General features: G+C 54.4%; 62 protein-coding genes and 1 tRNA gene (2 of these 63 cut by a window edge). 18 read left to right on the top strand and 45 right to left on the bottom strand.

The window, feature by feature from the left end; all coding sequences use genetic code 11:
* The 3 genes in view from J9788_RS01405 to J9788_RS01395 are tightly spaced (at most 2 nt apart) and all read right to left on the bottom strand, a layout consistent with a single transcriptional unit that may run on beyond the window.
* Positions 1-105 carry the beginning of a YeeE/YedE family protein gene (locus J9788_RS01405; RefSeq protein ID WP_182264712.1) on the bottom strand. It extends 324 nt beyond the left edge of the window, so 105 of the gene's 429 nt are visible here — the first part of the coding sequence; its start codon is at positions 103-105; the stop codon falls past the left edge of the window.
* 2 nt (positions 106-107) lie between these two features.
* On the bottom strand, positions 108-542 hold the full coding sequence (locus J9788_RS01400; protein ID WP_046899250.1) for a YeeE/YedE family protein: 435 nt from the start codon (positions 540-542) through the stop codon (positions 108-110).
* Complete coding sequence (locus J9788_RS01395) at positions 532-849, bottom strand: helix-turn-helix transcriptional regulator (RefSeq protein ID WP_046899249.1); 318 nt, start codon at positions 847-849, stop codon at positions 532-534. The genes J9788_RS01400 and J9788_RS01395 overlap by 11 nt, the downstream gene beginning before the upstream one ends.
* Positions 850-1,126: 277 nt before the next feature.
* On the opposite strand from J9788_RS01395, the gene J9788_RS01390 reads away from it, so the two are divergent.
* Positions 1,127-1,504, top strand: a complete 378-nt coding sequence (locus J9788_RS01390; RefSeq protein WP_015377419.1) for a MysB family protein — start codon at positions 1,127-1,129, stop codon at positions 1,502-1,504.
* A gap of 33 nt (positions 1,505-1,537) precedes the next feature.
* Entirely contained in the window at positions 1,538-2,083 is a 546-nt protein-coding gene (locus tag J9788_RS01385) for a GNAT family N-acetyltransferase (RefSeq protein WP_182264713.1), read from the top strand.
* Between the two features lie 6 nt (positions 2,084-2,089).
* Here J9788_RS01385 and J9788_RS01380 read toward each other — a convergent pair whose 3' ends face one another.
* The 3 genes from J9788_RS01380 to mdoG all read right to left on the bottom strand — a co-directional run bounded on the left by J9788_RS01380 (position 2,090) and on the right by mdoG (position 6,618).
* On the bottom strand, positions 2,090-2,335 hold the full coding sequence (locus J9788_RS01380; protein WP_033642658.1) for a YceK/YidQ family lipoprotein: 246 nt from the start codon (positions 2,333-2,335) through the stop codon (positions 2,090-2,092).
* Between the two features lie 163 nt (positions 2,336-2,498).
* Entirely contained in the window at positions 2,499-5,057 is a 2,559-nt protein-coding gene (mdoH, locus tag J9788_RS01375) for a glucans biosynthesis glucosyltransferase MdoH (protein WP_033650723.1), read from the bottom strand.
* Entirely contained in the window at positions 5,050-6,618 is a 1,569-nt protein-coding gene (gene mdoG, locus J9788_RS01370; protein WP_169539530.1) for a glucans biosynthesis protein MdoG, read from the bottom strand. Before mdoG ends, mdoH begins: the two co-directional genes overlap by 8 nt.
* 259 nt (positions 6,619-6,877) lie before the next feature.
* Here mdoG and mdoC point away from each other — a divergent pair, with 259 nt between their 5' ends.
* From mdoC to J9788_RS25155, 5 genes are all read left to right on the top strand, one after another.
* Entirely contained in the window at positions 6,878-8,008 is a 1,131-nt protein-coding gene (gene mdoC, locus J9788_RS01365) for a glucans biosynthesis protein MdoC (protein ID WP_046899246.1), read from the top strand.
* A 217-nt stretch (positions 8,009-8,225) separates the two neighbouring features.
* Positions 8,226-9,242, top strand: a complete 1,017-nt coding sequence (locus J9788_RS01360; protein WP_164106098.1) for an acyltransferase — start codon at positions 8,226-8,228, stop codon at positions 9,240-9,242.
* Positions 9,243-9,544: 302 nt separating this feature from the next.
* Entirely contained in the window at positions 9,545-9,769 is a 225-nt protein-coding gene (locus J9788_RS01355) for a hypothetical protein (RefSeq protein ID WP_033642653.1), read from the top strand.
* A gap of 283 nt (positions 9,770-10,052) precedes the next feature.
* Positions 10,053-11,774: a potassium/proton antiporter gene (locus J9788_RS01350; RefSeq protein ID WP_004927894.1), complete on the top strand. Its 1,722-nt coding sequence runs from the start codon at positions 10,053-10,055 to the stop codon at positions 11,772-11,774.
* 243 nt (positions 11,775-12,017) lie between these two features.
* A complete protein-coding gene (locus tag J9788_RS25155) occupies positions 12,018-12,146 on the top strand; it encodes a hypothetical protein (protein WP_033642652.1) in 129 nt (42 codons plus the stop codon).
* 60 nt (positions 12,147-12,206) lie between these two features.
* Here the strand turns inward: J9788_RS25155 and J9788_RS25150 are convergent, their stop codons facing one another.
* The 5 genes from J9788_RS25150 to cho all read right to left on the bottom strand — a co-directional run bounded on the left by J9788_RS25150 (position 12,207) and on the right by cho (position 14,578).
* Entirely contained in the window at positions 12,207-12,338 is a 132-nt protein-coding gene (locus J9788_RS25150; RefSeq protein WP_015377413.1) for a hypothetical protein, read from the bottom strand.
* A 69-nt stretch (positions 12,339-12,407) separates the two neighbouring features.
* Complete coding sequence (locus J9788_RS01345) at positions 12,408-12,911, bottom strand: YlaC family protein (protein WP_047026308.1); 504 nt, start codon at positions 12,909-12,911, stop codon at positions 12,408-12,410.
* A 123-nt stretch (positions 12,912-13,034) separates the two neighbouring features.
* Positions 13,035-13,334, bottom strand: coding sequence for a sigma-S stabilization anti-adapter protein IraP (locus tag J9788_RS01340; protein ID WP_033642650.1), 300 nt, complete (start codon positions 13,332-13,334; stop codon positions 13,035-13,037).
* 186 nt (positions 13,335-13,520) lie between these two features.
* A tRNA-OTHER gene (locus J9788_RS01335) sits at positions 13,521-13,617 on the bottom strand.
* A 112-nt stretch (positions 13,618-13,729) separates the two neighbouring features.
* Positions 13,730-14,578, bottom strand: a complete 849-nt coding sequence (gene cho, locus J9788_RS01330; RefSeq protein ID WP_033650719.1) for an excinuclease Cho — start codon at positions 14,576-14,578, stop codon at positions 13,730-13,732.
* 216 nt (positions 14,579-14,794) lie between these two features.
* Here cho and J9788_RS01325 point away from each other — a divergent pair, with 216 nt between their 5' ends.
* The 6 genes from J9788_RS01325 (at position 14,795) to J9788_RS01300 (ending at position 21,873) form a co-directional block, all read left to right on the top strand.
* Complete coding sequence (locus tag J9788_RS01325; RefSeq protein ID WP_182264714.1) at positions 14,795-16,000, top strand: efflux RND transporter periplasmic adaptor subunit; 1,206 nt, start codon at positions 14,795-14,797, stop codon at positions 15,998-16,000.
* Positions 15,997-17,934 (top strand): MacB family efflux pump subunit, encoded by a 1,938-nt coding sequence (locus J9788_RS01320; protein WP_033642649.1) that lies wholly within the window; start codon positions 15,997-15,999, stop codon positions 17,932-17,934. The genes J9788_RS01325 and J9788_RS01320 overlap by 4 nt, the downstream gene beginning before the upstream one ends.
* Positions 17,935-17,937: 3 nt before the next feature.
* Complete coding sequence (locus J9788_RS01315) at positions 17,938-19,305, top strand: TolC family protein (RefSeq protein ID WP_182264715.1); 1,368 nt, start codon at positions 17,938-17,940, stop codon at positions 19,303-19,305.
* Positions 19,306-19,719: 414 nt separating this feature from the next.
* Positions 19,720-21,222, top strand: coding sequence for a glycine betaine/L-proline transporter ProP (gene proP, locus J9788_RS01310; protein WP_004927916.1), 1,503 nt, complete (start codon positions 19,720-19,722; stop codon positions 21,220-21,222).
* Positions 21,223-21,318: 96 nt separating this feature from the next.
* The gene (locus tag J9788_RS01305) at positions 21,319-21,501 is read left to right on the top strand and encodes a hypothetical protein (protein WP_139285535.1); all 183 of its coding nucleotides are present in this window, start codon (positions 21,319-21,321) and stop codon (positions 21,499-21,501) included.
* A 102-nt stretch (positions 21,502-21,603) separates the two neighbouring features.
* Complete coding sequence (locus tag J9788_RS01300) at positions 21,604-21,873, top strand: hypothetical protein (RefSeq protein ID WP_033642645.1); 270 nt, start codon at positions 21,604-21,606, stop codon at positions 21,871-21,873.
* Between the two features lie 56 nt (positions 21,874-21,929).
* On the opposite strand, the gene J9788_RS01295 is transcribed toward J9788_RS01300, so the two are convergent.
* From J9788_RS01295 to J9788_RS01285, 3 genes are all read right to left on the bottom strand, one after another.
* Positions 21,930-22,481 (bottom strand): hypothetical protein, encoded by a 552-nt coding sequence (locus J9788_RS01295; protein ID WP_033642644.1) that lies wholly within the window; start codon positions 22,479-22,481, stop codon positions 21,930-21,932.
* Positions 22,447-22,728 (bottom strand): hypothetical protein, encoded by a 282-nt coding sequence (locus J9788_RS01290; RefSeq protein ID WP_033642643.1) that lies wholly within the window; start codon positions 22,726-22,728, stop codon positions 22,447-22,449. The genes J9788_RS01295 and J9788_RS01290 overlap by 35 nt, the downstream gene beginning before the upstream one ends.
* Before the next feature lie 142 nt (positions 22,729-22,870).
* A complete protein-coding gene (locus J9788_RS01285) occupies positions 22,871-23,323 on the bottom strand; it encodes a PaaI family thioesterase (RefSeq protein WP_182264716.1) in 453 nt (150 codons plus the stop codon).
* Between the two features lie 237 nt (positions 23,324-23,560).
* On the opposite strand from J9788_RS01285, the gene J9788_RS01280 reads away from it, so the two are divergent.
* The 4 genes from J9788_RS01280 (at position 23,561) to J9788_RS01265 (ending at position 27,431) form a co-directional block, all read left to right on the top strand.
* Positions 23,561-24,901 (top strand): anaerobic C4-dicarboxylate transporter, encoded by a 1,341-nt coding sequence (locus tag J9788_RS01280; protein ID WP_033642641.1) that lies wholly within the window; start codon positions 23,561-23,563, stop codon positions 24,899-24,901.
* 799 nt (positions 24,902-25,700) lie between these two features.
* The gene (locus J9788_RS01275; protein ID WP_209333046.1) at positions 25,701-26,072 is read left to right on the top strand and encodes a hypothetical protein; all 372 of its coding nucleotides are present in this window, start codon (positions 25,701-25,703) and stop codon (positions 26,070-26,072) included.
* A gap of 3 nt (positions 26,073-26,075) precedes the next feature.
* Positions 26,076-26,453: a hypothetical protein gene (locus tag J9788_RS01270; protein WP_182264718.1), complete on the top strand. Its 378-nt coding sequence runs from the start codon at positions 26,076-26,078 to the stop codon at positions 26,451-26,453.
* Positions 26,454-26,723: 270 nt separating this feature from the next.
* Entirely contained in the window at positions 26,724-27,431 is a 708-nt protein-coding gene (locus tag J9788_RS01265) for an SOS response-associated peptidase family protein (RefSeq protein ID WP_182264719.1), read from the top strand.
* Here the strand turns inward: J9788_RS01265 and umuC are convergent.
* The 24 genes from umuC to J9788_RS01145 form a co-directional block, all read right to left on the bottom strand.
* A complete protein-coding gene (umuC, locus tag J9788_RS01260) occupies positions 27,428-28,696 on the bottom strand; it encodes a translesion error-prone DNA polymerase V subunit UmuC (RefSeq protein WP_182264720.1) in 1,269 nt (422 codons plus the stop codon). The two genes, J9788_RS01265 and umuC, sit on opposite strands and share 4 nt — an antisense overlap.
* Positions 28,696-29,118 carry a translesion error-prone DNA polymerase V autoproteolytic subunit gene (umuD, locus tag J9788_RS01255; protein ID WP_182264721.1) on the bottom strand — a complete coding sequence of 141 codons (423 nt, stop codon included), beginning with the start codon at positions 29,116-29,118 and terminating at the stop codon, positions 28,696-28,698. Before umuD ends, umuC begins: the two co-directional genes overlap by 1 nt.
* A gap of 146 nt (positions 29,119-29,264) precedes the next feature.
* Positions 29,265-30,092, bottom strand: a complete 828-nt coding sequence (locus tag J9788_RS01250; protein WP_182264722.1) for a hypothetical protein — start codon at positions 30,090-30,092, stop codon at positions 29,265-29,267.
* Between the two features lie 2 nt (positions 30,093-30,094).
* Positions 30,095-32,332 (bottom strand): prophage tail fiber N-terminal domain-containing protein, encoded by a 2,238-nt coding sequence (locus J9788_RS01245; RefSeq protein WP_182264723.1) that lies wholly within the window; start codon positions 32,330-32,332, stop codon positions 30,095-30,097.
* A gap of 94 nt (positions 32,333-32,426) precedes the next feature.
* On the bottom strand, positions 32,427-35,810 hold the full coding sequence (locus J9788_RS01240) for a DUF1983 domain-containing protein (protein ID WP_182265109.1): 3,384 nt from the start codon (positions 35,808-35,810) through the stop codon (positions 32,427-32,429).
* Between the two features lie 61 nt (positions 35,811-35,871).
* A complete protein-coding gene (locus J9788_RS01235; RefSeq protein ID WP_182264724.1) occupies positions 35,872-36,486 on the bottom strand; it encodes a tail assembly protein in 615 nt (204 codons plus the stop codon).
* A gap of 52 nt (positions 36,487-36,538) precedes the next feature.
* Entirely contained in the window at positions 36,539-37,099 is a 561-nt protein-coding gene (locus tag J9788_RS01230; protein WP_182264725.1) for a zinc ribbon domain-containing protein, read from the bottom strand.
* 60 nt (positions 37,100-37,159) lie between these two features.
* The gene (locus tag J9788_RS01225; RefSeq protein WP_182264726.1) at positions 37,160-37,861 is read right to left on the bottom strand and encodes a C40 family peptidase; all 702 of its coding nucleotides are present in this window, start codon (positions 37,859-37,861) and stop codon (positions 37,160-37,162) included.
* Between the two features lie 2 nt (positions 37,862-37,863).
* Positions 37,864-38,613: a phage minor tail protein L gene (locus J9788_RS01220; protein WP_033646486.1), complete on the bottom strand. Its 750-nt coding sequence runs from the start codon at positions 38,611-38,613 to the stop codon at positions 37,864-37,866.
* Positions 38,614-38,621: 8 nt separating this feature from the next.
* Positions 38,622-38,975, bottom strand: a complete 354-nt coding sequence (locus J9788_RS01215; protein WP_182264727.1) for a phage tail protein — start codon at positions 38,973-38,975, stop codon at positions 38,622-38,624.
* The gene (locus tag J9788_RS01210; protein WP_182264728.1) at positions 38,975-42,100 is read right to left on the bottom strand and encodes a phage tail tape measure protein; all 3,126 of its coding nucleotides are present in this window, start codon (positions 42,098-42,100) and stop codon (positions 38,975-38,977) included. The genes J9788_RS01215 and J9788_RS01210 overlap by 1 nt, the downstream gene beginning before the upstream one ends.
* Complete coding sequence (locus tag J9788_RS01205) at positions 42,093-42,392, bottom strand: phage tail assembly protein T (RefSeq protein WP_182264729.1); 300 nt, start codon at positions 42,390-42,392, stop codon at positions 42,093-42,095. Before J9788_RS01205 ends, J9788_RS01210 begins: the two co-directional genes overlap by 8 nt.
* Before the next feature lie 20 nt (positions 42,393-42,412).
* Positions 42,413-42,835, bottom strand: a complete 423-nt coding sequence (gene gpG, locus J9788_RS01200) for a phage tail assembly chaperone G (RefSeq protein ID WP_241427804.1) — start codon at positions 42,833-42,835, stop codon at positions 42,413-42,415.
* A gap of 32 nt (positions 42,836-42,867) precedes the next feature.
* Positions 42,868-43,605 carry a phage tail protein gene (locus tag J9788_RS01195; protein WP_046898588.1) on the bottom strand — a complete coding sequence of 246 codons (738 nt, stop codon included), beginning with the start codon at positions 43,603-43,605 and terminating at the stop codon, positions 42,868-42,870.
* A gap of 11 nt (positions 43,606-43,616) precedes the next feature.
* Entirely contained in the window at positions 43,617-44,018 is a 402-nt protein-coding gene (locus tag J9788_RS01190; protein ID WP_182264730.1) for a phage minor tail U family protein, read from the bottom strand.
* Positions 44,015-44,584 (bottom strand): phage tail protein, encoded by a 570-nt coding sequence (locus J9788_RS01185; RefSeq protein WP_170913160.1) that lies wholly within the window; start codon positions 44,582-44,584, stop codon positions 44,015-44,017. The genes J9788_RS01190 and J9788_RS01185 overlap by 4 nt, the downstream gene beginning before the upstream one ends.
* 4 nt (positions 44,585-44,588) lie before the next feature.
* Complete coding sequence (locus J9788_RS01180) at positions 44,589-44,864, bottom strand: ATP-binding protein (RefSeq protein ID WP_043138198.1); 276 nt, start codon at positions 44,862-44,864, stop codon at positions 44,589-44,591.
* A complete protein-coding gene (locus J9788_RS01175; protein WP_033646496.1) occupies positions 44,857-45,180 on the bottom strand; it encodes a DUF2190 family protein in 324 nt (107 codons plus the stop codon). The genes J9788_RS01180 and J9788_RS01175 overlap by 8 nt, the downstream gene beginning before the upstream one ends.
* Positions 45,181-45,265: 85 nt before the next feature.
* Entirely contained in the window at positions 45,266-47,284 is a 2,019-nt protein-coding gene (locus tag J9788_RS01170) for a ClpP-like prohead protease/major capsid protein fusion protein (RefSeq protein ID WP_182264731.1), read from the bottom strand.
* Positions 47,226-48,737: a phage portal protein gene (locus tag J9788_RS01165; RefSeq protein ID WP_060431793.1), complete on the bottom strand. Its 1,512-nt coding sequence runs from the start codon at positions 48,735-48,737 to the stop codon at positions 47,226-47,228. Before J9788_RS01165 ends, J9788_RS01170 begins: the two co-directional genes overlap by 59 nt.
* A complete protein-coding gene (locus J9788_RS01160; protein WP_182264732.1) occupies positions 48,734-48,949 on the bottom strand; it encodes a hypothetical protein in 216 nt (71 codons plus the stop codon). The genes J9788_RS01165 and J9788_RS01160 overlap by 4 nt, the downstream gene beginning before the upstream one ends.
* Positions 48,946-51,057 (bottom strand): phage terminase large subunit family protein, encoded by a 2,112-nt coding sequence (locus tag J9788_RS01155; protein ID WP_182264733.1) that lies wholly within the window; start codon positions 51,055-51,057, stop codon positions 48,946-48,948. Before J9788_RS01155 ends, J9788_RS01160 begins: the two co-directional genes overlap by 4 nt.
* On the bottom strand, positions 51,047-51,553 hold the full coding sequence (locus J9788_RS01150; RefSeq protein ID WP_182264734.1) for a DUF1441 family protein: 507 nt from the start codon (positions 51,551-51,553) through the stop codon (positions 51,047-51,049). The genes J9788_RS01155 and J9788_RS01150 overlap by 11 nt, the downstream gene beginning before the upstream one ends.
* 277 nt (positions 51,554-51,830) lie before the next feature.
* Entirely contained in the window at positions 51,831-52,085 is a 255-nt protein-coding gene (locus J9788_RS01145) for a DNA polymerase III subunit theta (protein WP_182264735.1), read from the bottom strand.
* Between the two features lie 67 nt (positions 52,086-52,152).
* Here J9788_RS01145 and J9788_RS01140 point away from each other — a divergent pair, with 67 nt between their 5' ends.
* The gene (locus J9788_RS01140; protein ID WP_182264736.1) at positions 52,153-52,317 is read left to right on the top strand and encodes a hypothetical protein; all 165 of its coding nucleotides are present in this window, start codon (positions 52,153-52,155) and stop codon (positions 52,315-52,317) included.
* A 45-nt stretch (positions 52,318-52,362) separates the two neighbouring features.
* Here J9788_RS01140 and J9788_RS01135 read toward each other — a convergent pair whose 3' ends face one another.
* The 7 genes from J9788_RS01135 to J9788_RS01105 all read right to left on the bottom strand — a co-directional run.
* Positions 52,363-52,584 carry a hypothetical protein gene (locus tag J9788_RS01135; protein WP_182264737.1) on the bottom strand — a complete coding sequence of 74 codons (222 nt, stop codon included), beginning with the start codon at positions 52,582-52,584 and terminating at the stop codon, positions 52,363-52,365.
* A gap of 154 nt (positions 52,585-52,738) precedes the next feature.
* The gene (locus J9788_RS01130; RefSeq protein WP_182264738.1) at positions 52,739-53,263 is read right to left on the bottom strand and encodes a hypothetical protein; all 525 of its coding nucleotides are present in this window, start codon (positions 53,261-53,263) and stop codon (positions 52,739-52,741) included.
* Positions 53,263-53,739, bottom strand: coding sequence for a lysozyme (locus tag J9788_RS01125; protein WP_182265111.1), 477 nt, complete (start codon positions 53,737-53,739; stop codon positions 53,263-53,265). Before J9788_RS01125 ends, J9788_RS01130 begins: the two co-directional genes overlap by 1 nt.
* Positions 53,740-53,747: 8 nt before the next feature.
* Positions 53,748-53,993, bottom strand: a complete 246-nt coding sequence (locus J9788_RS01120) for a phage holin (RefSeq protein WP_033646506.1) — start codon at positions 53,991-53,993, stop codon at positions 53,748-53,750.
* A gap of 156 nt (positions 53,994-54,149) precedes the next feature.
* Complete coding sequence (locus tag J9788_RS01115; protein WP_182264739.1) at positions 54,150-55,172, bottom strand: site-specific DNA-methyltransferase; 1,023 nt, start codon at positions 55,170-55,172, stop codon at positions 54,150-54,152.
* A gap of 131 nt (positions 55,173-55,303) precedes the next feature.
* Positions 55,304-55,957, bottom strand: a complete 654-nt coding sequence (locus tag J9788_RS01110) for a hypothetical protein (RefSeq protein ID WP_182264740.1) — start codon at positions 55,955-55,957, stop codon at positions 55,304-55,306.
* Between the two features lie 135 nt (positions 55,958-56,092).
* Positions 56,093-56,188, bottom strand: the 3' portion of a protein-coding gene (locus J9788_RS01105; protein WP_182264741.1) for an antiterminator Q family protein. The gene runs 303 nt beyond the window's last position; only the last 96 of its 399 coding nucleotides appear in the window; the start codon falls outside the window, past its right edge; it ends in the stop codon at positions 56,093-56,095.

Here is a 56,188-nt window from a genome sequence, read left to right as displayed (position 1 = left end):
AACGTCGAGAAACGCCAATACTTTAGCCGGATTGGCCATGCCGGCGACGATCAACCCCAGGCCGAAAATGACGCCGCTCAGCAGCGCCAACAGCGTTTTAAGCATTCTCAACCTCCCGCCAGGTGGCGCATCAACCACACGGTCATAAAGCCCAACAGCATAAACACCGCCGTGGCGGCCAGCGAACGCGGCGCTAACCGTGCGACGCCGCACACGCCGTGCCCGCTGGTGCAACCGCTGCCCAATCGCGTGCCCAATCCCACCAACAGCCCTGCGGCCGCCAGCCCGCCGTTGCCGATCGCGATCTCACCGGACGGCAAAGCCGCAGCGGCAGCATACAGCCAGGGAGAGAGCAGCAACCCGCCAATAAATGCGACGCGCCAGCCGCGCTCCTGGCCACCGGCACTCAATACACCGCCGGTAATGCCGCTGATGCCGGCGATCCGGCCGTTGAACAGCAGCAGCAGCGCCACCGCGCCGCCGATAATGGCCCCGCCCGCCAGCGCGGAATAAGGCGTGAAGTGCTGCCAGTCAATAGTCATCGCGGTTCTCCGGTTGTGGGCAATAAAGCTGATACAGGGTATGGAGCAGCGCCAGCGCTTTGGCATCGGCCACCGCATAGTAAATCTGCTTGCCGGCGCGCCGGGTGGAGACCAACCCTTCCTCCCGCAGCACGCCTAGCTGCTGGGACAGCGTCGGCTGGCGGATATCCAGCGCCTGCGCCAGCTCGCTCACCGCCATCTCGCCCTGACTGAGCCGGCACAGCAGCAGCAGCCGATCTTCGTTGCCCAGGGTGCGCAGCATCGCGCCGGCCTGCGCCGCCGCCTTGCGCATCGCGTCAATATCCATTGCCCCTCCATCAATATATAAAATTATATAATATTATTTTATAGAGTATTCGCACACAAAGCCACAGGCTGGCGTGAAAATGCCTGAGTGAACGATACCGTCATTATTTCCCGCCTCCGCGCCTGCTTCTCCCGCTTTGCGGACAACCATCGTCGCAGAGCGGACAACAAAAAAATTTGCATCCTGCGCCAGTGAGACAACAATTAGTTTTGACGTTTTCCCCCACCGCGCCGGCAGCACGCCGGACGCTTTACTCTCATTGTCAACGGAGGCGAACATGAGCCTGTATGCAACCCTGGAAGAAGCCATCGAGGCCGCACGCGAAGAGTTTCTCGACACCGCCGAAGGCGGCGGCGGTGACGAACCGCCGGTGCCACAGCAGTTCAATCTGCAAAAGTACGTGATGCAGGATGGCGACACGATGTGGCAGGCGGAGTTCTTCGAAGAAGAAGGCGAGGCGGTGGAATGCCTGACGCTGCGCAGCGGTGCGGCGGCGCAGGCGATCTTCGACGGTGACTACGACGAGGTGGAAATCACCGCCGAGTGGATAGACGAAAACACCCTGTACGAATGGGAGGAAGGCGACTTCCAGCTCGAGCCGCCGCTGGATACCGAAGAAGGCCAGGCCGCCGCCGATGAGTGGGATGAACGTTAACCCGCACGACGCTTTGAACGCCAAGGAGGCAGCATGAACATTCGCCAGGCCCGCCCCACCGACTACCCCGCCATTTTGCAGCTGCAGGCGGAAAACGTGCCGGAAGCGCTCGATGAGCGCCAAAAACGGCAGGGATTTATCGTATCGCGCATGAATGAGGCGCAGCTGACGGCGATCAACCGCGGCATCGGCATATGGGTGGCGGAACAGGAAGGCCAACTGGCGGGGTTCGTTTGCCTGATGCCCGCTGACGCGCAGCCGCGGCCGCCGGTGGTGGATGCGATGCTGGCGACGCTCGCCACGCACTCATTCGCCGGACGGCCGCTGCGTGAGCAGCGGGTATTTCTCTACGGCCCGGTCTGCCTCGGCATGGCCTGGCGCGGCAAAGGCGTATTAAAGCGCCTCTACGCCGCAGTCAAAGCGCACACCCGCCATGATTACGACGCGGGCGCACTGTTTATCGACGACGACAATCCGCATTCGTTGGCCGCTCACGTGCAAGGGCTGGGGATGACGGTGCTGGCGCCTTTCCATTGCGGGCAGAAAGGCTATCAGCTGGTGGTGTTCGCCACCCGCTGAACGAAGTTACTCGTAGGGGCCATGCTGCGCATCGAACGGCAGCATAAAGGTGTCCACCACCATCGACAGCGGCACGTCTATCACCGTGACGTAGCGCCAGGGCGTATCGCGCAGATCCCACTGCACGCCGGGATAATACTGATGACCGTGCCCGGCGCCGGGCACGGTGCGGCTGATGATGCTGCCGCAGCCGGTTAGGGCCATCACGCCGGCCGTCACGCAGGCCAGGCGAAAGTAGGAAGAGAGCTTCACGACATTGACTCTGAGAAAGGGGTTGTTTCGCGAGTGAACAACGCATCGGCCGCAGTCTATCACAGTTCCCTTTTTTCACCGGCACCGGCGCGCTCAGGAAAAAGATAAAAAAAACGGGGAACGCGCCGTGCGCATTCCCCGTCTAAGCGTTGCCGTTAAGCGATTAACGCCGGCCCGTTGGGTGCGCCAGCGGGTTGTGCGGCAACTGCTGGTAGTGTTCACGCCAGGCGGCGCCTTCCGGCAGCAGCCAGACGCGCTGGTGCAGACGAGCCAGCGTGACCGGATCGCTCAGCAGTTCCAGGCGCTTGCCCTTCACCAGCTTCTCCGGCCCCAGCTGCAGCGCTTCGTTTACCCGCTCCTCGCGATTGCGATCGAGCGTCGCGCGCAGGTGGTGACGCGCCGTCGCCAGCGCCGTCGCCAACGCGTTGAAGGACGGGTTGACCACCGCGTGCATAAAGCCGTTGGTCAACGCGCGGTTGCGGTTGAGATGCAGGTACTCTTCCGTCGCCAGCAGCTCACGCGGTGGATTGTACTCTTCCGGGATCAGGAACAGCTTGGCGCGTTTGCTTTTCATCCCCAGCGTCGCGCGGCTCGACAGCACCGACACGAACGGCGACAGGATCAGCGAGAACACGATTGGCGACAGCCACCACAGGAAGCGCAGATCCAGCCACGCCATGCCGCCGGCCCACACCAGGCCCAGCAACATCTGCGAGCCATGGCGGCGGAACGCTTCGCCCCACGGCGTGTCGTCGTCGTCACGCTGCGGCGAATTCCACACCACTTCCCAACCGAGGAAGGCGCTCACCACGAACACGGTATGGAACAGCATGCGCACCGGCGCCAACAGCACCGAGAACAGCATTTCCATCAGCATCGAAATGAACAAACGGAACGCGCCGCCGTACTCTTTCGCGCCCTTGGCCCAGATCAGCACGATGCTGAGCAGCTTCGGCAGGAACAGCAGCACCAGCGTGGTGGAGAACAGCGCTATCGCCAGCTCCGGCCGCCACTGCGGCCAGACCGGGAACAGCTGCCGCGGCTGCAGGAAGTATTGCGGCTCCATCAGGGTATGCACCACCTGCAATGCGGTGGAGAGCGCCAGGAACATGAACCACAGCGGCGCCGACAGGTAGGACATCACGCCGGTGAGGAACACCGCACGGTGCACCGGGTGCATGCCCTTCACCAGGAACAGGCGGAAGTTCATCAGGTTGCCGTGGCACCAGCGACGGTCGCGTTTCAGCTCGTCCAGCAGGTTCGGCGGCAGCTCTTCGTAACTGCCCGGCAGATCGTAAGCGATCCACACACCCCAGCCGGCGCGGCGCATCAGCGCCGCTTCAACAAAGTCGTGCGACAAGATAGAACCGGCGAAGGAGCCCTCGCCCGGCAGCGGCGCCAGCGCACAGTGCTCGATAAACGGCTTCACGCGGATGATGGCGTTATGGCCCCAGTAGTGCGACTCGCCCAGCTGCCAGAAATGCAGACCGGCGGTAAACAGCGGCCCGTAAACGCGGGTAGCGAACTGCTGCACGCGCGCGTACAGGGTATCCATGCCGGACGCCTTCGGCGCGGACTGAATGATGCCGGCGTTCGGGTTGGCTTCCATCAGGCGCACCAGCCCGGTGAGGCATTCGCCGCTCATCACGCTGTCGGCATCCAGGATCACCATGTAGCTGTACTCACCGCCCCAGCGACGGCAGAAGTCGTCGATGTTGCCGCTCTTGCGTTTGACGCGGCGGCGGCGACGGCGATAGAAGATGCGGCCGTGGCCGTCGACATCGCGGCACAGCTCCATCCACGCCTTTTGCTCCGCCACGCAGATGTCCGGATCGTAGCTGTCGCTCAACACGTAGATATCGAAGTGTTCCAGCTGACCGGTCGCGGCGACGGACTCATAGGTCGCGCGCAGGCCGGCGAACACGCGTTCGACGTCTTCGTTGCAGATCGGCATGATCAGCGCGGTGCGGTGCGCCGGGTTGATCGGCTCATCGCCCTTGATGGTGGAGGAAATGCTGTATTTGTCCTTGCCGATCAGCAGCTGCAGGAAGCCCATCAGCGCGGTCCAGAAACCGGCCGAGACCCAGCAGAACAGCACGGCGAACAGGATCAGAATGCCGGTTTGCAGCACATACGGCAGCAGCTGCAGCACCGACTGCATCAGATCCTGATCCAGCATGGCGATAGGATCGATCAGCGCCCAGCCCTGGTAAGGCAAGATGGTTTTCATATACCAGGTGGCGATGCCGGTTTGCACCAGCATCAGCACCAGCAGCACATAGCGGCGCATGGAGCCAACGGTACGCCAGCGGTTCTCGGCCTCGGCCTCCTCTTTGGTGGCGTGCCGATTGTGCGGCGACCGCCCCAGCAGAGAATCCCAGAAGCGCGCCACCGGGTTGGTGCGCCAGGCTTCCGGGAACATGGTGGTGCGTTTGATCGGCGGCGTCGCCTTCAGAATGGCGCGCCCTTCGGCGTCGGTATCGAAGTCGTCATCGCTGACCGCATCCGGCCAGGCGCTTTCGATACGCGGTTTGACCGAGGCCAGCGCCACGTCATCCGCCGACAGGCTATTGACGTTGGCGTCGGCGGCGCCCATCTGCCGATGGAGCGCCTCCAGAGCCTGAGCGTCATCCGCCGTTTTAGGGGTAAGCGCCTCCGACCGCTCGGCGGTCAGAGGCAGCGCCGCAAGATAATCCTGGGCGGGTTGAGTAGGCTTATTCATTGGCAGGTAGCTGATAGCTCCAGGTTTCCGACAGTGTCTTATCGCCATTGACCAGCGCCGCGCGCATTTCTACCGGCTTCTTGTCGTCTTTCACTTTCAGACGCACCGTCAGGCGCCAGCCTTTGGTCACTGGGTTATAGCGGACGTTGTTTTCTACCATTTCACCGTTGTCGCCGATGCTGATCTGAGAAGCGACCGGCGTATTGGCGTCCAGCGCTTTCAGCACCGGGCCGACGAAATCGACCAGGAAGGCGACGCTGCCGTCAGGCTCGCGGATCAGGTTGGACTGCTTCACGTCACCGGTAGAACGCATGGTCCGCGCCACATAGGCGATGTCTTGCGAATGCAGTTTGTCTTCATCGCGGGTGAAGTTCAGACGGTAGCTCAGCGTCAGCGGTTTTTTAGCTTCCGGCAAGGTATCCGGCGTCCAGAACGCGACGATGTTGTCGTTGGTTTCATCCGCCGTTGGGATCTCCACCAGCTCGACCTTGCCTTTGCCCCAGTCGCCTTTCGGTTCGATCCAGGCGCTCGGGCGCAGATCGTAACGATCGTCCAGATCTTCGTACTCTTTGAAGTTGCGACCGCGCTGCAGCAGACCGAAGCCTTTCGGATTCTCAACGGTATAGGTGCTGACGGACAGGTGTTTAGGATTGTTCAGCGGACGCCAGATCCACTCGCCGTTGCCGGCATGGATAGACAGACCGTTGGAATCGTGCAGCGCCGGGCGGTAGTTCAGCGTCGGCGACGGCTGGTTCGGCCCGAACAGGAACATGCTGGTCAGCGGCGCCAGGCCCAATTTGCCCACCTTGTCGCGCAGGAACACTTTAGACTCGACGTCCACGGTGGTGTCACGGCCCGGGATCACCGTGAAACGGTAAGCGCCGGTGGCGCGCGGGGAATCCAGCAGCGCGTAGATCACCAGGTGTTTGTCGCCCTGCTTCGGACGCTCAACCCAGAATTCGCGGAAACGCGGGAACTCTTCGCCGGAAGGCAAAGCGGTATCGATAGCCAGGCCACGAGCGGAAAGCCCGTAAACCTGCCCTTTACCCACCACGCGGAAATAGCTCGCGCCCAGCAGGCTCATAATCTCATCGTTTTTGTCGGCGCTGTTGATCGGGTAGAGCACCTTGAAGCCGGCAAAGCCGAGGTTCTTCACCGATTCAGGATCGTGTTTGACCGAGCCGAAGTTAAAGTAATCCGGGCTGTACTTGATCTGTTTTACGCTGGTAGAGGTGACTTCGTTGATTTTCACCGGCGTATCGAAATACATCCCCTGATGATAAAACTCAAGCTTGAAAGGGGTTTTCAGCTTGCTCCAATAGGCTTTATCGTGATTGAACTGAATCTGCTGATAGTCTGCGAACTTCATCTCGCGGAACTGAGAAGGAAGGTTGCTCTTCGGGGCTTCGAAACCTTTCGCAGCCAGATCCTGCGCCTGCTTGGCCACATCATCAATAGAAAAGGCCCATGCCGGCGAACTGAACAGCGTGAACAATACGGTAGCACCTAACCAACGAACGCTCGCGGCGCGTGGTTGTCCGGATAATATATTAACTAGCACATCCCCCCCTATTCGTGTGCTCAAATCATTTAAATCCATATTAATGGATTACTCAGCTTTCCGACAACATGATAAATGGATGGTTCATGTTTACGGCTCATTGTTTAAGCAGCTGATGGAGCACCAGCGTAGCAAGCCGCGCAACAAGACGCTATGGAAAAATGCGAGGGGCTATAGTAGGGTTCCGGATAACAATTTAACGTTTGACGACTTATTAAGCGTGTTAATGAGCACCCGATTAAATCACCAGCGGTAATCTATGACTAAAGGCAGCAAACAGCGCGAGTTTTTCCTCGATTCGATCCGAGCCTATTTGATGCTGCTCGGCATTCCGTTTCACCTTTCCCTGATTTATTCCAGCCACGCCTGGGCGGTGAACAGCGCGTCGCCCTCCTTCTCGCTTACGGTGCTGAACGACTTCATCCACGCCTTCCGCATGCAGGTGTTCTTCGTAATTTCCGGCTACTTCTCCTACATGCTCTACGAGCGTTACGAGCGCCACCAATGGCTGAAGGTCAGGCTGGAGCGGGTGGCGATCCCGCTGTTGAGCTCCATCCCGCTAATTACGGTGCCGCAATTTTTCATGCTGAAATATTTCACCGATAAATTAAACGGCTGGGACGAGTTTTCTCTCTATCAGAAAATAAATGTAACAGTTTGGGAATTGGTGTCTCATCTGTGGTTCTTATTGACCCTGTCATTGTTAACCTTCGCCTGCTTTTATCTGTTCCGCAAAATCAAGCGTCAAACCCACGGGTCTATTCCAGCGTTAATAAACAGAATGCGTGGATTAGGAAACATCTCACTGTGTTTCTTTATTTATGCGGTATGCTATTCGGCCGCGCACCGTATTATTTTAATTTTCGCACCGCAGCTATTATCCAATGGCCTGTTCAATTTCGTGGTGATGGAGACGATGTTCTACCTGCCGTTCTTCATCCTCGGCGCCTATGCGTTTAAGTATGTGTGGCTTAAAGAGATTTTTCTGCGCCGTTCGCCGCTGGCGCTGCTCGGCTCGCTGCTGCTGTTTATCGCATATATGCTGAACCAGAAACTGTTGGCGCACAGCAGCTATATGTTCGAGCTGGAAGTGGTGATCAAAACCCTAATGGGGATCCTGATGACCAATGTGGTGTTCTCTTTCGGGCATAACCTGCTGAATTATCACTCGCCGCGCATCACCTATCTGGTCAACGCCTCGCTGTTTATATATCTGGTGCACCATCCGTTGACCCTGATATATGGCGCTTTCGTGACGCCTTATATCGGCAACAACCTGTTGGGGTTCTTGCTGGGCCTGCTGTTTGTGTTCTCGCTGGCCTTCGCTTTATATGAGCTGCACAAACGCATCCCGGTGCTGCGCTTCCTGTTCTCCGGCAAGCCGCAATAAGGTCTTACGCCATTTCTGGGTGATGAATTATCGCCCAGAAATTAACCGCATCAATGTTATGCTCCCTTCCATTACCGCTGCGGCATCGGCAGCACCCTGAGCATTTTCCTAATATTAATCCTAATCCCTGGGACGCATTGCAAAACGGCAACTGCCTGTTACGCTCACTATTGATACTTATAAATTAGTTACGTTACTTTCTGGGCAAGGTACACATATGAGAGAAGCATGGGTCGATTATGCAAAAGGGATCGGCATCATTCTCGTGGTTTTCGGCCACGTCAACCGCGGTCTATACAGCGCAGGCATTCAACTTCCCGGCTCGTTCTATCAACTGACAGACAGCGTTATCTACAGCTTCCATATGCCGCTGTTTTTCTTCCTTTCAGGTTTGTTTTTTACGCAGTCGCTGGAGAGAAAGGGCAAAACTCGCTTCGTCATCAGCAAGATCGATACCATCGTCTACCCCTATGTGATCTGGTCGCTGCTGCAAGGCTTGGTGGAAGTCTTATTGTCACGTTACACCAATAATCCTTCGAGCCTCGGCGATGTCCTGGCGCTGTTTACGCATCCTCGCGCGCAGTTTTGGTTCTTGTATGCCTTGTTTATGGTCTTTGTGTTAGCAACTTTACTGTATAGCAAAGATGCATACCGTTATCTTCTGCCGGTGTTGATCGTCATCAGCATGGGGCTGTATCTCTACCAAGATAACCTCACCAAAGCCTTCCATTTCGATTACATCACCCGGTTCTTGATCTTCTTCCTGCTTGGCGCTTTGGCCGTTCGTTACGCTTCTCACATCGCCAATCTGGGCTTTGGCTCGCTGTTGGCTTCCCTGTTCGCGTTTATCGCGCTGCAATGGGGATTCCACGGCTATTCCGGCTTGCTGTATACCGATGCAGGAAGTTTCTCCCTGATACTGGCGGTTGAAGCCATCTTCTTCATCGTCACCCTATCGGTTATGTTGGCTAAAACGAAGCTTTCCTGGCTGCGCCGACTCGGTGAATTGAGCATGGTGATCTATTTGATGCATATCCTCGCCACCAGCGGTTTACGCATCATACTGACCAAGTTTCTGCACGTCAGCAATTGGCCGGCGCATGCGATCCTCGGCACACTGGTTGGCTTGAGCGCGCCCATTATCGCTTATCTGCTGATACAGCGCCTGCATCTCAATTTTCTGTTGGAGCGTCCTCGCTTCAATAGCCGTCTGCAAAAAGAAAAAATCTCCTGAGGGCGGTTCCGCCGCCCCTGCCCGCTGTTCCTGACACTATACTTGATGGCGCAACCTGCCGGTTGCGTCTTCTTCCCCATGTCACACAGAGCACACATTGTTCAGCTTGACGTCGTCCGTTAAGGCAAAGTGATACGGCGGCATAGATAACCTGGCCGTTATAACTGCAATGCATAAGTAGAAATCCGGATCCCTGCCTTACGGTAGTGATTGGGCTCAACCCCCGAAGGGCTGCGCGATCGCTTGATTGATTCGATGGCGTTACCTGTCTCTCCCTTCCGTCACGACAGAGAGGATTTTGAATGACCGATAAAAATACACAGGCTCAGGAAGCCGTAGCGGAAAACGCCACCCTGCTGAAGATCCTCAGCAGGTTGCTATCCGCGCTGGATGCTTCGATCAGCGGTAAAGAACGCAGCGTTTTGGTCGCTGAGCTCTCCAACTTCAATCTCGACGGCATTTCCGAAGCGGAACGCAAACTGGCCACCGAGCTGATCAAACGCTCGCTGGAATCGCTCGACCATTAACCCTACCGCGCCTGCAAACCATTAAGCCTGCCTGCGCGGGCTTAATGGTTTTTCCCGCCGAGCAAACCCGGCATTGTTGCCAAAACCGAAATACAGTAGCCTGATAATGTTGGATAAAAGGCAGAATTTCACCTCTTCCCCTCACTTTCTTAGTTTAATCGCACCAAAGGGTAATAATTGATCGATTGTTTTCGCAATCAGCCTTGGCGTTTTACCCACTAAACACGTTATCATCGAAACACGCGCAGTGCCCCCTATCCCCCAGCCTCAGGAGAACGATATTTTGGATGCCAGCACCATTAACAGCTTGTTCGTCATCGGTGCCGTGCTGGTGGGGGCAAGCATTCTGCTCAGCTCATTTTCTTCCCGGCTCGGCATTCCGATCCTGGTGATCTTCCTGGCGATCGGTATGCTGGCCGGCGTTGACGGCCCCGGCGGCATCGTCTTCAGCAATTACCCGGTCGCTTATCTGGTCAGCAACCTCGCGTTGGCGGTGATCCTGCTCGACGGCGGCATGCGCACCCGGGTCAGCTCGTTCCGCGTGGCGCTGTGGCCGGCACTGTCTCTCGCCACCGTCGGCGTGGTGATCACCGCCGGCCTGACCGGCATGGCCGCCGCCTGGCTGTTCAATCTCGATCTGCTGCAGGGGTTGCTGATCGGTGCCATCATCGGTTCTACCGACGCCGCCGCGGTATTTTCGCTGCTGGGCGGCAAAGGGCTGAACGAACGCGTCAGCGCCACGCTGGAGATCGAGTCCGGCAGCAACGATCCTATGGCGGTATTTCTCACCATCACGCTGATTGCGATGATCGCCGCCGGGGAAACCGCGCTGAGCTGGACCTTCCCGCTGCATCTGATGCAGCAGTTCGGCATGGGCATCGTCTTCGGTCTCGGCGGCGGCTGGCTGCTGCTGACGCTGATTAACCACATCAAGCTGGCGGACGGCCTCTACCCACTGCTGGCGGTGAGCGGCGGCATTCTTATTTTCGCGCTGACCACCGCGTTGGACGGCAGCGGCATTCTGGCGGTGTACCTGTGCGGCCTGCTGCTGGGCAACCGTCCAATTCGCAACCGTCACGGCATCGTGCAAACCTTCGATGGACTGGCATGGCTCAGCCAGATCGGCATGTTCCTGGTGCTCGGCCTGCTGCTCAACCCGCATGAGCTGCTGCCGATCGCCATCCCTGCCCTGCTGCTGTCGCTGTGGATGATCCTGTTCGCACGCCCACTGTCGGTGTTTATCGGCCTACTGCCGTTCCGCAGCTTTACCCTGCGCGAACGCGGCTTTATTTCCTGGGTTGGCCTGCGCGGCGCGGTACCGGTGATCCTGGCGGTGTTCCCGATGATGGCCGGGCTGCCCAACGCCCAGCTGTTCTTTAACGTGGCGTTCTTCGTGGTGCTGGTCTCCCTGCTGCTGCAAGGCACCACGCTGTCGTTCGCCGCCAAAAAGGCCAAGGTGATCGTGCCACCGGCGCTGACGCCGATCTCCCGCGTTGGGCTGGACGTGCACCCGGAAAACCAGTGGGAACAGTTTGTGTATCAGCTTTCGGCGGAAAACTGGTGCGTCGGCGCCGCGCTGCGCGAGCTGAAAATGCCACCCAATACCCGCATCGCCGCCCTGTTCCGCGGCAAAGAGCTGCTGCACCCTAGCGGCAGTACCCGGCTGCGCGAGAACGATATCCTGTGCGTTATCGGCCATGAGCACGATCTGCCGATCCTCGGCAAACTGTTTAGCCAAGCGCCGGCCGTGACGCTCGACGAACGCTTCTTCGGCGACTTTATCCTGCAATCCGACGCCCGTTTAAGCGACATCTCGCAGGTTTATGGCCTCAATCTGCAAGACGATGTCGACGAGCAACAGACGCTGGGGCAGTTCGTCATTCAGCTGATCGGCGGTGAACCGGTGATCGGCGACCAGGTGGAATGGGACGGCCTGACCTGGACCATTGCCGAAATGGAGGGCAATCAGGTCAGCAAGATAGGCGTCAGGATCGTGACCGACTAACGCGGCCGCGCTATCAGATGAGGGAACTTCTGGCCTTAAGAACGTTCTTAATCACTATCATGATGTATGAAGTACGGCGTCGCTGAATTATATCCGTTTGATATAAAAACAATTTAACAGCGGCGCCAACGGGGATTAGGGATGTGAACGGCAAGACTCGATTTCTTTCGGTGATGATGATTATGGCGCTGGGCGTAGCGGCGCTCGATCTCAGCATCGCCGGTTTGGTCCATAGACTTTTAATTGGATAATTTCAACGTGACGCAGCGGGAACAAGAAAAAGACATTCTGGGGAAAATACTGGTGACGGTGTCCGCACTTTGCCTGATTCTGGTGGCGGCATTCCTCATCTGGGGATTCATGCTGGATTGATACCGAGGACGCTCAGAGATAAAAAAAACCGCCGCGGCGGTTTTTTTATGGGTCAGGCGATCAGATCTTGCAACCTTCGCAGTCCGCTTCGTCTTCGAGGAATTCAGGGACCTCTTTTACCTTCTGCGCCGCTTTTTCTTCGGCTTTCGCCAGTTCGGCATCGATATCAAAATCGAAAATATCATCACTCATCGCTTGGTCCTCATTCTGCTTCGCGTTCAAACGCTGAGTATAATCGACAAGCCGCCGGCCGGAAACCTTTCAGTTTGCCGCCGCCAGCTGCGATGGCTCATCCTGCGGCTTTTTTCCGTAGGCCATGTCGTACACGTCGTAGAAGTCGATTTCGCCCTTGTTGCCGATGATCACCCGCATCTTCTGTTTCAGCGCGGCGCCGATGGACGGCTCATCCAGCAGCTGCTGCACCGCATAAGGCGACAGCGCGCGGGTGAAGTACCACTCGCCGTTATAGCACACTCGCAGATCCAGCACCCCGATGTCTTCAAAGCGGTAGACCGGCCGGATCTCTATCAGCAGCATGGCGAACATGAACAGCACAAAGGCGGTGAAGCCGAGGAAGGCATACATACCCATGTACGGCACCTGATACATCACGGCGATCACCGCGAAGTAACCGGCGAACATGGCAAGGCACAAATAGCGGTGAGTGCGGGCGAATTCGCTGTTGAAGCGCGGCTTGCCGTCGCGCCCTTCGCGCCGATTGATCTGTTCAATCTCTTTAACCAAGATGCTTTTAATCGCGTCCATCGTTACAACCTTATGCTGGAAACAGCATTGCCATCAAATCTCACCGCTAAAAGTAACACAAGTACAGTTTTGCCGGGTAGATCAGTTAACCAACTTAATGGCGGCAACTGTTATAGTTCGGCTTCAGCGCGGTTGAGCGGCTTTGCCTTGCGCAAACATGAACATGCGCTGGGCGACGTCGTCGGCCTGTTTGATTTTCTGCTTTTGCGGTTCGTTGCTGCGTTGAATGGCGCGGGCGTAGGCGATTTCATGGGCCTGATCGATCATCGCGATGATGCGATCCCGTTCAGTCTTCTCCATATTGCCCAACATGGTGGTGATAATCGCCTGGTAAGCGTTGGACGCGGCGGTCAGCGCCTTCTCTCTCGCCTCGAGGGCGGCGACGCGTTGCAAGAGTTCCTGCAGTTGCTCGGAGTGGGACATATCGACCTCCTGTTGCCGGGCAGCAAGCCTGCCTGATTACAGTTTAGCAAAGGATCGAGAGAGAAAGAGGAAGGAAAGCCAGCGGTTACGGTAAAGCACACCCGAAAATCCCAACGAGGAGCCGATAGTGCAAATCAACCCGGGTGCGCTTTACGGTAAGCGCGATGAGATGAAGTGAAAGAAAGCTGGCGCGCTATGCAGGACTCGAACCCGCGTCTATCAATTTTCAAGCCAAAACAAGCCATTATAAAACCAATCACTCTGCCAACTGAGTTAATAGCGCGTTCCTTCGCTTCGGGGCGTTATTATCCATAACAACATTATGGACTCAAGCTTTTTTAGCATAATGCCCTGATTTTACGGATAAGTCTTAGGTTATCGCCAGCGTTATGGCCTTACGGCAGCTCAATAATCGGGTAATCGCCGGCGATAAGCGGCTTGCACAAAATCTTGTAGCCATCGCTGTCGAAATGGCTGGCCGCGCTCTGTAGCCGCTCCGCCTGCGCCAGATTGCCGACCGAGCCCAGATAAAACCAATTGTGAATCACATGGTACTGACGCAGCGTCTCGCCCTGCTCCTCCAGCGCCACGCGCCCGGCGAACGGCCAACAGGCGATGCGCAGCTGCTCAAGCGCCGCGCTGAGCCGCAGCGCATGCTCCTGCGCCGACTCCACGCCACAGCAGGCGCCCGCGCACTTGCGCAGGCTGTAGCGGAAACAGGCTCGCCCCGCCGGCAGCTTGTCGATCCCCAGCTTGCCGTAACATAAACGATGCTCGTCGGCGATGGCGCGCAGCTTTTCCAGCGCGGCGTGGCGATTGGCAAACAGCCCGTAGAGATGGGGCGTGACGGCGAAGTCGATCTCTTTGGCGTGAGCAATCGTCACCGCATCAGCCTGCAAGCGCAGCGCGCACAGCTGTTTCGAGCGCCGCAGACGTTTGTTGAACAGCGGCTGTTGTTGTTTGATCAACTGCGCCTCCAGCAGCAATGCGCCCAACTCGCCGGCGGTCTCGATAAAGCTGATGCGTCGGGTTTGGCGCAGCATTTTAGCCTCGTCCTGCGCGCGGAAGTGCGCCATCACCCGGCTGCGTATATTGACGCTTTTACCGATGTAAAGCGGCAGGCTCTCGCTTTGACCGTGAAACACATACACGCCCGGCCCTTTAGGCAACGGCGCCAGGCAGGCGCGCAGGTGCTCCGGGTATTGATAAATGTCGAGTTCTGGCTCGAGGCGGTTTGGCATCATGGCGGTGGCATTATCCTGCTGATGAATGAATACTGGTTTTTTACCCAGTATAACGCCCAACGCAGCCGGTTGCACACCCGGCGGATAATAACTCACCGTGATCTTTAACGGGAAAGCCTTTACTATCCCCTTTCCAGCGGGAAAGCGCCTCACGTTTAGCGCCAGTTCAAGCTGGCGCTGCCATGATGGCAGACTGGAACCGCCGCTTTTATCGTTATGGAAAACCTGGGTATGTCATCACTGAAACTCCCCTCCCGCCGTCTGGCGTTGATCGCCGCCATCGTTTTCATCGCCGTCGTCGTCGCGTTGGCCATCTTTTGGCAACGCCCGCCGCAGCAGGATTACGTTACTGCGCCGGCCCGCCTGGGCGATATCGAAAACGCCGTGCTGGCCACCGGGCGGCTGGATGCCATCGAACGCGTCAACGTCGGCGCCCGCGTCTCCGGCGAAGTCAAATCGCTGAAGGTCAAGCTGGGCGATCGCGTCACCAAAGGGCAACCGATCGCCGACATCGACGATCTGCAACAGCGCAACGATCTGCGCAACGCCGAAGCGGCGCTGAACGTAGTCAAAGCCAATATGTTAGCCAAACAGGCCTTGCTGAAACAGGCGGAGTCTCGTTTCAAACGCCAGCGCCGCATGCTGAACGACGAAGCCAGTTCGCGGGAAGACTTCGAGACCGCCGAAGCCTCGCTTGCCACCACTCGCGCCGATCTGCAGGCGCTCAATGCGCAGTTGGTGCAATCGCAGATCGAAGTCGAGAAGAAAAAAATCGATCTGGGCTATACCCGCGTGGTTGCGCCGATGGACGGCATTGTTATCGCCGTGGTTACGCAGCAGGGACAAACTGTCAACTCCAGCCAAAGTGCGCCGACCATCGTCAAGCTGGCGCGGCTGGATATGATGACCATCAAGGCGCAGATCTCCGAAGCCGACATCACCCGCATTTCGCCGGGACAAAAGGCTTACTTCACTATTTTCTCCGATCCGGATAAGCGCTACGACGCCACGCTGCGCACCATCGAGCTGGCGCCGGAATCGGTGATGAAAGACGACTCGCTCGCCGGCGCCAGCTCCGCTTCCGGCTCCGGCACCTCGAACGCCTCGGTCTATTACAACGCGCTGCTGGACGTGCCAAACCCGGAAAACCGCCTGCGCATCGCCATGACCGCGCAGGTGTCCTTGCTGCTCGGCGACGCGAAGAACACCCTGCTGGTGCCGATCCAGGCGGTGCATAAAATCGATGGCAAAGAGCAGCAGGTGCAGGTGCTGACCCAGGACCAGCGGTTGGAAACGCGCAAAGTGACCACCGGCATCACCAACAATGTCGACATTCAGATCCTCAGCGGCCTGAAAGCCGGTGAAACCGTGGTGCTGTCGCAGCCCGCCGCCAAATCGGCTGAGGATGGCATCTTCCTGTGAACGCGATCATCGAACTAAAAGGCATCAGCCGAACCTACACCAACGGCGGTCAAGCGTTAACGGTGTTGAAAGATATCGATCTGACCATCGCCGCCGGCGAGCTGGTGGCGATCATCGGCGCCTCCGGCTCCGGCAAATCGACGCTGATGAACATCATGGGCTGCCTCGACGTGCCGGATCGCGGCGATTACTACATCAGCGGCCAGAACGCCGCCCACCTGTCGCCGGACGAATTGGCCCGCCTGCGCCGCGAACATATCGGTTTTATCTTCCAGCGCTATCACCTGATGCCCGATCTCAGCGCGCTGGGCAACGTCGAAATCCCGGCCATCTACGCCAACGCCCGGCGCGATCAGCGTCGGCAGCGGGCGGCGCAATTGCTGGCGCGGTTGGGGCTTGAGGGACGCGAAGACCACAAACCCGGCCAGCTTTCCGGCGGCCAACAGCAGCGCGTCAGCATCGCCCGCTCCCTGATCAACGGCGGTGAGATCATCCTGGCGGACGAACCGACCGGCGCGCTGGACACCCAATCCGGTCAGGAAGTGCTGGCGATCCTGAGCGAACTGAATCAGCGCGGCCATACCGTGGTGATCGTCACCCACGATATGAAAGTGGCGCAACATGCGCAGCGCGTCATCGAACTGCAAGACGGCAAGATCATCGCTGACAGCGGCCGCAAGTCGGCGTCCGGCCCATCGTTGCCGCCGCCGAACCGCAGCCGGCAAAGCGGCTGGCAACGCCTGATCGACCGCACCCGCGAATCGCTGCACATGGCGCTGAAAGCGATGAACGCTCATCGTCTGCGCACCGCGCTGACCATGACCGGCATCATCTTCGGCATCGCCGCCGTGGTCACGGTAGTGGCGCTGGGCGAAGGCGCCAAACAGCGCACGCTGGAAAACCTCAAAGATCTCGGCACTAACGTGGTAAGCATCTATCCGGGCCGCGATTTCTTCGACGACGCCATCGACAGCATCCGCACCCTGGTGCCGGCCGATGCCGACGCGCTGGCGCAGCAAAGCTTCGTCGACAGCGTCAGCCCGGAAGTAGACGCTTCCGACAGCATCCGTTTTCGCAGCAAATCCGCCACCGCCTCGATCACCGGCGTCGGGCGCGACTATTTCCGCGTGAACGGCGTCGAGCTGTTACAAGGCGTGACTTTCCGCGACGATCGTAATGCGCTGCAGGAAGTGATCATCGACGACAATGCGCGCCAGGCGCTGTTCGGCGATTTCGGCGTCGAGCCGCTCGGCCAGATCGTGTTTCTCGGCTCGGTGCCAGCCCGGGTGATCGGTGTGGCGAAAAGCAATCGCAACTACGCGCCCAATCGCATCACTGTTTGGATGCCCTACAGCACGGTGATGTATCGCATGGTGGGCAAACCGACGCTCAGCGGCATCACCGTTCGGCTAAAGGACAATGTCGCCAGCGAATCGGCCGTCACCGCTATCACACAGCTGTTGACCCAACGCCATGGCGTAAAAGATTTCCGTTTGTACAACTTCGATAAAATCCGAAAGTCCATCGAACGCACGTCAATGACTTTTAGCCTGCTGATCCTGATGGTGGCGTCCATCGCGCTGGTGATCGGTAGCCTGGGCGTGATGAACATCATGCTGGTCTCGGTGACCGAACGCACCCACGAAATCGGCGTGCGCATGGCGGTCGGCGCGCGGCGCAGCGACATCATGCAACAGTTCATGATAGAGGCGGTGCTGGTTTGTCTGATCGGCGGCGCTTTAGGCATCGCGCTGTCGTTCGCCGCCGGGTCGCTGTTCACCTCGCTGGCGGGCGGCATGTTCACCGCCATCTATTCCTGGCAAGCCGCCGCCACGGCGTTTTTCTGTTCAACCTTAATCGGCATGATCTTCGGTTATCTCCCCGCCCGCAAAGCGGCAAGGATGGATCCGGTCGTTTCATTGGCCAGCGAGTAACCCATGAAAATTTTATCTCCCCTGGCGTTAAGCCTCGCCGCTCTGCTCACCGCCGGCTGCGGCAATGCCCTGAAAAGCGACTACCGGGCGCCGCAGGTCAACTATCCTGCGGGCTGGCAATACGCTGCCGACAACGCCGCGCCGACGCCGTTCGACTGGCGCGATTTCCACGATCCCGAGCTCGATCGTTGGCTGCAACAGGTGATGGCGAGCAATAACGATCTGGCCGCCGCCGTGCTGCGCGTTTACCGCGCGCGGCTCGAGGCGGAACGCGTCGGCATCAGCACCGCGCCCGGCGTCAGCGCCTCATTAAGCAGCGGCATTAATCGCCCGCTGTCCGAGTCCTCCGCGTGGAATAAAACCAGCAACGCGTCGCTCACCACCAGCTATGAGGTCGATCTGTGGGGCAAGCTGGCGCGCCAGCGCGACGCGGCCGAGTGGAGCAGCCAGGCTTCCGTGCAGGATCTGCAGGCGGCGCGCCTGAAGCTGTTGGCCGACGCCGCCACCAACTACTGGCGCATCGGTTTTCTCAATCAACAAATCAGCGTCAGCCAGGCGAGCATCGCCTATGCCAAAACGACGTTGCGGTTGGCCAACGCCCGTTATCAGGCCGGCAGCATCTCGGCGCTGGACGTAGTGAATGCGGAACAAAACTTGCTGACGCAGGAACGCAGCCTGGTGGCGTTACAACACGATGGTCAACAGGCGCTGAACGAGCAGGCGGTGCTGCTGGGCGCGCCATCAGGCCAGGCCACCATCGCGCCCGCGCGCCTGCCGACGACGGCGATGCCGCAGATCAACACCGGCATTCCCGCCAGCGTCCTGAGCCGTCGTCCGGATCTCAGCGCTCAAGAGCTGCGGTTGCGCGCCGCCCTGGCCAACGTCGATGAAAAACGTCTGCAATACTATCCTGCGTTCAGCCTGACCGGTTCACTGGGCGCCAGCAGCAGCGCGCTGCTGGAATTCCTGCGCAACCCGACGGGCAGCCTCAGCGCCGGCCTGACGCTGCCGTTCCTGCAGTGGCGCCAAATGGGCGTGGAGATCAAGATCGCCCGCAACGACTATGAACAGCAAGTTCTGGCCTTCAAGCAGGCGCTGTATAAAGCGATGGGCGATGTGAATAACGCGCTGTCACTGCGCACGCAGCTGCTGGCGCAGGAGACGCAGTTGCGCGCCTCATTGGCGTTGGCGCGAAAATCGGAGCGGTTGAACGAGGTGCGTTACCGACAGGGCGCCGTCACCATTACCGACTGGCTGAATGCTCAGGAACAGCGCCGTCAGGCGGAACTGGCGGTGGATGAAAACCGCTTCGCGCAGTACCAGAATCTGGCGAAAATCTATCTCGAATTCGGCGGTTCATCGGCGCCGTAATCTCAGCGGCCTGGCCACCCGGCCAGGCGTTTTTTTAGCGGCGAACACATCAATTTTTCCTGTTTTATCTCCCGCACTCTCTATACTTGAAGCATCGTCAATCAGACGAAAAATCGCCACATCGTACAATTATCAGACCATTCTCGCACCAAATCGGTGCAAACACTTAAGTTAAACTGCTGGATTTGATCGCCGCAAGATATAACGTTAAGCTATAGATACAAAATAATTAGTCACCTAAATGACATAACATCGGCATGAGCGACGCTATTTTGTGATCCACATCCCAACTTAAATGTGGATAATGAATCGTCTTGAACCGCGATTCGATTAGCCGATTTGATAACTCGAAAACAACAGTGAACGGAGATTACGCTTTCACGAACAACGAATAATTCATTAAGGGATGATTATATGAAGTTAAGAAAAAAACGACATAAACCGATGCACATTAACGACATCACCATCATCGATGACAGCAAACTCAAGAAAGCCATTACCGCCGCGGCCCTCGGCAACGCAATGGAATGGTTCGACTTCGGCGTATACGGCTTTGTCGCCTATGCGCTTGGCCAGGTCTTCTTCCCCGGCGCCTCTCCCGGCGTACAAATGATCGCCGCGCTGGCGACCTTCTCCGTCCCCTTCCTGGTGCGTCCGCTCGGCGGTCTGTTCTTCGGCGCCATGGGCGACAAGTTCGGCCGTCAAAAAGTGCTCTCGGTCACCATTATCATCATGGCGGTCAGCACCTTCTGTATCGGCCTGATCCCGTCCTATGCGTCGATCGGCATCTGGGCGCCGATCCTGCTGCTGCTGGCCAAACTGGCGCAAGGCTTCTCCGTCGGCGGCGAATATTCCGGTGCGGCGATCTTCGTCGCCGAATACTCACCGGACCGCAAACGCGGCTTTATGGGCAGCTGGCTGGACTTCGGCTCCATCGCCGGCTTTGTGATGGGCGCAGGCGTAGTGGTGCTGATCTCCAGTATCGTCGGCGAAGCCAACTTCCTCGACTGGGGCTGGCGTATCCCGTTCTTCATCGCCGCGCCGCTGGGCCTGATCGGTCTCTACCTGCGCCATGCGCTGGAAGAAACCCCGGCGTTCCAGCAGCACGTGGACAAGATGGAGAAAGAGGATCGCAACGCCATCGAAAATCCGCCAAAGACCTCGTTCAAAGAGATCGCGGCCAAACACTGGAAAAGTTTGCTGGTGTGCGTCGGTATCGTGATTTCCACCAACGTGACCTATTACATGCTGCTGACTTACATGCCGAGCTACCTGTCGCATAACCTGCACTACTCGGAAGATCACGGCGTTCTGATCATCATCGCCATCATGATCGGCATGCTGTTCGTGCAGCCGGTGATCGGCCTGACCAGTGACCGCATCGGCCGTAAGCCGTTTATCATCGGCGGCAGCATCGGCCTGTTGGCGTTGGCGATCCCGTGCTTCATTCTGATCAACAGCAACGTCATCGGCCTGATTTTCGTCGGCCTGCTGGTGCTAGCGGTGCTGCTCAACTCCTTCACCGGGGTGATGGCCTCCATCCTGCCGGCGATGTTCCCGACGCACATTCGCTACAGCGCGCTGGCGATTTCGTTCAACATTTCGGTGCTGATCGCCGGTGCAACGCCAACCGCCGCCGCCTGGCTGGTGGAGGCGACCGGCAACCTGTACATGCCGGCCTACTACCTGATGGTTGTTGCGGTGATCGGTCTTATCACCGGTCTGTACATGAAAGAAACTGCTAACAAGCCACTACGCGGCGCGACGCCGGCGGCGTCTGACCGTACCGAAGCGAAAGAGCTGCTGCAGGAGACCTACGACAACATCGAACAGAAAGTCGAGGACATCAACGCGCAGATCGCCGAACTGGAAAAGAAAAAACAGATCCTGATCGACCAGCATCCCAAGCTGGACTGATCGGCGCTGAAAGGCAAAAGCCACCCGCTTGGGTGGCTTTTTTACATGGGTTTCACGCGAAACAATGCGCAGCGCATTTTATGACAATCAGGATTGATGATACGCTTTGAACCACACTCTTTATTGATGAAGCACCTGATCATGAGCAAGATGGATCTTCCCGTCATCATTGGCATCCTGGTTATGCTAACCCTGTGGCTCGGCGCACTGTTCAACATCGGCGATATCACCTTCACCATTTCGCGTCTGTTTCACTGGATTGAAAGCCAACGAGGATAGCCTGCGTACGCGGTAACACGGGCGATGAGCAAACATCGACTATGATTGATAGAGGTTACGTCATTTTCCGAGACTGTCGCTCGCGATAAAGAGGACCGCATCATGACCGACTATGTGTTCTACAATCAGATCCTGACCCGACTGGCCGCCAATCATCCCGGCACGCTGGATGAGAAAACTTACGAACTGTGGAAGCAGGACGCCACCAGCCCGCACGCCTTCGCAGATCCCTTCGCCTATCTCAAAACCAAGGGGTTGATACAGGCCTACGTGATGAGCGACATCGACGAGAACAACTATGATATCGATCCGCACCAAACGCGGATCACCGCCGCCGGTCTCGACTTCATCCGCAGCGGCGGGTTCAAATAAGACGCAAAAAACCGCCCAACGGCGGTTTTTTTACCCGAAAAAGCGTCCGGACCGTTTCAGGCGGGGAAAGGCCGATAAAAAATACGCAGCACTTCACTGTCGCCCTGGCGTAAAAAGCCGCCTTCCGGCTGCCAGCGCAGATCGCGCGCCAGGTTGAGATTTTCCCAGCCGACCGCGCCTCCCACGCCGATGCAAAGATTTTTATTGCCTGCGGCAAATCCCGCGCCGGTGCCGATCATGGCATGCAGCAATCGGGGCGAGGCCGCGTCGCGCATGGAGAATATCCCGATAAAACATCCCTGCGGGGCGCGCAGCATATCCGCCATGGTGCGGATCTCGGTATCGTCAGGGCTGACGAAATGTTTGTACTGCTTATCGAACACCGTCAGCCACAGCTGCTTGTATTTCGCCTTACTGAGCGCGCCGGAACGGTGGGCGCACAGCACCACCGCATCCCAACACATCTCCCCGCTGAGCGAAAGATACTCTTCCGTATTCTCCTGCGGCTTATCGGCATAATGCCGCGCAAATTCAGCGGCATTCAGATGCGGCGGCACGGCCTGTTTGGCGACGTCACTCTTGTAGCGCTTGAAATTCAACCAATGCATGGGAAGTCTCCTCTTCACCCGATAGATTAATAAATCCGCAGCCGTGAATGAGACGAGCCATCAAATCCAGCGCGTCGTCGGCAACGGCGGTGTCGTCGTCGTTCAGCCCCTGTTCCACCGCCCGCTCAATGGCGCTCATCACCGACGTCGCGCTGGTTTCTTCCCCTTGCGCTACCACGTCCAATACGGCTCTGCCGATCGCCAGACAAAGCTCATGATCAAACTCAACCTCTTTATACGGCTGCATACTCACCCCGATAAATTTTTACCCAAGAATACTAGACCACAATGACGCATCGCGCCTGCAGCCGTATCGCGGCGATCGGTGCAGCCGACAGAGAAATGCATCAGGCCCCGGATGGGAGAACCGGGGCCTGATAAATGGCAGGTTATTGCGGCGGCTGTTCGGTAGGGCGAATGATAAAGCAAGTGGCGGTTGCCGAAGCCAGCAGTTTTCCTTCCGCCGTTTTGAGCGTGCCTTCCGCGAAAGCGACGTTTTTCGACGCATAGACCAGACGCCCCTCGGCGATCAGATCAACCTCCTTCGGCACCGGGCGCAACATTTTCACCTGCAGATCGACGGTGCCATAACCCGTCCCTGCGCCCAGCGTACTGTGCACCGCGCAACCGGTCACCGAGTCCAAAACCGTGGCGGCGAAGCCGCCATGAACGCCGCCCAGCGGGTTAAGGTGGCGTTCGTCGGCCCGCGCCACGATGCGGATATATCCCTCTTCAACTGCGGCCGGTTTCATGGGCACCGTTTCAGCGATCGAAGCCGGTGGAATTTTGCCGGCCATCGCTGCCTGTAATAACGCCAGCCCCGTCATTTTTGTCGGATCCATAACTCTCTCCTCTGGTGGTAAATCCGTCATATAGGAGAGGTCTGACCTCTTGGCTTGCTTTTTCGTGCTGATGCCGCTTTCCGCCCGCTCTCCATGTTCTTTGAATGTGACCGACATCACTCTTTAAGGTTAATAACCATAATTTATTAATGCCTTTAGATTTAAAACAACTTTCTGCTGTAAACGCCGCCGGAAACTGAACGCAGTTAAGTTCAACATTATTAAGGCGTATCTATCATGGATTTCTTTCTGCAATTAGCGGTGATATTGGCATGCCTGCTGTATGGGGCGCGTAAGGGCGGCATTGCGCTGGGGTTACTGGGCGGTATTGGTTTGATGATTCTGGTGTTCGGCTTTCACCTGCAGCCCGGCAAACCGCCGGTAGACGTGATGCTGGTGATCATCGCGGTGGTGGCGGCCTCCGCCACCCTGCAGGCCTCAGGCGGCTTGGACGTCATGCTCCAGATCGCCGAGCGGATGCTGCGGCGCAACCCGCGATATGTCTCGATCATCGCGCCGTTCGTCACCTGCATTCTCACTATTCTGTGCGGCACCGGCCATGTGGTGTACACCATCTTGCCGATCATCTATGACGTGGCGATCAAAAATAACATCCGCCCGGAACGGCCGATGGCAGCCAGCTCGATCGGCGCGCAGATGGGCATTATCGCCAGCCCGGTCTCGGTGGCTGTCGTTTCACTGGTGGCGATGCTCAGCAGCTACACCTTCAATGGCCGCCATCTGGAATTCCTCGATCTGCTGTCGATCACCATTCCTTCCACCCTGTGCGGCATTCTGGCGATCGGTATCTTCAGCTGGTTCCGCGGCAAAGACCTGGACAAAGATCCCGAGTTCCAGAAATTCATCTCGGTGCCGGAGAACCATCGCTACGTCTATGGCGACGCCGCCACCCTGCTGGACCGGGTATTGCCGCGCAGCAACTGGATCGCCATGTGGATTTTCCTCGCCACTATCGCCCTGGTGGCGGTGCTGGGGGCCTTTTCCGACCTGCGGCCCAGCTTCGGTGGCAAGCCACTTTCCATGGTCCTGGTGATCCAGATGTGCATGCTGATGGCTGGGGCGCTGATCGTCATCATTACCCGCACCAACCCGGCGTCTATCTCTAAAAACGAGGTGTTCCGTTCCGGCATGATTGCCATCGTGGCGGTGTATGGCGTCGCCTGGATGGCGGAAACCATGTTCGGCGCGCACCTGACGCAGATAGAAGCCACGCTGGGCGTGCTGGTGAAAGAGTACCCCTGGGCCTATGCGCTGATCCTGCTGCTGGTGTCGAAATTCGTCAATTCGCAGGCTGCCGCGCTGGCGGCGCTGGTGCCGGTGGCGCTGGCGATCGGCGTCAACCCGGCCTATATCGTCGCTTCGGCGCCGGCCTGCTACGGTTATTATATTTTGCCGACCTACCCCAGCGACCTGGCGGCAATTCAGTTCGACCGCTCCGGCACCACCCGCATCGGCCGCTTCGTGATCAATCACAGCTTCATTCTACCGGGCCTGATCGGCGTCAGCGTCTCCTGCGTCTTCGGCTGGATCCTCGCCGCGGCGTTCGGTTTCTTATGATCTGTACTGTGGAGCCCTGCGGGGGCTCCCTGCAGGCAGGGTGGCGGCATGACAAGAAAGGAAAAAATGCAGGCGTAATGCGAATTTCAGGCACAAAAAAACCGCCTCTCGGCGGTCTACGACATTACTACTTATTGCTTTGATTATTCGGTATTTTTATTCCCTGGTACCCGGGGCGGGACTTGAACCCGCACAGCCATAAGCCGAGGGATTTTAAATTGCTCTTGTTTTTCCTATTTATTATAGTGTTAGGAACTAAAATCATAATATCCTTGCAGGTTTACACTCTTTAAAATCATATAGTTACAAGTAATAACGATGTCTAATTATGAAAGCTTTAACGTCTTATCTTCCTTAAATTTTTCTAAGCATAATCTCCTAAGCGGATGAGTAAGTGCGCTCTATTTACACAACGACTGAATCACTCCTATTATCTAGAAATATTAAGTTCGCAATACCCTAGATATTCTCCCACTCGGCCACTGCAAAGTGGCGTATGCTAGTGCCAAGCCCACAGTAACTCTATGCATCTTGCCCCCATAGAGTGGAGTCAGACCAAGATGATGGTTAAGAATTAGAAATCAACAGGTTGTGTTTCAATCTTAACCACCCAAGAGGTCTTCACACCACGATTTTACCGTAAAGCTCATTAGTTATACCCACTTGCATAGTTATCAATAACGACATAGAATCCTAAAGACTATCAATTGATTATCGATATTAAGATGAATAGTATGCTTCCTTCATGGGTAGTGGATATTGCCACTATTGTAACAATATTGGGATTTTTTTAACAATAATGGTTTGGTATCAAGTAAAATGGATTAAACTGTCATACAAAAATAAAGCTCGACTTCCAGAAATTCATTTGGAATTGAGTGAGTGTGCATCTAAGATAAATGGTTATCTAAACGATTGGGATAACCAAGAAAGGATGGCAATTGCTGAGATGACAGCATGTAAAGGTTTATTAGATAATTTGTCTTTGAAATCCAATTCTACGCTTAAGAAGTCGGCTTCTAAATTAAAGTTAAAAATTAGCGGAAAATCAAGCTGGTATAGTTTCAAAGCATTAAAAATGAATAGTGATCTAGCTTGGGATATTTATGGGGAGTTAACATCTCTCAATAACCTGCTAGGTCAGACGATTAAAGATTCAAAGTGGGAATAGATAATGATTGCCAATGATAAAATCACTTCGCTTATAGTTAAGCTAAACAAAGATACTGTAAATAGAACCATTAAATGGATTTATGTTGATGATGATAAGTATAAAATAGAAGGCACTGATGATATTGTTCCTTTAATGTATATTTGTGCCATGACAGACAAACACATAGCGATGTATGAAAGAAAGTCGAAACATTGGCTTGATGATGTCGATTACACATGGAACAGTGATGTTTATTTAGCTATAATGAGTCATGACGGAAAAATAATATGGGATACAAAGCAGCCAACTCAAGCTCTTCGTGACTTGTTTGAAACTGTTCGTCGGCAGTCTTCAGGACTTGATGATATTTTAGATGAGCTTTTTAATAAATCATCGTAATGTTAGCAGTAAACGCCATGCGGCATATTTATGTGTATTCTGCATGACGAGCTAAAAAACACTCATGAATTGTCTTATACCCGCTCTCGGAGCGGGTTAAATGACATTTATTTCTTTCTAACTGTGTAATGCCTCCATGAAGTGCAAACATAATTCAATTCATTAAGTTTGATTATGTGCTTAAAATGATACTACTATAGTAAAATATTACTCCCTTCTCTCTACCCCTCCCCTATACTTCCCCTAAATCAGCATCAAAAAGGGTTGGTTATGTGTGGACGATTTGCCCAGATACAGACCCGCGCCGACTATCTCGACGTGCTCGCCTCCGACCTTGATTTTGCCAGCGCGCTGGACAATGTTCCGATCAGTCGCTACAACGTGGCTCCAGGCACCCGCGTGCTAGTTCTTAATCAACGCGACGATAAGTTGTACCTCGATCCTCTCGAGTGGGGATATGGCCCTGATTGGTGGCGTGAAATGAAACGCCAGCCGGTTATCAATGCTCGCGTTGAAACAGCAGCCACTAGCAGAATGTTCAAGCCGCTATGGAATCACGGTCGCGCGCTGGTGATGGCAGATGGCTGGTACGAGTGGAAGAAAGACAAGCATGACGCCAAAGTAAAGCAACCCTATTTCATCTATCACGAATCGAAAGCACCTATATTTTTCGCCGCGATAAGCCGCCATCATCCCGATGCTATAGAGCCTCCTGATGATGACGGTTTTGTCATCGTGACCAGCGCCAGCGATTCGGGCCTGCTCGATATTCATGACCGTCGGCCTGTCGTTTTGCCACCAGCAGCGGCACGCGAGTGGATGAGGCCAGACATCACATCAGCGAGAGCAGAAGAACTCGCGAACGAAGCATCCACACCTCCCGACGATTTCGCCTGGCATCCTGTAGGAAAATCAGTCGGCAATATCCGCAATGATGGCGCTGAGCTGATTAAGCCTATCGCCAACCCACTGGTTTAATAAACCCGAGCGCGCGGCAAATCACTCAGCCGTGTCGTGTATGCCGGCGACAGTAGCTCACGTTTCATTGACCACGCCTGGTGCGCCCCTTGACCAGCAAACCATAGTTTCGATCTGCCCGAATTGTTGATCCGATCAATCACGCCCATAAGTTGTTCACTGTTATGCCGTGGTTTGTACTCATCGAAGAGTCCCAACTGAGCCACGCCTTGACTATAAAAATCCTGCAGCATCACCCCGCCTTTTTGATACCGATGGCCGGGTTGCCAAATCGCATCCAAACAACGCATAGCCGCGGCGATAATGTCGCGAGTATCCTGTGTCGGTGTGCTCAGTTTTATGCATGCAGTGTTGCCGTAGTATTCCTCATTGATTGCGAATGGGCTGGTTTTGAGCCACGCGCTGACATGCCGGCAATACTGGTGCTCCTCCCTCAACTTCTCAGCGGCACGCGTCGCGTACATACAAATAGCCTGGTGCATCTGGTCATACTCGGTGATCCGATCACCGAAGCTGCGGCTGCAGATGATCTGTTGTTTTGTCGGCGCAAACTCCTCCAACTCTAGACAAGGCTGGCCGCGCAACTCTCGCACCGTTCGCTCTATCACAACGCTGAAATGCTTGCGGATCATCGTAGTGCTTGCATCGGCCAGTTGTAGTGCCGTTTCAATCCCCATCATGTTGAGCTTTTTCGATATCCGGCGTCCGATACCCCAGACCTCATCGACCGGCACGAGGCCCATCAATTTGCGCTGGCGCCCTTCATTGGATAGATCCACTACTCCGCCGGTCTTGTCCCACTTCTTCGCAGCGAAGTTTGCCAGCTTGGCTAACGTCTTGGTTTGGGCAATGCCAACGCCCACAGTTAGCCCTGTGTTGCGCAGTACCTTGGCCCTCACCTGACGACCGAAAGTATCCAGATCAATGCAGTTACGAACGCCAGTCAGATCAAGGAAACTTTCGTCAATTGAATACACTTCCACGCGAGGCGCCATATCTTCTAAAACAGCCATCACACGCTGAGACATGTCTGCGTATAACTCATAGTTGCTGCTGAACGCGATGCCCCCTGCGCGCTCAAATTCCCGCTTAATTTTGAAATAGGGTTCTCCCATCTTTAGCCCTAACGCCTTCGCTTCCTTGCTCCTGGCTACGACACATCCGTCGTTATTCGACAGAACGACCACAGGACGCCCTCGCAGATCAGGGCGCCATAGCGTTTCACAGCTCGCGTAAAAGCTGTTCACATCAGCAAGCGCGTACATTATTTGAGCCTCGTGATCGAAGACACAACAACGCCCATCACTTCCAGATCGTCGCCGCCATCATGGAGCAGGATCGGCTCATACTTCGGGTTCATGGGTTCCAGCTGCGCGCGAGGATGCAAACAGAGGCGTTTCACGGTGAACTCGCCGGCTATGCTGGCAATCACTATATCGCCATGGGCCGGACTGATGCTGCGGTCAACCACAAGCATAGAGCCCTCAGTGATCCCAGCATCAAGCATGGAATCACCTGTCGCATACAGAAAATAGGTTGCATTGGGATGGCTGATACAGTACTCGTTCAGATCGATGCGCGAGCTGACGTAATCTGCCGCTGGACTGGGAAACCCCGCCGGCACCTTGTCAGCGAAAAGCGGGATTTTGAGCTTGGTTGGGTTTGGTGTTGGATAAAAGAAAGTCATAATGTTGCCTTGTTACTGTGTTTTTATACAGTATATGCGCAAGATTTTGACGGGGGAAAGTTCGGATTTTTGTTAGAACGGTAGGATATTGATCAGCAAAGAAAGATAGTTTTGATGAATAGCCGGGATCCCTCCCGGCATCATGCTCACCCCACCAGCTCAGCTTTCAATGCGTTGAATCGCGCATAGAGCGTGTTTTTTGCGTCAACTGACAGAATGCCAGGGATGATGATTTTCGCGGCGATGTCCCCCTGGAAGCCGTGGCTTAGAGGGTTCCCTGCACCACCAACGATTAACTGACGAGATGCCGACGTTGAGAACGGCTTAGCCGGGATTTCCTTCTGTTGAAGCAGTGTGCCGTCATGCTCCCAACGATGATGCGAGCTCGTCGCCTCGATTGCTGCAATATGCCACTGATTATCACGAAACCCTGCAATCGTCGTATTGATCGGGTAGTTGCTCGGTTCACTTACCGCCGTACCACCGTGATTGATCCAAACAGCATCACCTTGGAATGAATCATTCCCGAACCGAACGCGCAACCAGTCGGGCACGGCCGCGTAGTTCCCGCAGATGTTACCGCCTGTTCCCGTATATCCCTCTGTGTTTGCGAGAGGTATGCGGTACAAAATGAATTGAGCATAAATCCCATCTGCTGGCAGTGACTCATAACTGCCCTGTGCGATCAGCGCGCCAGAGTTTGAGGCAGCACGACCGAACCGCAGCGCGAAACCTTTACCGGCGGCAATAACTCGTGGTGCAAGGGTAGCTACCGGAGCCCAGTTTGCACGTCCTGTTTTGTCGCGAACAAGAGAAACCTCCCCACCACTCGAAACAACGCCGCTTTTTGCCTCAAGCCACGCCGTCGGATTCATTTGCAAGATAGCGATCTCTTGCTCAGTGATCCCCAGCTTCGGCAGATTAGGGTTATTCGCCGGGCGATCGGCTTTGAAGACAACCATTGCGTTTGCCATTATTAATTTATCTCCCACAGGAAAGCGGCCAGCCACTGATATTCTGTCTCGCCGGTGTAAAGGTTAGTGATGCCATTGGTTGTCCGAATAAGCCCTCGGGCGCCATCTATCGGCCCAGACTGTTTATCGCTGCCAGTGCGCTTAAGCCCATACCCGATCTGCACCACTCGGGTATTCGTCGGATTGTTCACAGTTAGACGCATTCCCGTAGTTCCCAGCGGGGCAACGTCAGTGATCGTTATCTCGGAACTATCGCGCGCACGAATGTTAAACCCAGCGCCGGGGCCAAGCCCTGCAGAATTCACGATAGCGTCAGACTCGTCTTTGATGATCGATACTGACGAAGCACAATACACATCAATAGTGGTTGCGCTTGACCAGTAGACTGAACGCGCCTTGAGAGAGATAAAACCCGTGCCAAAGCATTCAAATGCGACGGCGCGAGCTAAAGCCACGCCGCGCTTATTTTGCCCCAGGCTGTTGATGTGAATAACGTCGCCCGGGTGTGGGTATTGATACCCAGGCCCGGTAAATCTGATGTTCCCAAGCCCATCGGCGTCCAATTGCCCCTGCCTAACGCGGCTGTCCCACTCTCCCCAAGGTTGGAAGCTGCACTGCTCAACAAAGATCGGCGTTTCCGGGTGATCACCTCCGAAAATACGCTTCACTTCGGTGTTATAGTTACGATCCAGATTCCTCAAAAACCGTGTATAAAGTTCGGGGAACATACCTGGTGTGCCGTCGGTATCCGTTTCGCCGGCTTTGACATCAAGCCCGAGAACTACAGGTTTAAATCCCATCCGTTCGCAAATTCGTTTCGCATCGATCAGCCCTTGCACCAATGCAGACCAGGCCGCCGTTCCTCGCGTGAGATTGCGATACGCCTTGCCGCCATCCGCCGCAACATAGCGCAGGATATGAATCCTTTTCCCCGTCAGCTTCTCAACTTCGCTGATAATGTGCGCCGCAGAAGATGAGCACGCCGTTTCTTTCCAACCCCCGTTCACCGTATCTTTCAGTGACACAATTTCATCGATCAGCCCCGCGCTGCGGTTCGGGTTTTCTTTCCCAGCGCCGCGATCCGATTTGAACATCCACGCGTTGTCTGGATAGAGCTGCGTCGTAGCGATCAACACGTCATCTGCGTAAGTGCTCCATCCCTGCGCCAGGGATTGGCCAAAGGTCGGCAGGATGTACATCACAGGGCGCAGATCATCGGCAACGGAGATACGCGTCGCGCCGTAGTTCATCACCAGATCGTTAACAGCTGTAGCCTGTTTTATTTGCTGTGCTGCTGGTTTCAAATCACCAACGCGTTTTAACCCGTCAGGAGTAGCAAAATAATACCCTCCGTCCTCAGTCCATGCTTCTGTGATATTTTTATATGGATCGACAATAATTTTCGTGCACACTGCGCCATCTGGAAGCGTATACGGCTGTGCCTCGAGGTACGGCCGCACCACGACGTCAGAATCAGCCGCAACAACTCGCAGCAACCCATTCTCATCGATGAAAGCGTGTCGCCCGTCATCCAACATCAGCGGCGCAAAATGCCCATCTGCGAACTCAACCCCAGCAGCAATCTTATCGTCGATCCCCGCCGGCGCGTTGGGAACAGTGCTCACCCGTGTTTTCATTTCATTCAGCGCATCAGTTACCGCGCCCCCGGCCATTGACCAGCGCCCCGTTGGTACAACCCGGCTATCGGTCACGGTATATTCAAGCGCCAACTCTATGGTAGATTGAGAACGCACCCAGAAAAACTGGCGAGTCTCTTTCCCATCATCCACTGCTTTTTGCGCTGCTACTTCGTCGGGATAAGCATCAGAAACAGATTGCGCCAGTTCAGATGCAACTTTGGCTTCAGCTGCAGACGCCTTTGCCTGCTCAGCATATGCAGCTGCTTCGCCCCGCATTTCATCAACCATTGCCACAATCGCGGGTGTTAATTCATCCTCACCTGGGCTGGTCAGAAAATCGTTAAGTGTCCCCGGTTTTGAGTCGCTATAAACGGTGATTTGCCCTGCTTTCTCGAATGGACGCCCATACGCCTCAATCATTACGTTATGCGTGCCAACTTCGACCGACAATGAATAACTGCCATCGGCGGTGGTAGTAGAACTGGACGGCGCTTGTTTAACAACTGACGATGAGGTTTTTACCGCCACCAGCATAATCGTTACATTCGGGCGCGGGTCGCCATTCGGGCCAATGAGTTTACCGCTGATTAAAACAGCCATATTCTCTTTTATCTCCAATAAAAAACCCGCCTGAGCGGGTTGTTATAGTTGTATTAGTGAGATACTAATTTAACTGTCTCTACCGTTAGACCAGTTACTGTTCCAAACTAAAAGCTGTATATTGAGGAGTTGAAAAAAGTTCAACTAGAAAACTCGTTGACTGCCTAGCAGAAGATGACTGATCAACCTCCCCGACGGCCAATTGCCAAAAAATAGGTTGTCCCTTTCCAATGTACTCATCAATAAATACAACCGACACCGATTTACTCGAATCAGATCCAGCTGATGACTCAGGTAAATAACCGCCACTTGTTGAGTTTTTTCTTACACCACCATAAAAATGAGGGTACGGAGAGCCGTGTCGTGTTATCTGTATCCGTCCAAATACACGAACCGGTATTACACTATTACCACTAAACCTTAAGATTCTACTATCATTTGTATATCCAGACCCCCAACTTAACATAGAGCCGTCCATTATGGCTCCTTCAATATTTGCCGCAGATAACTTACCATCAATAACGCAGTTTTCTAATATATGACAATTCCCAATCGTTCCATTATTAAAGTTTCCTGCATCTGCATAAATGCTTCCTCTAACAGTCACTTGATGGAATTCTGCGTAGCCATTTTTATTAATCGCCCAGCCACGCTGCCCACTTATCCAATTAGAAGACTGAATATGCTGTGCGATCTTTGCACTATCGATAGCCGCATCCTTGATGAATGCGCTATTCATGAAGACCTGACCATTTTCAATAGCAAAAGGAACAGAGACAGCAGATCCTTGCCCATCAGCAGTGTTCAGCACTGCGAAACGGTCAGCTAAAATCAGCACTTGGCTTTGCATCCCCTCCGGGGTGTTCTCGACGCCGACGCCGATACCGGCGGTGTAAAGTTTTCCGTCAACAGTCTTACCAACTTTTACCGACCACATATCCTTTAACTTTCCGGCATCCTCTACCGGCCCCAGCAGCTCCTGCCCCAGCTCAGTCTCTGTGATCTTCCCTTTCAGGTAGTCAAGAACCTCGCTGGCGTCTTCGCTCGATGTTCCCTGCACCCAGTTCGTCCACGGGCCGGTATTGCCGAGCTTATCCACCAGGCGCGCCTGGAACCAGAAATTCACCCCCGCCGCCAGCCCCGTCATCGTGTGACTGCGCTGTGGGTAGGCATAGTCGCCCAGGTGCATTTTATTGCTGCCGTCGGCGTTCTTGCTGTACCAGATTTCAGTCCGCTGCGTGTCCTCTGCCCCAAGAGGAAACTCCCAGTTCAACACAATGCCGAACACCTGGCCTACCGTCGTGAAACTTGCCAACGCTGGCGGTTCGCCTTGCTTACCTGTCAGCACCATTTCTGGCGCATTGGCCCAAACGCTGGAAATTTCAGAAGGGTTTATGGCGCGAACGCGGGCCTGATAGCGACCGGCATAGATACCGGGAACCTCAAACCCAAGTGTTGAAGTGCGCGGCGCGGGGATCCAGTTGCCGTTATCACGGCGCCATTCAGCCTCGTACGCGATCGCATTTTCTGCCCTGTCCCACGTGACGCGAAGAGTGGCCACTGCCATGCCCTGAAATACCGCCGACGATTCACCGATCTGCACGTTCGCAGGTGGAACCTGCGCACCAGGCGGTATAACGCTGATCGGCGGATCTTCTATACGAGCGCCAGTGTCTATGCGCGCATATTTATTCGGATCGTGTTCCACTGCTGTGATCTCGAATGAAACCCCATCTTCCCCTTCAGTGATCCCCGTAACCCGGAACTGCTGCAGAGCCAGGTCTGCGGCGTCGATTGCCCATACTGATTCCGCTACCGGAGTTTCGGAATAAGCGGTGGTTACCGTAACCGTGTTACCTGCCACAGCGGCAATAGTGCGCCCTTCGGCCTTGCCGCTTGGCAAGTTCAATACCAGGCGTTCTCCCACGGCTGCAGATGACTCTCGGTCAAGGGTAATATTCCGCCCAGATACCGAACTGATCCGCCCGCCAAGCGGCCGCCCAGCCAACATTTCATCAGCCACCGCAATGATCCAGCCAGGGAGGGGGATTTTTCCTTCCAACCCGACAGTAAACGATATACCACGATCCTTTTCATTCGTGAGCAGTAGCCATTTACCACGCCTTACTGCCTCAGATTTTCTGATGCAACCTATCGCCGTAACGTCTGCTTGTTTAATGCCCCAGCGTTTCACCAGCCGTTTTATCGATACTGGTTCTATTGCGTCCTGATACCCATTCGCAGGATCGCTCCAGCTCACCATAGCTGTGCTGTAGTGCGTTTTCTCACTGGCGCTTGCGTAGGTGAATTTGCCATCCTGTACATTGGCGCGGGTGTAAACGTAATCAACATCGCGTGGCATATCTGCCAGGGCATACATCTGATTGTTTGACCAAAAAGACATGCCGCGGTAGATAGAGGAAATATCCCGTAGAACGCTCCACGCTTCCTCCTGTGACTGAATATAAACGTCGCAGGTAAATCGCGGCTCTTTACCATCCCCACCTCGCCCGTCTGGTACCGGCTGATCGCAATATTGCCCGATGGCATAGAGATCCCATTTTGTTAAGGCAAGATTCTCAGCTTTAACGCGCGTACCGATCGAGAATCGATCATTCAGCATCAAATCGTAGGTAACCCATGCAGGGTTGTTTGTCGATGCAACTTTAAATGTCCCATCCCAAACACCGGTATATTCACGTGTCACAGGGTTGTAATTCGATGGGATACGGATCACTCTCCCGTCAGGTTCGCATGACACCTGTGGGATATTCTGGAACTGTTTAGCATCGAACTGGACAAATAGAAGCGCAGTTTCGGGGTAAGTTAGCTTGGCGTCGATCGTTTCTGTGATGGCTTCGATGACCATCTTATCTGCCACTCGGTTGCTTGTGCTGTTCGGGGTAAGGCGACGGACGCGAACCTGCCAGCCTGTTAATGCCGCCGGCAGATCAATACGGTGGCTGCGCTCATATTTGGTCGTCGTTTTGCCATCTACAGCCGTGCGCAACATCTCTTGATAGGCACCACCATCGGTGGCAATGTCGATCGCATACTCAATACGATAGCCGACCACATCACCGTTATCCTGCTGCTGCTGAAGCTGCGACCAAGAAAAACGCAATCTGACTGCTGAGAGTTGAGTATTTGAGACAGCTCGCACCCAGTCTCGATCGCTGGTTAATTCCGTGCTAACTGCAATTTCATTCTCTACATCCGGCATCCCAGGAATATACTCCTGATGCGGAGTTCCAGGCCTGAAATCCCAGCGAACTCCGGGAAAGTTTTCAGTACCATCCGCAGAAATAATCGGCGTACCATCGAGAAATATGCGAGTACCGTCAATATTTCCGCCAAATTCACCTTCACCAAGAGCCAGTAATATTTTGGCAAATGACGTCGATTGCAGGGAATCAGGGGACTCATATGGCGCGCTTGGGGTACTACTGCCGCCCTTTCGACCTTCAATTGCTACCATCATTTTCTCCGGGCATAAAAAAACCCGCTAAGGAGCGGGTTAGAAAAGTGTTAATGTTTTCTTACTGCTGGTCTTCTGCATAAATTCCAGCGGAAATAATGGCGCCGCCAATGCGGCGCTTTCCATAGAGTATGGGAACTGGATTACCCTGAGCTATTGTGTTAACCGGCCCACCGAAAGCATAGGATGGCTTATTATCCGGGTCTTGCCTCGTAGCCAGACCGCCTTGCATCGGCGAAAGCATCTGGACGACGCCGCCAACGATCATACTTGCGCCTGACATTGCGGCGACCGATGCCCAGCCTTTGGCTGCAAATGCAGCCCCAATTCCTCCCGCCGAGAACGCTGCGGCCGCAATTAAAACTGCGCCCAAAATCGTTTGAAAAACACCGGCCCTCTTACTACCAATGATGACTGGAGCAATGCGTATATCACGGCCGCTAGCCCCCATTAACAATTCATCTTTGCTTAGATTACGCTCCCCCTCAAATATTGAGAACGTTAGCCCTAGCTCTTTGCTTTCTAGCATAAATTTTTGGAAACCAGGCAAAATTACAGCGAGAGCCTTTAATGCTTCAATTGGACTTCCGACGGATAAACGATGAACTCTCCCAAATCTCGCCCCCAGAACACCATATAGGCGAATACATTTAATTTCAGGAACGTTAAAAGGCATACTTCCCCCATAAAAAAACCGCGCTTAGCGCGGCTTTCTTGACGAATATATTTTATTTGGTGAGCCAGTACTTCAACCTTTTTACAAACTCATCTTGAACGGATTTAGGGAGTTTGTATTTAATGTAAGTAATATCTGATTGATGCTCACCAAAAATATAAGAATCACGATTTGACTTTGATATTGACTTGATTTTATTTGCTAGATCCATCACGCCACTATCATTCAATGACAGTTTATCATCTTTTGAAAGCAATAAGTTATGGTCGAACCCATGAAATGAAAACTTGTTTTCTTCCTGTGCTTTCAACTGAACCGATACATCACTACCGCAATGCTTGCACTTAATTGCTTCAGGGTTTATTTTTTCAGCACAAAACGGGCATTTTACATATGCTTCAGTTGCCTTAGACGACGATTTCCCAAAGATGATCATCAAAATTGCGCAAATAGATATAACGGATGATATCAGCAAGTGATTCTGTTTAGATGCGATCAAGCCGATGTTATTGACACGTTCACCATACCCAGTGAAAACATAGGTATCCATGTTAAAAGCTATCAACAGCCAAACGACGCCTATTGCCAGCAATAAAAACCCAAACTCTCTCATTTAATCCTTTTCCTATAGAATAACAACCCCCATCAATGTTAGCAGTTGAAGTTAAGATGTTCACCCGTTAAAACGCAAAACCGTGATCGTCCGTTCTTGCCAATACCCGCCGTATGAGACACGGTTACTGAGCTGACCATACATATGATGGATCATAATCCCGTCCCCCAGGTAAACAGCGGCATGGTTCGGCTCAGGAGCCTGCACCTGCATAACGATCACATCGCCAACCAGTAATTCTCCTGATGCCGGCACGAACCCCGCCTCAGCGTAGTGCGCAATATAGAGGTTTTCACCACGATTCCACCAGCCGTCTGTCCGGGTAAAATCAGGTAACGCTATCCCTCGTTCGAGTTGATACCAGTCTCGCACGATGGCGTAACAGTCCCATATACCGTGAACGAATGGCCGCTCAAGCAGTGGTTTGACTCCCTCACGCGGGATCACCTCGCGAATATCACCTTCCGGCCAACTGGCGATGATCCACGGAAGCTGCGACAAATCACATTGCGCCAGATCCAGCTGGCTGGGTTGTGTCGTGGCGTCCGGGTGGCTATGAACAATGGCGACGATCGTGCCACTATCCTCTGCTGCAGCGTAATCGGCCGGCGCCAGGCTGAATTGCTCCGTTGGTTCCGGCGCCAGATTGCGGCAGCGCACGTAGCGTTGTCGGCGGCCACTCTGAACTACTACCCCACAACACTCCCGCGGATACTCAGCTTCGGCGTGCGCCAGTATGGCGCTGATTATCTTTTGGCGCATCGTTACCTCTTCAGTAATGCTGATCCCGGAAAGCCGCCAAACGGCAGCGGTGCAGTCGCTCCCCAGCGCTTTTTACAATCGCTAAGCTGCCCACCACACTCGTCTTTAGCCGGATCATCAACCGGGTTACCGTCTTCATCGAAATAATTTGTCCCGGTGTATCCGCAAGATGCGCCACGATATTGCCCGCGGATGCACCAGGTGCAGAGGCTGTGGATCTGCCGGGTCGGGATCTGAATACCCTGGAGATCTGCAGGGGAAGATAGCTGGAATTCGATAACCTCGTTTTCTTCGCTGGATTTGCTATCGATATAGAACACGTCCAGCTTTTCTTTCGTCGGATCAGCCTCCGGATTACCCTCCGGGTAGTTACGCGCATCAAGATATTGAGCAAAAGTGAAGTGACGGATCACTTTGGCCTGCGCCATGTTGTCGTAAACCAGACATAAGGCAGAGATCGTCCCATCCAGATTGGCAACACTGAGTGTTGGCGTGGGCGCATTGCCATCACTGGTGACTTCGAACCCCTGAGCCTGAATGGGCCACGGCTTAAACTCCCGCCCCTGCCACCAGATGGATTTAGCCGGTAGCAGCGCCGGATCACCGCCGCTGGCTTTCAATTCGTCTTCGGTATAGGGGATCGGATAGTTGTGGAAAAAGAGTTCTGGGCCATCGAACTGGGTACCGTCAACATGAAACAAATACACCTTGCTCCCCGGCCGCAGAAGCTGAAGATCCGCATTAATTGACATGGTTTTTCCTACGGGTGGTATGCGCGCGTGAATGTAACAGTGAGGGTAAAGTTTCTGCCCTGTGCGTTAGAAAATGTGGGCGTTACCGTATAACGCCCGGCAGTGTAGAGCCCCAATTTAAAAAGCGGGTTCCGCCATTGAAATGCACGATATCCGCTATGCTCTTGTAAAAAATTGACGATCTGGTTGATGAAGTGCCACGGCCCAGAAAACGTTAATGGCCAGCTCTCGTTCTCGCTGTTGATGCCATCGCCGCTTACCTGCCTGTACCCATCGCCAAATCGAACCTCTCTGATGACTGGCTCAAACTCCCCTTCAGCACCGTAGCGTGAGCGGTAATTGAACGTTTTTAGTTGTGCCATTATCCACCCCTCCCTCCGCGAATAGCCCTCGTTAATACCCCGTTCTGCCGAAGATCCTTATCCCTCAGCTCACGATATTTTTGCGAAACATAATTGCCTATATCAGCCCCAAACGATTCCAGGCCCGGCGCCGTTTGCTGCTGTGATGCCTGCCCGTTACCATCCAGGTAGATATTCACCTGTGGCGCCGTACCCGTCGCACCCACCGAGGCAGTGTTATACGCACTAACGCCCAAACGGCCATCTGGGCCACGCTTCAATGGCAATATGCCCTCTGCGCCAGCCTCACCCATCACGCCGGCTCCTTTGGCGAAAGCGAAGAACGTTGGCTGATTCACGACCTGCCCGCTATATGCGCTCAATGATGGTGACGAATAAACGCCCCCTTTGGCGTTCGCAAACATCGGAACCTGGCCGGGGTTATTGCCTCCACCACCCATGGCGCCGAACAGGCTCTGCAACCCCTGGCTCATTGCCATTCGCAACGCTATTTTTGCAAGATCAGAGAGGATCGCCGTAGTGAACTCTCTAAACCCGGCTTTTCCTGTCGTTACAAATGACGCCAATGCGTCTTCCATGCCTGAGAATGCAGAAGTGAACAGGGACTTTGTCATGCCGGCGGCATCCGATGCCTGATCCTGATAGTTGCTCCAGGCACTGGAAGCACCGGCCATCCAGTCACTGCGCAATTTGTCCTCAGCGGCATAGTAGTCCTGAGCTGCCTGCAGCTGCCGCTGATAACCCGCATCGTTCAGATCTCCTCCCTGATTTTGCCAGCCCTGTCGAAGCTGAGCGAAAGTGCTCTCCCGCTGCGCAGCTCGATCTCCCAATCCGGCGCTGCGCTGCAGCGCCTGCTGCTTTTCTGCCATTTGGGTGACATACTTTGTCGAGGCATCCTGCAATTTGTTCAGCCGTTCCTGGTGAGCAATTTGATCACCGAGTTCGGCTTTTTGCTCTGCCAGAGCCAGCACCTTGTCCTTGCTGGATAGCAGTGATTTTTCCTGAACAGAGAGCTGACGCTTGCCGGAAGCTTCTTCAAGTACTGCGAATTGCGCCTGCGTCTTCCACAGATCTTTGCGCTGCTGGCTGATCGTGTCATTCAGGCCCGTGTGCTGACGCAGCACCTGCAATTGTGCCTGAAGCGCCAGCAGTTCCGACTCTGCGCTATCCGATGCCTTTTCACCTGCCGGCGTGCGGTATTGTGGCCCCTTTGGTTTTTTCGGATCCTTGAATTGCTCGTTAATGCGCTGGATCTGTTTGTCACGCTCAGCTTCGGACTTGATCAGACCTTTTTCAAAAGCTTCGTTCGTTTGCCGGATCAGCTTCGCACGCTTTTCTTCCTTGGTTTGCAGCGTGGTTGCCAGTGCATCCTGCTGCTGTGCAAGGCGCAACCGATCCTGCTCTTCCGCTTTTTGCTGCTGCGCAATTTTTGCGAGACCTTGTTGAACACCGCGCTGCAGATTCAGGGCGTCAAGCTGGGAGTTGAGAGAAGCAAGCTCCTCACGCCACGCCTGAAGTTTCCCGTTCTTCTGGTTGTAACCTGTCCGTTCCGAATTTTCGATCTGCGCCTGCAGACTGGCAGCACGTGACGCTAATTCAGCTGCAGCATCGCCGGCGGTTTTGTCACGAAAAACACCCGTGATGGCATCCCACATACCGCCGGCCATATCTTTCAGCGTGCGCATGTAGGACTCAACAGAAGAAAGCTCGGTTTTCATTTTTTCGGCGGCGCCATGCATGGCTTGTGCCGCCAAATCAGATGCCAGCTTCACCGCGTCCATGTGCCGCCCTTGTTCTTCAAGGGATCGAATGTTGGCGTACTGTTCAGCGGTCAGGAAATGCAAACTGTCATTCAGCGCCAGAATCCCCTGGCTGGGATCCTTGGCGATAGCAGTGAATTTTCCGGCCAAGATGTCCAAGCCTTCACCACTTTCTTTCGAGAATGCAGCGATCGCCTGGCTTACCTGAGAAAAATTTGTTCCGGCCGGCGCGCCAGCTGCCAATAAGGCTTTCAGAGAGTCGGTGGCCGAGGTGAATGATTGGCCTGCCGCCATCCCCTGCTCAACCAGCCCCTGCAAACCCTGTTTTGTCAGCCCAGACACACCATTGGTTCTGGCTAGTTCTCTGTTGAGATCGGCAATTCGCGTGCTGCTGTCATATGCACCATAGGCAAGTAACCCCAATGCCACTGCGGATCCGCCAAACAGCAACCGTGCCGGGGTAAGTAGCCCTAACATGGCGCGTAGCGCGTTGCCCATACCGCCAAAACTATCTTTGATCTGGCCACCTTGCTGGATGGCCACTAACCATACCGGCGCTCCCGCGGCGAGTGATGTGGTGATATCAGTAATCTGCATCGGCAGCTGACGCATAGCCATGCGATATTGACCTGCGGAGATCGCACCACGTTTCCAGGCGTCCTCCTGTTCACGAATTTTGGCAATCAGCGGCGCCGCCTGCTGCGACACACCTAATTGCGCAGCTTTGTACTCCTGAATCTGAGCGGCCGTTTTTCCCTGCAGGGCAACCTGCTCACGCAATTTTTGCAGATAGCTTTCTTTGGCCTGTTCGGCGGCACGCTCTGCCTGAGCTAATGCTCGCTCTTTGGTAGCAGTTTCCGTAACCAGAGAAAGATAGTCGCCTTGCGTTATATTGCCCGCAGCCCTTGCGGCCCTGATCTGCTCCTGAATAACGCGCAAATCTCTGAGGCTATTTTCCTCGCCCTTAATCGCGTCGATCTGGCGGAAAAATGATGCAGTCAGACGATCCTGAGCATCACCAGTAACCTGGGTTTGCTGCTGCTCTTCTCTCAACCGGGCGCTAAGTTCTGCGATACGCTGGTGCGTTTCATCAACGGCGCGTGACGCCTCAGCCCACTTTCCCTTCATTCCATCAACGGCGATGGACTGGCTGGCCAGCATCTTTGTTGTAGCGCCCGCGCTGTTTTCTGCTATGCCGCCGATCGCTGATGCCTGCCGCTCAGCCAGGCGCCGCATTCGTTCAGTGGACACATCGGCCTTTCGGCTAGACTCAAGCAGTTGACGCTCAACGCGCCCCATCTGCTCCTGAAACGAAACTGTATTTGCATCCAGATTGACGACGAGATCAGCAATCTGCTCAGCCATAGCGAACCCCTCCGAAAATCCCCTCTCCGATCAACATAAGATCATCGTCCGTCTGCTCTATTTCCGGCTCTGGCGGGGTCAGTAAGCTGTAGTCACTGGGATAAATAGGATCATCGCCGGTAGTGTTCAGCGCCACCAGCATGGCCTTGAGTGACGAAAATTGGGTATCAAGCAAGCCATCAGAAAAATGATTTTCCCGATAAAAATCAGCCCACTCACCCAGCTCAGATGCACTGACCTCTGAAAGCATTCGCCTCCAGTCTGGGCGCTTGAATTCGCGCGCCAACCGCATGGCGAACTGGATTTCGGAGGCTAAGGCTTTTCCGGGGTGATTTCCGGAGCGTGATCAGGTTCATCGACCACGGTAGCATCCGCTGCAGGTTCAATTTCCGTTGGGATCATATCGCTCAACGTCAAAATTTTGTGGCTGCAGCCGGCGATCGCGGCGCCAGACCAGTCAACCAAAATATTCTGATGAAGATTTTCAACATCTTGTTTTTTGTCGATATTCCACATAGAGCGTGCAATCAACCAGGCGTTAATTCGCAGGCGCATAGTGGTAAATGCGATATTCTTGTCAGAATCACTGGTGTCATCAGGCATCGCATCAAACTGATCGGCCTCTTTTTTGATAAAAGCCAAATAATCAATGCGTTGCAAACCTGAAAGCTCGCTGATGTCGATCTTCTGATCGGCATATTCGAAAGTGTCTTTTTTCAGCATAAATCCGTCCATAAAAACGCCCCTTCCGGGGCGTAGTTGTAAAATTAAGCGACGGTGATTTTGGCCAGCGCCACAAACAGCCCGTCATTCGTCATGCCAACAATGTCAACGCTGCCCGCTTTTACCCCTTTCACTTTCGCCACGTTGCCGTTAAGCGTCACTGTGGCGGTTGCTGGCGCGGAGGAAGAAACCCGCAGCGTTGCATCCGTGGCGTTCGCAGGTAAAACACTGAAGGTCAGATCGACGGTAGCCCCGACCGCCACATTGGCAGTTGCGGGCGCGACCGTCACGCCGGTTACAGGTACAGATGGAGTAACTTCATCTTCTGCGAGCAGCGGGCGGCCGCTGTTAGTCACCTTGATGGTTCGTGTGATGACTTCTTTGGCAGTCACAGTTTTACCGAGGCTGCTTACCCAGCCCTTGAAAACGTCCACAACACCGTTGGGGTACTTGATTTTGTAGCCACGTACCTCACCCGAATTAAACCATTCAGCCAAACCCTGCTGACCAGTTTCACCCGGTTTCCATGCCAGCGTGAGGTTTGCTTCACCGGCCGACTTCGCCCCTTGCGACGTAGAATTCCAGTCCGAATCTTCGTCATCGAGGTAGTTGTCGTCGTTCGAGTCAGCGGTAATTTCACCGGGCTGCAGTTCTTTAATTTTGGCCAGACGCGTCCAGCCATCATCGCTTAACGGGTTGTCGTAGGGTTCACCACTACCCGTGTATACCCAAAACGTTGTCCCGGCGCCTTTTACCGGCGCCAAAGGATTTGGAGTTGCCATTATCAGGCTCCTTACATGGTATAAGTCAGTTGATAGGAAAGGTCGGCGGCGCCCCAGGTGGCCACTTCATCGTCTCGCTGGTAGTCGTAGCCAACGGGGCTCATGGTTTCAACCAAGGGGGCCAGTTCAGGGATATCGTTCAGAACGGGGTAGATCTTCTCTTCTACCCACTGATCGAGCGCGGCGTCGGGTTGAGTAGCTTTGAGATACACCACGATGTGCAGCATCGCTCGCCAGCTGTCCGTATCCAGTTCACTCCCCGTATAACGCGCGTCATCGAGGAAAACGGCGACTGCCGGCAGATCGTTCTCATCGATAAAGGCCGGGCGGCCGTCAAAATACGTCACGTCATCAGTGATCGTTGAGCGACAGCGCTCGAGCACTGCGTTGCGGATCCCTGTGTGCTTAATCATCCAATTTTCCTCACAAGATAAAGCCGCAGCTGGTTTTTCAGGGCATAGCCCATTTCCTTACCCATATCGGTTTCCAGCAAGCGCCGCGTCTCTTCCTGGTAGGCTTTGGTTAGTGGTGTCACCAGCGGGATTTTGACGACTTCGATCGGATAACGTGACCGACCGACACGTCGCATGACATGCCAGCGGCCATTAGCCAACTGCTGAATAAATGCATGACGAAAGGTAAAACGCCCGATCTTCAGTACGCTTCCCTGTTTGCCAACAAAACCTACCCGGCGAGAAAGCTGTACCCTGGCCGCCCCCAGTTTGATCGCCGGCAGATTACCGCGGTTGATTGAAAGCGTCGCCCGTGGTGGATTTTGCTCAGCACTCGCTCTTCGCAGCCTGGCGCGTTGCCGGATCAGCTTCTGCTGTACCCTCACATCCTCAGCCACCAGCTTGGTACTCCGGCTGATAGCTCGGCCTGCCACGCGGTTTAACGACTGGGCAGTGGCGCGCGGCACCATGGATTTACTGAGGGTGTTCAGATTACGAATGGCCTGCTCGATACCTTTCATCGTCATTCCCCTATTCGATCCAAATGTGAGGCTTACCGTTAAACTGTTGATACCGCGTCACAATGTAGGATTTACCGTCGAACTCCACCGGATCATTACGCCGGGGGCGGTATCCCGCGGTAAATACCACGAGCGAGATGCCATCCCCGCTGACCGCCTGCAGTTCGGGTAAAAAATGCGCCTCAACGACAATATGAGGCGCCCCACTCAACATGACAGGCTTGCCGAACCGGGATTGCGTGACGCGATCCATCCGCGCGGCCATCCTGTCAAACGGGTTAGCCATTGAGTTTTACCGCAACCACAGTGACGTCTTTCGCCGCCGCCTCCCAGGCAAAGCCGGCAGCTACAGCGTCAGTCGCGGCCAACTGCACGACGCCATCCTTGATGAATACCTTTTTGCCGGCCGGGATGACATCCGCCGCCAATTTAGGCAGTTGGAATACCCCGGAAACGAAACCATCACCGGTGCGGCCGGTTGCGATGTCCGTAATCGCTACGGCGACCAGATCACCCACGACAACAGGATCGCCGCTGGCAATATCCGCGGCGGCCGCGGTAATAGCGATGGTGTTACCGTTCTGCACAAAATTCTTAGCCATTTGAAACTCTCCATACGGCCCCAAAGGGGGCCGAATTTCAGGTATAAAAAAAGCCCGTTAGGGCCATAATGATTGCGCGGCTGGCTTATTTGCCGGACGAATACGTCAGGCCGCGGTGATCGATCGGTGCCACGCCAGCGTCAATGCGCACCTTGGTCGCGATACCGTCAGTGTTGAAACCCTCTTGCTGATCGATATATGGCACGTCAACGCCATTGAGATACGCAACCTCGATGGTGTCGCTGCCCTTGGCCGATGCCAGATACCATGCGGCCGGATCCGCGTCGTCAAGGCGCGCCTCGCCAATCACAGAGGCAAAGTTTTGGATTGGGTTGATAATGCCGGCGTTAATATCGGCCCCTTTCACACTGGCCGACTTGATAGTCTGGTTGGCAACCGTCTCCAGCGCCGTCGGCACCAGCAGGAAAGCCGGACGAATATTCAGCGAACGGCCGGTAGTAGGTTCTTTTTGCGTACGCATCAGCTGACGGGCTTTATCCAGGTTTGCCACATCAATGGCGCCGGTGGTCATGTTTTTGTGGTCGGCACTGAAGAGCTTTTTACCGTCCGACATGACTTTGTTGTCCACCAGCACGGCATAGACCAGATCGCCGATCGTTGCTTTCGCCGCCCGGCCCATCTTCATCGGTACATCGGTCAGCTGATTGAGATCGTCGTTGATGATGGCCTGGCGGGTGATAGAGAAGATCTCACCGTAGGTCGCCAGCGCAATTTTTTCGCCACGATCACCGGTGGTGACGTACTTATATTCGGCACCTTCACGCACCTGGCGCAACGATGGGAAACCGCCTAGTCCCACGCGAGTTGCGGTTTTAAAGTCGGAAAGCTGGCCTTTCTTCGTCCACTGTTCAAACGTTTCGTCGGCCTCTTCCCAACCCTGCAAAATCGACTTGTTTGCCACATCCAGCAGAATATTGCCGAAGTCTGACGTGCTGTGGGTCAGCGCCAAACCGACCATTTGAACCGGGTTTAACGTCGAAACGCTGATGCCACGTTCAGTCAGCGACATACGCGCCAACTCACGCAGCGTCATACCGTTATAGGCGTTGCTATTGTCACGATCGTCATAGCCGGCGCGCGCCATCAACATCTGCCGGACACTATCACCAACAATGTTACCGTTACCGATATGCGCGCCGATCGCGGTTTTGTCGGACGGGGTCGTCCCTTTGCCCAGCATTTCCAGCAGCTTGTCTTTTGCCGCAGAGACGGTGCAATCCAGATCAGCGATGCAGCTGGCCTGAAGTTCCTGATGCTTGCCGCCGAACATGGCAAACAGGTTATTGATGTCGGTCACACGGGCCTTTTGCTCTGCCACCACCTGCGCGCGGATCGTAGCTACATCCACGGTATTTTCGGTTACCGTCGGGGCTGGTTGTGGCTTCGGCTGCGGTGCAGGAGTCGTGCTGTTACGCGGCGGGGTGATCAGGTTACGGATATCATTTGGCATTTTTTCAAAATCCTCAATGCGTTTGGAATGAATACAGGCCATGGCCTGCAGAGAGGGGGTGACCTGATCAGCAAAACCTAAAGCGAGGCATTCTTTGCCATCCATCCAGGTTTCATCGTCAAGCATGGCGGCGATTTCATCCGCCGACTTTCCTGTTTTGGCGACATAGGCCGGGATCAACACGTTCTCGACCTTATCCAGCAAGTCTGCGTAATCCCGCATGTCGTTGGCATCGCCGCCGGCGAAGCCCCATGGCTTATGGATCATCATCATGGTGTTTTCCGGCATGATGACGGGATTGCCAACCATTGCGATCACTGACGCCATGGAAGCCGCCAGACCGTCAATATGTACAGTGATCGCGGCGCCATGATTGCGCAGAGCATTAAATATGGCGATGCCGTCAAAAACATCGCCCCCCGGAGAGTTGATATGCAGGTTAATCTGGGTAATGTCGCCCAGCGCCTGCAAATCATTAACAAACTGCCTGGCCGTGATCCCCCAGTAGCCGATCTCGTCATAGATGTAGATATCGGCAGAGCTGTTGGCCTTGGCCTGCATGCGAAACCAAGAGTTATTTCTTCCGGCGTTCGCTTTGGGACGATGACTCGCCCTGTTTCGTTGCTTCGGCACTGGTGCCTCCTTTGTCGTTGGCGGGATCGGTATCAAACACCAGCCCCAGCTTGTTGTTTTCGTCAATTTCAGCTTTGCGCCGGCGTTTCACCTCTGCCGGATTGGCGCCGCGAGAACGGATCCAATCACTTTCAGTGGCAGCGCCGCCTCTCACCTGAACTTTCCAGCCATTAGCCTCTTTCAGCGGGTCAATCCACGGCATCACCGGGCCGCTATACACGGCGTTAAACAGCGATTTTTGATCGAGATCAGCCGGGGTTTTTATCACGCCAGAGGTGATCGCCATCTGCAGCCAGTTTCGGTAATTCGGACGAGATATCGCGGCCACAAACGAATCTTGCAGGATGTTGTAACCCTCGAATGACTCCACCAGCTCTTGCCGTTGGGAGGAATAGGTGCCGTTATAGTCACGTGCGATGCTGGAGTAGCTGCCACGGCTACCGGCAGATACTGCCCGTAACTGTCCATTACGGAAGTTTTCAAGGTTGGGATTAGGACGATCCGACTTGATCATGCCGATTTCTTCACCCGGCTGAAGCCCATCAAAGAGCATGCCAGGGACGATATCCATTTCACGAGCATCATCAGGCGAGTTATCCCCATCGTATGACTGCCCATCGCCTTTTTTTACGTACATGCCAAGCGCAGCGGCAATACGGGCTGCGGTCAATTCAGCATCCTCGTAATCCTTCAGCGCACTGAGTCGGATAAGGATCCCGGAAAGCAAGCTGTTACCCCTGACCTGGTGCAAGCGACGCACAAATTTCAGGTGCAGCATGTTCTCTGCTGCGATCTCTTTGACATTTCCCAGGGCAATGCCCGACGTGATCAGAGATTTGTAAACCTGATATTTTTGGGGCCGGCCCCAATCATTAAGGAAAATCCCCTGACAAAGCCCTGCACCACTGTCATTGCTGTCCAGCGGCACAAAATCAGGCTCCAGGGCTTCCAGCCAAAACGGCACGCCGGCCTGCGGGGTCAACCCGGCCACTTTTCCCTGAACCATCTGACAGAACACCTCGCCGTCCCGCAGCCAGGTGCGTGCCAACAACCGCTCCATTACCGGGCGGGTATATTGCCCAGTGACTTCTGGCGCCACAGACCACTCCGCCCATGCGGCTCGAATCTCCTTGGCTAGATCATCCGCTACCTCACCAGTTCGCAGCAGTGGCTGAGGCTCAACGATGATCCCGCGCGCACCGACAATGCGTTCCTCCATCTTGTCCAGTAAGCCGATCACCAGATCGTGGTTGTTATCCAGCCAGCGCGCCTGCTCTCGCAAAGAGCGGCCACCAAACTGCGTCAACTGATTAGCGTTACGGTTTTCTCTGCGTGCCTTATGGGTTCGAGTCGGCATTACCGCCTCATAGGCAGCAATTTTATAGCGGGCCTGCAACCGACCAGCTTTCCATGCCGGCGAGAGAATGCCGATCACATCATCGATAAAACTCATCGTAACCTCGCCACTTTGTACATCGGCCGCCCGCGGCGCGATGCGATCAGATCGCTTAGCCTGCGCTCCCAGTACGCCCGCCCTTTGCGGATTTCTGACAGGCTTTCCATCGTCATTGATTGGCCGTTAAACGTGATCGACTTCCCCTCCAGAACCGCCTTTTCTGCAGCCAGGTAGCCCTGGATCATGTTTTCGATATCGGCCTGATTCATAGCCACCCTCCTGAAGAATTAATAGGCACCCACGCCGAAGTTTTACTTTCAGCGCCGGCGGGGTCTTTTGGTTCGGTTTCACGTACTGCTTTTGGGCGGGATACTGGTTTTGTTGCTGGTAACGGGGAGGTTGAATATTCAAAGGGTTCTGCCCACGGCGGCGGCTTCTCCCATTTGATCTTCTCGTAACCTCGCAAGATCACCAGCGCCTGTGCGTAAACCATCAAGTCGAATGCTTCGTTGGCGCCGCGGCCTGGCTTCTTCCACTTTCCATCTGGACTACGCTCTTCGTACGTCAGTTCGTCATAAAACCATTCGCCGATCCAGTCGGGGAAATGCACATAGTTAGCCCCCGGCGTACCACGAAGCAGCGCGTTATTAATCCGGTCTTTCAACGCGTTGGTTTGCAGAAGATAAAGCGGCACATCCCCACGTGCTTGCGCGCGCCGGTTTGAACGTTCTGTATTATCGGGGAATGTTTTACTGATCAGCTTGCTGCGTGCCTGGCTGTCACCCTTGAAGAGATAAACTCTCTTCTGCACCCCATCCCGGCGGCATTTGCGCCAGAATTCGTACGCATTACCCGTTACACCGTCCTCACCGCCGGAGTCAACAGCCATGGCCAGCACTGGCATTTTTACGCTGGGGTCTTTATCCAACGGCCAGCATTTATCGAGTACATCCGTACGCAATAAGTCCCAGTCTTCAAGATAGGCAGCCGGATCAACCGGCAGGCTTTCGCCGTTCTTATCAAAGCGCATCGACTGCCTGATGTTGTAACGATCCACCAGCCAGCGCTCGCCATGAGCGCCATATCCCATGACCTGCACGACAAAACGACGATTTTTCCCGCCCTGAACATCCACCGTTGCCACAAGGAAGCGTACCCCTTCGGGAACCGCGCGCTTCGTGACAGGCTCCGCCCGTGCCATCAATGCATCCGATTTTCGCTGTTCGGTTGCTGACTGTGGCAGATAAGGCAAGCCCCAGTCGGTATTGATGATCGCCTTCAGCGTTTCCTCGCTGCCATTGGCTTCAAAGTCTTGCTCAGCCGTCAGCAGTTTATAAACCAGCTGTGCCCAGGTTTGATACGCCGCCGCCGGCCCTTCCATCCAGAATGAGGCGATGCGCGATCGCCGTGGCTCGCCATAACGTTCACCGTTTGCCCTGATTTTCTCCCCATCTTTCAGCCACACACCGCGGCCGTTCAGTTCACGCTTTTGATTTGCGGTTATCCGCCCGGCACAGTGAGGACATTCCATATAGGCTGCCTCGCTGGCCACGACCGGATCGGTATGTTCGCGGAACCCCGTCATGTTCGCTTTAACAGGCTGGAAGAATTCACCACAATGTGGGCATGGCCAATACCAGCGGCGGCGATCGCCACGATTAAACAGCGACAAGATACCGGTTGTCGGCGGCGCTTCATGCAGCGAACTCGGCCGCCATTTACCATTGGTGATCTCTCGACCAGGGGAACTTTCCACCAGAGTCATGCCCGAGGACATAAACGTGGTAGTTCGCTTCGATGCCAGTGAGAAGCCATCCCCTTCTCCATCAATATCATCCGGCCAGCGGTCATAGTCCGTCAGGGCTACAAACCGATAATCCGAGGATGACATGATGTTGACCGATGGCCACCCGATCTTCAGATAGTTGCCTGCACGAAATGTTTTATCGTGGACGTTGTTGTCGTTGGTTCGGGGGCTAAGACGCTGTGCGACTTCCTTGCTGACACGAAACGTCCTGTCGAGGCGCTTTTTGGAGTGCTCACGAGCTTTTTCTTCGGTCATCTGAATGAGCAGAAAATCAGCCGGATCGCAGACGATGGTATAGACGATCCAACCGTCAATAAGTCCTAACGTTTTCCCTGTCCGCGCGGGGCCGACAAAGACCACAGCATCATACTCGCGCGATGCCAGGCAGTTCATCGGCTCAATAATATACGGGGTGAGCGTCGCATCCCATGGAAGTGAAATTCCGGCGCCCATTGGAACCTTCATATATTTAGCAACAGCCTGCGCCACCGGCATGCGCCGCGGCGGTTTTAGTAATGTGGCCACTTCACGACGCAGGGCGCTGGCCGATGCGTAACAGTTAGCTATCATCTCCCCCCTCCACTGTCACAACTTCCGCAGCCAACATTTCCCGCATTTCGTCTATTGCGGCCTGAGCTTCAGCTATCTGATCCGGGCGCCAGCCCCGGTCACGCTCCAGCTTATCTGGCCAGGTATCCAGCACCTGCGAAATGGCCTTAACCAATAACGCCATTTCCCGGTGTGCCTCTGATGCCGGGAGCAGCTGTTTAAGCGACTCCTCAAGCTTGATTCGTTCATTTTCTGACTGGTACCAGTCCTTGCGGTCTTTCGGCCCCATCTTGTTCGGATTCTGAAGATCTTCAATATCGGCGGGCTCGGGCGCGCCAAACAACACTGGCCCCACGTCTTTAAGGGCATAAACGGGGTTGCCTTTCACCGTGCCGGCGATCGGCGTATTAGCCTCAAGCAGCCGCTTTCGCACCGTGCCGCGGTTCAGCCCAAAAGCTTCAGCAATCTTCGCTACGCTCCAGTTGTAGGCGTCCCCCAGATTGCTGATGTTGGACATTGACACCTCACGTTGTCAGGTGAAGTCACGATTTATTTCGTTAACTCAAAGGGTTGCAAGCTGGTCAGATGACAGTGTTTTTCCGATTTTGTCACCTGATTTACGTTTTTATCTCTATATATCAAATGGTTATTACACCTGCTGCTGACAGCATGAAAACTCAAAAACTAGCCGTTTTCCGCGAGGTCGCCGCCCCGTGGCTGGGGTACCCCCTCGGGAGTACCTTTTGCATTTTCCTTGCTCGCAGGCATAAAAAAACCCGCCGGAGCGGGTTCTGTCATTTCTTGCCGTTGGCCTCTGCCATCTGCTGGTATCGCGGGTCGTTTGGCCCTGGGAATTTGTGGCTCTGGCTCCGGTAGTACTGCAGGCGCTCGCGGAATAGCTCGCGTAGGTGTTCAGGCTGTTCCGCCTCCACCTGAGCCGGAACGATCGGCATGTTCATGCGCTCTTTGTACGCCACGCCAGAGGCCGCAAGGTCTACGTTCACCTTGTCCATTTCTTCTTTTGGCAGATTGCCGAGATTGTATGACATGGGTATCCTCCTGTTAGGGGGAGTATACCCTATCACCTGTCCACTAAAACCACATGACGAGGCACTAATGACAGAACAGGAATTGAAGAAGTTTATCTTCTCAGAAACGGTTGCACTTATAGCGGCCTTAGCCTCAAGGCAACCTGGCGGTTACAACTCCGCCATTCACCATTTTGACGAAATTTATGATGAATTAATGAAGAGAGCTAGAGATAAAAACCTCCGCTCTTAGCTTGATTTCATTATCGGTGGCACTCAGTGAATGCCACCTGTAATGCTATTTGTCCAGTTTCTCAAATTCGTCTCTAATTTCGTCAAATTCTACTTCGCGATCTGAAGCATAAGCGTACTCGCCACGCTCACCGTTAATTAGAGCCTTGCGAATCGGCAAATCTGTACGTTGGCCATCGGGATATTCAAGTCTTAGTGAAGGCAAATGCACTCCAACCTGAATTAAATATGGGGCATCACCATTGAAGAAAACGATAACCTTTCTCATGGAAACTCCGTTCAGGATCATATAAGAAAACCAACCTATCATAGCAAAATGGGCTGATCCTTCATGGTTTTTTAGGGGGGTGTCGGCGGTGGAGCTGGACGCTTTACCTTATTCCCTGGTTTGTACGGCGGTGGTGTTGGGGCTTTTCTTCCCATTATTTCCTGTCCCCATCAAGCCGCCGTATCTCCAGAAGCTGGTTGTTTACCTTGTCGAGCGCCGCCAGCAGCGGATCAATCCACAGCACCGCCTGACAGTATGTCAGGGTGCCGGAGGCAATGGCGCCAACGCTGGTTGCGTCAGCGACGATGGTATCGGCTGACATTGCGCGGGAACGTAAACGGTGCGTGTAGTCGAGCAACCCACCAGCAATAGCGGCAGGCACAGCCAGATCGCACGTTGGCTGTTTCTTGAGGATCGTCCGGTATTCAATTTCTTTCCCCTGGGTGGCAACGTCGGTGTTGATGCCGTACTGAGTCGCCGCGGTGCTGATTTCGTTGGCGCGCTGAAAGTGAAGCGCTTGGGTAGCAATGGTCGCCGTCTGCAGGTTGTTATCGCTCTGAAGCTGCTTAACCTGCTCGCCGGCCCTTACTGCATTCCTGTGAAAGTGAAATGCCAGCCATGCCAGCACAATGGCGATGATCAGCAGACCGACACCCAATGCCGTCGTTAATCGGTTCATTATTGGCTCCAGTTACAGATCTCGCGCTCTACCTCACGACGGTTAATCAACCCCTTCCAGACCTTGCCACCAGCTTTATTCCAACGTCTCATTTCGTCACAGGCGCCACGGCTGTCGCCAGCATTAAGCTTTTTCAGCAGCGTGGATGACTCGAAAGCCTTAACGCCAACGTTGTAGCTGAAGCTGATCAGGGCCGCTTTCTGGTATTCGCTGGCTGGCACCTTCACCGAGAGCTCTACCGAACGGGCGAAAGGCTGCAGGTCTTTATCCAGCAGCGCTTTGCATTCCGTTTCGGTGTACGTCTTATCGGGAATAATGTCTGGCCCGGTGTGGCCATAACAGACCGTCAGCACGCCAACAACATCGCGGTACGGCTTGTATTCGACTCCCTCAAGGGATGGGATCAGTACCGCGGCGATCGCCATAGCGCCACCAGCGACAGCGGCACTTAGCTTTTTCTTTAAAGAGGCCGTTATCGCCATGCTTAATCCTCCGCCGGCGGTGGTGTGACATAACCGGCCTTGAGGGCTTTCTCATAGGCTTTTGTCTGGCGGTGTTTGAAGTAGAAGTTCATCACGGCGGTGATTGCACCGATCACGAAGCCGCCAACTACCGCAACCTGATTCCAGTCGAGGTCATGAAGCCATTGCAAAATGCTACCTCCACACACCAACGTCGCAGAGGTGCAGTAAGAAATGAACGTGGTGATTTTCTCCGGCATGATTTTCATACCTCCCCCTTGTCGGGGCTTGGCCCGATCATCGGGTAGTGGATGGAGTTTAGCCTCCCGCCGTAGTCACTCGATGACAGGATGTGTGCGCAGTGGTTGACTGTTTTGGCAAGGAGGCTAAATGCGAAAAACCCCAGCACTTAGGCCAGGGTTCAATTACGGGAAGATCTCTCTTTGTGTTTGCTCAAACCGCTCCTTCTCAAGCTCTACCCCCAAACCGATCCGGCCAAGTTTGATAGCGGCCTTTATCGTTGAGCCGGAGCCCATAAAGAAGTCGGCCACCACATCGCCTCGCCGGCTGCTGGCGTTGATGATGTGTTCCATCATCTCTGCCGGTTTTTCACATGGGTGTTTGCCGGGATAGAACGCCACCGGCGGATAATGCCAAACATCGGTATAGGGAACCGCAGCCGTTACCGTGAAAGTGCGCCGTAGCGATTTGTACTCATGGCACAATTCCAGGTATTCGCGGTTAAGCGTCCGGTATTCACGAACGAGATCGTGATGCGGTCGTTTCAATCCTCCGGCCTGTTGCTTCTCTTTAGCGATACGATCGAAAAGTTTCTGAAGTATGAGGTACTGCGCTTCGCTCGGTAACTGCCATTGGCTTTCGCTAAACCAGTGGCTTGCCATCTGCCGGCCCGTTGCCTCGTTTATCTCTTTCGCCGATACACCCAGTGATTGCCGAGCCGACTTGAAATAGTCGATCAGGGGCTTGAAGACGTTCTGTTTCAGCTCTACGCATTTTATTGCGTAGCCATCGACCTTTGGCTGCAGTGGGCCTGCATAGTGGCCAGCGAAAATGATCCGCTCCGTTGCCGGGAAAAACGCGCGCAGCCCTTCTTTGTGCTGCCGTTTCCACGCGCCGGATGGTTTCGCCCACACAATATGGCTCAATACGTCGAACCGCTGGCGCACCAGCAGCTCGGTATCCGATGCCAGCCGACTACCGCAAAACATGTAAAGACTGCCATTCGGCTTCAGCACCCGCCAAAACTCCACCAGCAGCGCATCCAGCCAAGCCAGATAATCGGCCTCGCTTTTCCACTGATTATCCCAATCGCAGGATTTCACCCGAAAATAGGGAGGATCCGTTGCTATCAGGTCGATGCAGTCATCAGGCAGGGTTTTGATGTATTCGAGTGTGTCAGCGTTGACAAGACAGGTACTGGAGATCATAAGCGCCCTTGTTTGGTAGGCTCGTTCTGCTGTTCATAGCAGCACGGGCAAAGGTTGCTTGTGACTCTTCGACATGAGCGCCTGGCGGTCAGCGTGCAGTAACACCCTGACCGCCGCCCACTCCACAAACTCTATAGTTTATTTTTGGAAGGAAAACTAATCATAGAGTCCCATTCCGTATTAATAATGTTATAAAACTCACACTCTAACTCCTCCAACTTAGTGGTTATTTTATACGTATCGTTGGCGGGATTTTCTACACTTACCATACTCACAATTTCTTTTGCTAATCTAGTTATTTTTGGATGTGAATTACCATCAAAATATAACATTATCTTTTTAGATAACGACATTAAGTTCTTTTTTTCAACGAAAAGCTCATTGTAAACATTAATCCTATTATCATCTAAATCCTTAATATCGGGATTATTAGAACCAATGATTTTATAATGCTTAATTGTCGAAATAATCGAGTTCATTCTAAAGCTCAGAGATAGTATTAGATCGACAGATGCAGAATATTTTGATGACAAATCTCGAATGGAGTCAATCCACTCATATTTTAATTTGGTCGCCACCTCCATTTCCGCCTGAAGCAACGCTGTACTCTTAGCAGTTGACGCACTTGCCTGCATTGAAAGGTATGAAATCCATAATGCCGCAAAACCAATAAGCATTGGAGATATCAATGACGCAATATCTACCCAATCCTTATCTGAATTTACATTCACCGTTAAAGTGCTTAGGTTGCTACTTAATAGATTGAGAAGCTCTAGCATGTCCATTTTTCCCTCCATTTAGATTGGAGGATTTTAACAAAAAACCCCACGATAGCGAGGTTTTTAAAGTTGATAAGCTACGTCACTGCGTAACCACTCTTATCACAATAGCCAGTAAAATTCGTAACGAAAAGCGGAAATTTACGCGACAGCCGAAATTTCTGATCTGCTCGTCCAGGCGTCCATCTCAAGCGTCGCCCCGGTCATAGCTAAACAGCCTTCTATAAAGCTTTCCGC

The organism is Serratia sp. X10 (assembly GCF_017811775.1).
Classification (GTDB): Bacteria; Pseudomonadota; Gammaproteobacteria; order Enterobacterales; family Enterobacteriaceae; genus Serratia; species Serratia ureilytica.
This window is presented reverse-complemented; position numbering and strand designations above follow the sequence as displayed.

Excerpts from the sequence above, each read along its gene's own strand:
- J9788_RS01390 (WP_015377419.1), top strand. The coding sequence starts at position 1,127 with ATGAGCCTGTATGCAACCCTGGAAGAAGCCATCGAGGCCGCACGCGAA.
- J9788_RS01280 (WP_033642641.1), top strand. The coding sequence starts at position 23,561 with ATGGATTTCTTTCTGCAATTAGCGGTGATATTGGCATGCCTGCTGTAT.
- J9788_RS01115 (WP_182264739.1), bottom strand. The coding sequence starts at position 55,172 with ATGATCTCCAGTACCTGTCTTGTCAACGCTGACACACTCGAATACATC.
- proP (WP_004927916.1), top strand. The coding sequence starts at position 19,720 with ATGAAGTTAAGAAAAAAACGACATAAACCGATGCACATTAACGACATC.
- J9788_RS01130 (WP_182264738.1), bottom strand. The coding sequence starts at position 53,263 with ATGAACCGATTAACGACGGCATTGGGTGTCGGTCTGCTGATCATCGCC.
- J9788_RS01340 (WP_033642650.1), bottom strand. The coding sequence starts at position 13,334 with ATGTCCCACTCCGAGCAACTGCAGGAACTCTTGCAACGCGTCGCCGCC.
- J9788_RS01250 (WP_182264722.1), bottom strand. The coding sequence starts at position 30,092 with ATGGCAAACGCAATGGTTGTCTTCAAAGCCGATCGCCCGGCGAATAAC.
- J9788_RS01205 (WP_182264729.1), bottom strand. The coding sequence starts at position 42,392 with ATGCGGTTGGCGCGCGAATTCAAGCGCCCAGACTGGAGGCGAATGCTT.
- J9788_RS25150 (WP_015377413.1), bottom strand. The coding sequence starts at position 12,338 with ATGAGTGATGATATTTTCGATTTTGATATCGATGCCGAACTGGCGAAA.
- J9788_RS01120 (WP_033646506.1), bottom strand. The coding sequence starts at position 53,993 with ATGAAAATCATGCCGGAGAAAATCACCACGTTCATTTCTTACTGCACC.
- J9788_RS01290 (WP_033642643.1), bottom strand. The coding sequence starts at position 22,728 with ATGCAGCCGTATAAAGAGGTTGAGTTTGATCATGAGCTTTGTCTGGCG.
- J9788_RS01245 (WP_182264723.1), bottom strand. The coding sequence starts at position 32,332 with ATGGCTGTTTTAATCAGCGGTAAACTCATTGGCCCGAATGGCGACCCG.
- J9788_RS01180 (WP_043138198.1), bottom strand. The coding sequence starts at position 44,864 with ATGGCTAACCCGTTTGACAGGATGGCCGCGCGGATGGATCGCGTCACG.
- J9788_RS01210 (WP_182264728.1), bottom strand. The coding sequence starts at position 42,100 with ATGGCTGAGCAGATTGCTGATCTCGTCGTCAATCTGGATGCAAATACA.
- mdoC (WP_046899246.1), top strand. The coding sequence starts at position 6,878 with ATGACTAAAGGCAGCAAACAGCGCGAGTTTTTCCTCGATTCGATCCGA.
- gpG (WP_241427804.1), bottom strand. The coding sequence starts at position 42,835 with ATGGACGGATTTATGCTGAAAAAAGACACTTTCGAATATGCCGATCAG.
- J9788_RS01220 (WP_033646486.1), bottom strand. The coding sequence starts at position 38,613 with ATGTCAATTAATGCGGATCTTCAGCTTCTGCGGCCGGGGAGCAAGGTG.
- umuD (WP_182264721.1), bottom strand. The coding sequence starts at position 29,118 with ATGACTTTCTTTTATCCAACACCAAACCCAACCAAGCTCAAAATCCCG.
- J9788_RS01225 (WP_182264726.1), bottom strand. The coding sequence starts at position 37,861 with ATGCGCCAAAAGATAATCAGCGCCATACTGGCGCACGCCGAAGCTGAG.
- J9788_RS01155 (WP_182264733.1), bottom strand. The coding sequence starts at position 51,057 with ATGATAGCTAACTGTTACGCATCGGCCAGCGCCCTGCGTCGTGAAGTG.
- J9788_RS01215 (WP_182264727.1), bottom strand. The coding sequence starts at position 38,975 with ATGGCACAACTAAAAACGTTCAATTACCGCTCACGCTACGGTGCTGAA.
- J9788_RS01110 (WP_182264740.1), bottom strand. The coding sequence starts at position 55,957 with ATGGACATGCTAGAGCTTCTCAATCTATTAAGTAGCAACCTAAGCACT.
- J9788_RS01135 (WP_182264737.1), bottom strand. The coding sequence starts at position 52,584 with ATGAGAAAGGTTATCGTTTTCTTCAATGGTGATGCCCCATATTTAATT.
- J9788_RS01190 (WP_182264730.1), bottom strand. The coding sequence starts at position 44,018 with ATGATTAAGCACACAGGGATCCGCAACGCAGTGCTCGAGCGCTGTCGC.
- J9788_RS01360 (WP_164106098.1), top strand. The coding sequence starts at position 8,226 with ATGAGAGAAGCATGGGTCGATTATGCAAAAGGGATCGGCATCATTCTC.
- J9788_RS01265 (WP_182264719.1), top strand. The coding sequence starts at position 26,724 with ATGTGTGGACGATTTGCCCAGATACAGACCCGCGCCGACTATCTCGAC.
- J9788_RS01175 (WP_033646496.1), bottom strand. The coding sequence starts at position 45,180 with ATGGCTAAGAATTTTGTGCAGAACGGTAACACCATCGCTATTACCGCG.
- J9788_RS01315 (WP_182264715.1), top strand. The coding sequence starts at position 17,938 with ATGAAAATTTTATCTCCCCTGGCGTTAAGCCTCGCCGCTCTGCTCACC.
- J9788_RS01165 (WP_060431793.1), bottom strand. The coding sequence starts at position 48,737 with ATGAGTTTTATCGATGATGTGATCGGCATTCTCTCGCCGGCATGGAAA.
- J9788_RS01355 (WP_033642653.1), top strand. The coding sequence starts at position 9,545 with ATGACCGATAAAAATACACAGGCTCAGGAAGCCGTAGCGGAAAACGCC.
- J9788_RS01145 (WP_182264735.1), bottom strand. The coding sequence starts at position 52,085 with ATGTCATACAATCTCGGCAATCTGCCAAAAGAAGAAATGGACAAGGTG.
- J9788_RS01285 (WP_182264716.1), bottom strand. The coding sequence starts at position 23,323 with ATGGATCCGACAAAAATGACGGGGCTGGCGTTATTACAGGCAGCGATG.
- J9788_RS01160 (WP_182264732.1), bottom strand. The coding sequence starts at position 48,949 with ATGAATCAGGCCGATATCGAAAACATGATCCAGGGCTACCTGGCTGCA.
- J9788_RS01345 (WP_047026308.1), bottom strand. The coding sequence starts at position 12,911 with ATGGACGCGATTAAAAGCATCTTGGTTAAAGAGATTGAACAGATCAAT.
- umuC (WP_182264720.1), bottom strand. The coding sequence starts at position 28,696 with ATGTACGCGCTTGCTGATGTGAACAGCTTTTACGCGAGCTGTGAAACG.
- J9788_RS01140 (WP_182264736.1), top strand. The coding sequence starts at position 52,153 with ATGACAGAACAGGAATTGAAGAAGTTTATCTTCTCAGAAACGGTTGCA.
- J9788_RS01300 (WP_033642645.1), top strand. The coding sequence starts at position 21,604 with ATGACCGACTATGTGTTCTACAATCAGATCCTGACCCGACTGGCCGCC.
- J9788_RS01150 (WP_182264734.1), bottom strand. The coding sequence starts at position 51,553 with ATGTCCAACATCAGCAATCTGGGGGACGCCTACAACTGGAGCGTAGCG.
- J9788_RS01240 (WP_182265109.1), bottom strand. The coding sequence starts at position 35,810 with ATGGTAGCAATTGAAGGTCGAAAGGGCGGCAGTAGTACCCCAAGCGCG.
- J9788_RS01275 (WP_209333046.1), top strand. The coding sequence starts at position 25,701 with ATGGTTTGGTATCAAGTAAAATGGATTAAACTGTCATACAAAAATAAA.
- J9788_RS01295 (WP_033642644.1), bottom strand. The coding sequence starts at position 22,481 with ATGCATTGGTTGAATTTCAAGCGCTACAAGAGTGACGTCGCCAAACAG.
- cho (WP_033650719.1), bottom strand. The coding sequence starts at position 14,578 with ATGATGCCAAACCGCCTCGAGCCAGAACTCGACATTTATCAATACCCG.
- mdoH (WP_033650723.1), bottom strand. The coding sequence starts at position 5,057 with ATGAATAAGCCTACTCAACCCGCCCAGGATTATCTTGCGGCGCTGCCT.
- J9788_RS01395 (WP_046899249.1), bottom strand. The coding sequence starts at position 849 with ATGGATATTGACGCGATGCGCAAGGCGGCGGCGCAGGCCGGCGCGATG.
- J9788_RS01195 (WP_046898588.1), bottom strand. The coding sequence starts at position 43,605 with ATGGCAACTCCAAATCCTTTGGCGCCGGTAAAAGGCGCCGGGACAACG.
- J9788_RS01230 (WP_182264725.1), bottom strand. The coding sequence starts at position 37,099 with ATGAGAGAGTTTGGGTTTTTATTGCTGGCAATAGGCGTCGTTTGGCTG.
- J9788_RS01325 (WP_182264714.1), top strand. The coding sequence starts at position 14,795 with ATGGAAAACCTGGGTATGTCATCACTGAAACTCCCCTCCCGCCGTCTG.
- J9788_RS01270 (WP_182264718.1), top strand. The coding sequence starts at position 26,076 with ATGATTGCCAATGATAAAATCACTTCGCTTATAGTTAAGCTAAACAAA.
- J9788_RS01385 (WP_182264713.1), top strand. The coding sequence starts at position 1,538 with ATGAACATTCGCCAGGCCCGCCCCACCGACTACCCCGCCATTTTGCAG.
- J9788_RS01305 (WP_139285535.1), top strand. The coding sequence starts at position 21,319 with ATGATACGCTTTGAACCACACTCTTTATTGATGAAGCACCTGATCATG.
- J9788_RS01235 (WP_182264724.1), bottom strand. The coding sequence starts at position 36,486 with ATGCCTTTTAACGTTCCTGAAATTAAATGTATTCGCCTATATGGTGTT.
- J9788_RS01185 (WP_170913160.1), bottom strand. The coding sequence starts at position 44,584 with ATGACGATGAAAGGTATCGAGCAGGCCATTCGTAATCTGAACACCCTC.
- J9788_RS01400 (WP_046899250.1), bottom strand. The coding sequence starts at position 542 with ATGACTATTGACTGGCAGCACTTCACGCCTTATTCCGCGCTGGCGGGC.